The sequence below is a fragment of the Shewanella aquimarina genome, assembly GCF_023349185.1.
Classification (GTDB): Bacteria; Pseudomonadota; Gammaproteobacteria; order Enterobacterales; family Shewanellaceae; genus Shewanella; species Shewanella aquimarina.
Genome location: NZ_JAKIKY010000010.1, coordinates 56,050 through 113,720, shown reverse-complemented (window position 1 = coordinate 113,720; position 57,671 = coordinate 56,050). Strand labels below are relative to the sequence as shown.

Genomic DNA, 57,671 nt, shown 5'->3' with positions numbered 1-57,671 from the left:
CAATTATGAACAACTTTGATTTAACCTCATGTTTAATATGGTGTTAGTTTTCATCATGTTCGAATGACGAAGATCACTATTTAGACACAAAAAACGCTAAAACTGAGCCAAAAGTTGCAATCTTTAACTGTTTCTTAACAAGAAAACATGATTAAAAATAAAAATTTGCATTAACTTACAATATCTCCGCCTACTTGTTCTTGTTGCACTAAGCTAGGTGTGAGATAAATAGTTTCTAAATCTTTTTTTAATTTTGCTCACATTAGATATCCCATAGCGCCTCGATCGTGCATGGGGATTTTTTGTTGCGGCTTTGATCAGGAGTTCTCATGCGGCAAATAGTAAAAATTGCCTCGTTAGTTAGTGTGGCGTTATGGATAACAGGTTGTGGCCAGGACGAGAACCCAGGTCATTCGGCGGCAGCTCCACAAAGCATGGAGGTTGGGGTGGTTCAGGTTGTCGAACAGTCCCAGGCTATTCAGGTTGAGCTACCGGGTCGCAGCAAGGCCTACCTTGAAGCCGAGGTGCGTCCTCAGGTTACGGGAATCATTACAGAGCGCGGCTTCGTCGAGGGTGGTGAGGTGACCGAGGGTCAATCTCTCTATCAGATCGATTCGTCGACCTATAAGGCGGCGCTGGTCAGTGCCGAGGCCGATCTGGCCCGTGCCAATGCCAGTCTCGTCTCGGCCAAGGCCAAGGCGGCCAGATATAAGGCCCTAATCAAGACCGATGCCATCAGCCAACAAGATTTCGACGAGGCCGACGCCCTCTATAAAGAGGCGCTGGCTAACGTGACCGTGGCTAAGGCGGCGATCAATACCGCTAAGATTAACCTGGAATACACCCAGGTGAAGGCGCCTATCTCAGGCCGTATCGGTAAGTCGTCTGTGACCGCGGGTGCCCTGGTCACCGCCAATCAGAGCGATGCCCTGGCGACGATTCAACAGCTGGATCCCATCAATGTCGATATCGCCCAGTCTAGCGCCCAGCTACTGCGCCTCAAGGCCAAGCTTAAGCAGGGACAACTTCAGGCGGCCGACAATGCCGATGTGCGTCTGATCCTGGAAGATGGCACAGAGTATGAACATATGGGTTCTCTCAGATTCGCCGAGGTGAGCGTGGATGAAAACACCGGCTCGGTAACCCTAAGGGCCGAATTCCCTAACCCGGATGGCGTCTTGCTGCCTGGCATGTATGTGCGCGCCGTGTTGAACGCGGGTACAGATCCTAAGGCGATTCTGGTGCCACAGAAGGCGGTCACCCGTAATACCAAGGGTCAGGCCGTAGCCATGGTGATTGGCGGCGAGGGCAAGGTTGAGTCGAGAGTGGTGACCACAGCCGAGGTGATCGATCACCAGTGGCGCATCACCAGTGGCCTGAAGGCCGGCGATCAGCTGATCGTCGAGGGTTTACAGAAGATACGTCCAGGCGCCCCGGTAGTGGGTAAGCCGCTCAGCGAGATGCAATCAGACAAGCAACCACAGAAGTAAGGTAAAGTTATGGCTCGTTTTTTCATCGATCGCCCTATCTTTGCCTGGGTGATTGCAATTATTGTTATGTTGGCCGGGGTGCTATCTATCATGAAGCTTCCCGTGTCGCAGTACCCGAGTATTGCGCCGCCGACCGTGGTGATTAGCGCCATCTATCCGGGCGCGTCTGCCAAGACCATGGAAGATACGGTTACCCAGGTGATCGAGCAGCGCATGACGGGTATCGACCATCTGCGTTACATCTCGTCCACCAGTGACAGCTTCGGTAACGCGCAGATCACCCTGACGTTTAACGCCGAGGCCGATCCAGACATCGCCCAGGTCCAGGTGCAGAACAAGCTGCAGCTGGCGATGCCTCTGCTACCGCAAGAGGTGCAGGCACAAGGGGTTAAGGTCAACAAATCCAGCTCGGGTTTCTTGATGGTATTGGGCTTCGTGTCCCAGGATGGTTCGCTCGGTAAGAATGATATCTCCGACTATGTGGGCTCTAACATCTTAGACCCCATGAGTCGTGTACCCGGTGTGGGTGAGATCCAGCTGTTCGGTGCTCAATATGCCATGCGTATATGGCTAGATCCCCTCAAGCTGACTCAGTACAACCTCACCAGCCTGGACATCATGGCCTCGATTCGTGAGCAGAATGCTCAGGTGTCTGCGGGTCAGTTGGGTGGTGCGCCATCTATCGCGGGTCAGGAACTTAACGCCACGGTAACGGCGCAGAGTCGTCTGCAGACGGCGGAAGAGTTCAGAAAGATCATCATCAAGTCAGATCCTTCGGGTGCCAAGGTTTACCTGGAAGATGTGGCTCGCGTCGAGCTGGGCTCGGAAAGTTATTCGGTAGAGTCCTTCTACAACGGTCGTCCGGCTGCCGGTCTGGCGATCAAGCTGGCCACAGGTGCCAACGCTCTGGCAACCGCCGAGCGCGTGCGTGAGAAGGTCGACGAGATGCAGCCCTTCTTCCCCCAAGGCCTGGAAGTGGTTTATCCCTATGACACCACCCCCTTCGTCGAGAAGTCGATCGAGGGCGTAGTGCATACCCTGCTGGAAGCCGTGGTTCTGGTGTTTGTCATCATGTATCTCTTCTTGCAGAATTTCCGTGCGACCCTGATCCCAACCATTGCGGTGCCTGTGGTCTTGCTGGGTACCTTCGCCATCCTGTCGGCGACCGGTTTCTCTATCAACACCCTGACCATGTTCGCCATGGTATTGGCCATCGGTCTGTTGGTGGACGACGCCATCGTTGTGGTGGAGAACGTAGAACGTGTGATGTCGGAAGAGGGACTGAGCCCGATAGAAGCCACTAAGAAGTCGATGGATCAGATCACCGGCGCCCTGGTGGGTATCGGTCTGACCCTGTCGGCTGTATTCGTGCCTATGGCATTCATGTCTGGCTCGACCGGTGTGATCTATCGTCAGTTCTCTGTGACTATCGTATCGGCCATGGCGCTTTCTGTGCTGGTGGCGATCATCCTGACACCGGCTCTGTGTGCCACCATGCTGAAGCCGATTGCCAAGGGGCATCATGCGGTGGAAACCGGCTTCTTCGGTTGGTTCAACCGTAGCTTCGACAAGATGACCTCGCGTTATGAGGCCAGCGTGGCGGCGATGATTAAGCGCGCCGGTCGCGTCATGTTGATCTATGTGGCCCTGACGGTTGCCGTGGGCTGGATCTTCATGCGCATGCCGACCGCCTTCTTGCCGGACGAAGATCAGGGTATCTTGTTTACTCAGGCGATCCTACCGACTAACTCGACCCAAGAGAGCACCAAGAAGGTGATGAGCAAGATCTCCGACTTCTATCTCAACGAGACGGGCGACAGCGTCAAGTCGGTATTTAGCGTATCAGGCTTCAGCTTCGCCGGTAGTGGTCAAAACATGGGTCTGGCCTTCGTTGGCATGAAAGACTGGTCTGAGCGTACCGGCCCGGGTCAAGACGTTAAATCGGTCGCCGGACGTGCCATGGGCATGTTCATGCAGATGAAGGAAGCCTTCGTGTTTGCCTTCGTACCGCCTGCGGTGATCGAGCTGGGTACGGCAAACGGTTTCGATTTTTATCTGCAAGACAGAAATGGCCAAGGCCATGAGAAGCTGCTCGAGGCCCGTAACATGCTGCTGGGCATGGCGTCACAGAATCCTAACCTGGTGGGCGTGCGTCCAAACGGTCAGGAAGATGCACCTATGTATCGCATCCATATCGATCACGCCAAGCTTCGCGCCCTGAGTATCGATATCGACGCGGTCAATAGCGTGCTGGGTACTGCCTGGGGTGGTAGCTATGTGAACGACTTCATCGACCGTGGTCGTGTGAAGAAGGTCTATGTACAGGGTGATGCCCAGTACCGTATGCAGCCGGAAGACCTCGATACCTGGTATGTGCGTAACAGCCAGGGTGAGATGGTGCCTTTCTCGGCCTTTGCCACAGGTACCTGGGAATATGGTTCGCCGCGTTTGGAGCGTTTCAACGGTCTGCCTGCGATGAACATCCAGGGCGGTACCGCTCAGGGTTATAGTACGGGGGCGGCCATGGCCGACATCGAGGCTATGGTAGCCAAGTTACCGCCAGGATTCGGCGTCGAGTGGAACGGCCTGTCATACGAGGAACGTCTCTCGGGTAACCAGGCGCCGGCGCTTTATGCCCTGTCTATCATGGTGGTCTTCCTGGTACTGGCGGCCTTGTATGAGAGCTGGTCTGTGCCGTTTGCGGTGATCTTGGTGGTTCCACTGGGGATCATCGGGGCCTTGCTGGCGATGAACGGTCGTGGCCTGCCTAACGACGTGTTCTTCCAGGTGGGTCTGTTGACTACCGTAGGTCTGGCGACCAAGAACGCCATCCTGATCGTCGAATTCGCCAAAGAGTTCTACGAGAAGGGCGCGGGTCTGGTGGAAGCGACTCTGCATGCGGTGCGTGTGCGTCTACGTCCTATTCTGATGACCTCGCTGGCCTTCGGTCTGGGTGTTGTGCCACTGGCCATCAGCTCGGGCGTTGGCTCGGGCAGCCAGAACGCTATCGGTACCGGCGTATTGGGCGGCATGATGAGTTCGACCTTCCTGGGGATCTTCTTTATCCCTATCTTCTTCGTGATCGTCGAGCGTATCTTCAGCAAACGCGAGAAGAAGGGCGCCGCAACTCAGGTCGCCGACTCGACACCACAAGAATAGGCATTAGCCATTTCGTCAAAAAGCCCGGTAATAACCGGGCTTTTTATTGCCTTAGGGGCTGTTGACCGTTCAGGTTTAATTTTTGTTCAATCTAAACGCGTTTTGCTCAAGGCAGGTGTTGTGCCGCATAGTTATTCTGTGCAAATAAGTCCTTAACGTATTGCACTTGCTGGCTATTTATTGAAAGATAATCGGCTAATAATAAGCCGTTAGGTAACTTAAGATGTCCCTATATTCTCGCGCTACGCTCCTCTGTCTCGCCGCCTTCGGCACATCCGCCATGGCAGAGACCAGCGGCCCTCAACCGGCCCAAATCTCGTTAAATAACACTTATATCAATGATGCCATCTTGCCGCCGAGCATCACCTGGCACGGCACCAGCGAAGCCTTGCTGCGCGCGGCAGATGACCCTTGGGCGACCCCCTTCGAGCAGGGCGGTCTCAAGTCCAGCCCCAGCTATGACGACACCTTCGCCTGGCTGGACAAGCTGCTCGCCACCAGCGACAAGCTCCGCAAGGTTTCCTTGGGTAAGAGCCCTCAGGGGCGAGATATCTGGATGATAGTGGCGAGCCAGGAGGGCGCGGCGACCCCCGATGCACTCCAGGCCAACGGCAAGCCTAGCTTGCTGGTGCAGGCGGGGATCCACTCGGGTGAGATAGATGGCAAGGATGCGGGCATGATGTTGCTGCGCGACATGGTGATGGGAGACAAGCAGGCGCTATTAACCGGTGCGAACCTCCTCTTCGTGCCCATCTTCAGCGTCGATGCCCACGAGCGCAGCGGCCAGTTTAACAGGGTTAACCAGCGTGGCCCGGTGGAGATGGGCTGGCGCACCACGGCCAATAACCTCAACCTTAATCGTGACTACGCCAAGGCAGATACCCTAGAGATGCAACATATGTTGGCGGCGATTAATCGTTGGCAGCCGGATCTCTATATCGATGTGCATGTCACCGACGGCATCGATTATCAGTATGACGTCACCTTCGGCTATAACCTGGCCCAGGGCCTGAGCCCCGCCAGTTATCGCTGGCTCAATGATAAGTATCGTCCTCGAGTGGAACAGGCGCTCAGCGCCCAGGGGCATGTACCCGGCCCTTTGGTGTTCGCCCTCGACAATCGTGATTTGAGCCAGGGTTTGTCCTTGTGGAACGCCAGTCCACGCTACTCGAACGGCTATGGTGACGCGCGCCATCTGCCGACCATATTGATCGAGAATCACAGCCTCAAGCCTTTTAAGCAGCGGGTTCTGGGCACCTATGTGATGCTGGCCTCGACCCTAGAGGTGCTGGGCGAGCAGGGCACGGCGCTGCGTAGCGCCATCAAGCAGGACAGCTATCGCTATAGCGACCGTATCACACTCACCTGGCAATCGGAGACTCAGCCAAAGGGCTGGGACTTTAAAGGGATAGACTATCGCCTGGAGCTGAGCCCCATCAGCGGCGAGACAGTGGTGCGCTGGACCGGCGAGCCCAAGCTGTACGAGAACCTGGCCGTGAAGGGTAAGACCCGTGCCGACATCAAGGTGAATCGCCCCAAGGCTTACTATATTCCGCCCCAGTGGCAGGCAGTGATCGAGCGCCTGAGTATTCACGGTATCCGCATGACGCGCCTGGAGCAGGCACAGACACTCACCCTGACCCAATATCGATTCGGTGAGCCGGCCTTTGATGCCAAGGATTACGAGGGGCGTCAGCGGGTCTCTGCCCCTGTGTCCAGCCATAAGACTAAGGTGGTGCTGCCAGCGGGCACTGTGAAGATCAGCACTCATCAGCCGCTCGGCGATCTGGCGATTCTCCTGCTGGAGCCGCAGTCGCCCGATTCGCTGCTGCAGTGGGGCTTCTTCAATCCCATCTTTACCCGCACCGAATATATCGAGCACTATGCGGTAGAGCCGCTGGCGACCAAGATGCTCGAAGAAGATCCCGCCCTGGCGGCCGAGTTTGAGGCCGCGCTCAGGGAACCTGAGTTTGCCAAGGATGCCGAGGCGAGACTGCGCTGGTTCTATGAGCGTAGCCCCTATTACGACAAGCTGTACGGTGTCTATCCCGTGCTAAGGGACTAAACCAAAAAGCAGGCCTGGCCTGCTTTTTTATGCCTGTTTATTCGGGCCTGTATGTTCGGGTCTGACTAACGAGGCGTTACTCCAGTGCCTTTGGCTTGCTGGCCGACAGGCTGTAGACCATAGGGATCGGCTTGCCCTGATGCAGCTGATAATATCTGGGCCTGTCGCTGGTCAGTCCCAGGCTCTCACCTGTCACCAGATTGTCGAAGGCGTCGTAGGGACTGAAAGGAAACTCCTCAATCGCATCTATCCTGAGCCCGGCTTGGATGAGCGCCCCTATCACGTCGGCCAACGAGTGAGGCCAGGTCACCATGGTGTGTTTCGTGTCGCTGGCATTTTCCGTGTAAGTGCCTTCTTCCTCAACATCACCCTCCTGCTGGGCGAAGTAGCTGTAACCCTCCATCATCGCCTGCACGGGATGAAACTCCACCATATAAAACTGGCCTCCCGGTAGCAGCGACTGATGGACCAGCTCGGCCCAACGCCGTAGATCTGGCAGCCAGCAGAGGGCGCCATAGGAGGTGTAGACCATATCGAATTGCTGTTGCAGTTGAGCACCAGCCTGATAAACATCGCTACAGATGAAATTGGCCTCGAGTCCGCAGGCCTTAGCCAGCTGCTGGGCGTGATGAATGGCGGTATCGGACAGATCGACTCCGGTCACCTCGGCGCCCAGGCGTGCCAGGGAGAGGGTGTCCAGACCGAAATGACACTGCAGATGTAGCAGGCTTTTCCCTTCCACCTCAAGCGCTGCCAACTCTATCTCCTGCAAGGAGCTGTTACCGGCGAGAAAGCCTTCGACATCGTAGAAGCTGGATTCTAGGTGTTCTAAGGTTCTGTGATTCCAGGCCGTTCGATTTAGGGTTAAGTAATCCACTGGGCGCCTCATAAGTTGATGAAGTATTTCACTAAATAGTAACTAATCCCACGAACCAGGTGGTGATGTCGCCACCCTCAAATCGTGCAAACATAACAATAACACATTAAAAACAATAAGATAACTTGTTGGCATGCTATCTGCTTAGTTGGGCTATCTAAGACGCCACTTTGAGGCGTGACGAATGACTCTAATAAAGAATAAGGAAGGTTTTTATGTTGGCTCGCGCAATTACTATGGTGACCGCCCTGGTACTCGGACTCACTGGATGCATTGTGAATGTGAACAGTGCGGGTAGGGACAACTTCGATTATCACAAGCAGACTCAACTGACCCTGGAGGCCCAGTCGCTAGATACCCTGGTCGCCGATACGGGCGCTGGTAGCCTGAAGATAGTGGGTGATGTCTCGGTTGAGCAGATCACCCTAGACGCCGACATCTATGGTTATGATGGCGCCGAGCCCGAGTTGACACTTACCCGCAGCGGCAACAAGGCCAAGCTGGTGGCTAACTTCGACAGCTTTCATCGCATGAGCTTCTCAAATGGTCAGTCGCCCTACATAGATCTTATGGTGAAGGTGCCTGCCGACATGATGCTGGATATTCACGATGGTTCGGGCAGCATAGTGATCCGCGGCGTGCAGGCTGACATGCAGATTGAAGATGGCTCCGGCGCCATAGAGATAGATGGCGGGAACAAGCTCACCATAGACGACGGCTCGGGCAGTATCTCGCTCACCAATGTGGCGGGTGATATTCAGGTTAAGGATGGCTCAGGCAGCCTGACTATCGCATCGGTAAAAGGAGATGTGGAGATCGACGACGGCTCGGGTGCCATAGAGGTTAGAGGGATCAAAGGTAAGGTCACCATAGACGATGGCTCAGGCGGCATTAGTGTGGTGGACACCCAGGGGCTTCACATCATAGACGCCGGCTCAGGCAGCCTCAGCTTCGACAAGATTCAGGGTCAGGTCAGCATAGACTAAGCCAGGACTTCCCGGCGCAGAGGCTAATCTCGGGGTCGCACGAACCTAGGGATTAGCCGATGCCCACCCTTTAAACCTGAAACCTGGGGTCAGGCTCTGGCTAGCTTACGCGGCGCCAAAGGCTGGCGAGCTTGCAGATATTGGCGGATCACCAAGATGCTGGCAAGCAGCAGGAGTCCCCAGCGCAGACCGATGATCTGCCAGGCCATCTGCGAAGAGGTTTCCTTGTATTGGCATGCCAGCAGTGTGATCAGCAGTACGCCTGCCATTACTCCCCAACGCTTAGGCGACATACGCACCAAGGGGATATAGGAGGCAACGTAGGCGCAACTTAGTCCCAATAAGGCGCCAGCCAGGACGTCTACCGGCCAATGGGCACCCACCAAGATGCGTGATAGCGCCACCATGTCAGCCCCCATCAGCAACGCCCACTTGCTCTTCTTATCTCGCATGACCATGAGTAAGGTGCCGGCAAACAGGAAGGCGCTGGTGCTGTGGCCCGAGGGAAAGCTGTGGTGCAGGCGTGTCTCGCCGACGATATAGAGAAAATCCAGGGCCGCCGCCGGTCTGGGGGCATCGAAATACTGTTTCAGCAGGGGGACTAAGATCATCGACAGCAGGCTGGCGGTCAGCACTCGCGGCATCAGCTCGGGGCGACGCAGCAGGCAGATGAGTACGATAGTGCCCAGTGTGCTGCCGTGGCCGAGATCTGTAATTGCGAGCTGTAGCCACTGCGGCACCTTGGGCGAGAGGCCGTTGATGGCATGAAAGAGGTTAAGGTTAAGAACCTGATTCAGGCAGAGGAGCATGAGCATGCTGACCAGCAGTAGCAGGGCGCCATAGCGGCTGCGATCTGTGGTCATCATCAGGGAGGTTTCCCTGGCGTTCTGAGCCTGGGTCAGTCTGAACATGGCACACCTCTTCATCTTAGGAGTCCCCAGTGTAGGCTCCTAAGTGTGAAGAAAGCGTGAATCTTGGTGAAAGTCTTACGCCTTTTGGGTGGTTAACCTTGCAATGCCTGCCAACGCCTTGGTGCGATACATGGCACCATATTCGCGCCAGATCAACATAGCGGCAGTGGCGATCAGGCCCCACCTGAGCATGAGTATCGGCCAGATAAGATCTTTATCGAAACTCTTATCCAGTTCGCATATCACGAGTACCAACCAGAGGAAGGCCATGATCAGCGCCTTGTGTAACTGGCTTAGCTTGACCAGAGGGCAATGGGCCGCTGCGTAGGCGCAGAAGAGGCCGACGAAGGCGCCCATGATCACATCCTGTGGCCAGTGCGCACCGACAACGATACGCGACAGTCCCACCAGGCTGGCGAAGCCGATTGCTAGGCATTTGATCTGCGTCTGCCTAAAGGCGAAGAAGAGGGTGCCGGCAAACAGGAAGGCGGTGGCGGTATGGCCTGACGGGAAACTGTGTTTGAGGCGGATCTCGCCGACAATATTGAGAGTCTCCAGCAACACGGCCGGACGAGGAGCATCGAAGGTCTGCTTCAGCAGGGGCACTATGATCAGCGACAGCACGCTGGCGATGACGACCCTGAGCAGGAGCTCCGGACGTTTCACCAGGCAGCAGAGAGTGATCACCCCAAGGGTGACGCCATTGCCGAGATCTGTGATCAGCAGGAGGAGATCGGCGGGTGCGTAGGCCGCAATGCCGTTAAAGAATCTAAATAGGGATAGATTGTTCGAGGCGTCTAACACTAAGAGGTGTAGACAAAGTAGAAACAAGAGTAACCCAATAAAGCCGCGTCCCTGGTACTTGTCTTGCGCAGGCATTCCCATCGCCTTTGCTTGTTGTTGTAAATTCATAGTCTTTCCACATAAACGCGCCCGCCTACGATAGTGGTTTGTTATGGGTAAGTAAAGGCGTTTAACCCGATGTAAAACCTGGGTTTACATCTTGTTGGACCGAGTCGCGCTGGTTTGTTCTGGTTTTAGCCTATGATTTACAGCTGCTTTCCCTTGCATTTTCTACGGGTTTTCATCATTTGAATCAAAGTGTATTAGCGCAACTTTTTGCGCTTTTGTGAGCCTTTTCACGGCGATCTCCCGCTTCAGGGCTGCCGAGCGACTGCCGACCCGTTCACGATAGACCAGGGTCAGTGGCCCCTTGCCCCTGAGATACTTGGCGGTCTTGGGGCCATTGTCACTATGCTCCTTGAAGCGGCGATCGATATCTGTGGTGATCCCCGTGTAGAGGTGGCCGTTGGCGCAGCGGATCATGTAGAGGCTCCAAGACCCTGCGCTCATCGCTTCTTGTGTCATCTTAGGCCATCCCTAACAGGCCGAGGAAGAAGGCATACTCTTCGGCCGTATCTTCATAGTGGCGATAACGGCCGCTCTTGCCGCCGTGACCTGCCTCCATGTCGATATGAAACAGTAATAGATGGTCGTCTTGTTTGAGCTCTCTGAGTTTAGCCACCCACTTGGCGGGCTCGAAATACTGTACCTGAGAGTCATGCAGGCCAGTGGTGACCAGCAGGTGTGGGTAGGCCTGGCGGCAGATGTTGTCGTAGGGGGAGTAGCTCAACATGTAGCGGTAGGCCTTGGCCTGATTCGGGTTACCCCATTCGTCATATTCGTTGGTGGTGAGGGGCAGGGACTCGTCTAGCATGGTGGTGACCACATCGATGAAGGGAACGTGCGCCGCCACGGCGAAATAATGCTGCGGTGCCTGATTGATCACCGCACCCATCAGCAGGCCACCGGCACTGCCGCCACTGGCGACCACCTTATCCCGGGCGCAGTAACCTAGCTTCACCAGGGCCTGGGTGACGTCGATAAAGTCATTGAAACTGTTCTGTTTCTGCATCAGGCGACCGGCATCGTACCAGGGGCGCCCCAGCATTTCACCGCCGCGAATGTGGGCGACGGCATAGACGAAGCCGCGATCCAGCAGGCTGAGGATGGCGCTGTCGAAGTCGGGCTCTATGGTGTAGCCGTAGGCGCCATAGCCATATTGATACAAGGGGTTGCTGCCATCCTGGCGGAATCTGTCCTTACGATAGACCAGGGTTACGGGCACCTTGGCGCCATCTCGGGCGTCGATGAACAGTCGCTCGGTCTGGTAGTGCTGGCTATCGAAGTTGCCGAGCACCCGTTCCTGTTTCAGCAGTTGCCTCGGCGTTGCCTGGGTGAGATCTACCTGGTAGATAGATTCCGGCGTCGATGGGCTGGCATAGTAGATACGCAGATAATGGCTGTCCTGGGTTGGATTCACGTCCAGCCCCACCACGTAGGCGGCATCGTCGAAGCTGAGTTCATAGGCCGGGGCGTCGTCGGGCTGTATAAGGATCTGGCTCAGTCCCTGCTGGCGATACTGCACCACCAAATAGTCTTTCAGTACCAGGAGATCTTCCAGGCGCCGCGACTCGTCTGCCGGGAGTATCTCCTGCCAGCTGTGCTTGTCGGCGAAGCTCGACTCGAGCGCCTTCATCAGCCGGAAATTTACCGCCTGCCAATTGGTCAGTATGTAATACTCATCGCCCCGCTTGGCCACCGAATATTCGTGACCCGTCTCGCGCGGCAGCAGCGGCTTAAAGTGTCCCTCGGCCTGCTGGGCATCCAACACAGAGACCTCGCTGGTGAGCGTGCTCTCATGAGTGAGCACGATACGCGACTCATCCAGGCTCTTGCCGATCGACAGATAGAAGCTGTCGTCTGTTTCCTGATAAACCAGACGGTCATTAGCCTGGGGATCGCCCAAACGGTGGCAATAGACACGGTTGCCCAGCAGGGTTTGCGGATCCTTGGCGATATAGAAGAGGTGTTTGTTGTCGTTGGCCCAGACGATTTCGCCGTCTGTGTCGGTTAGGCTGTCCTCGAGCCAGCTCTCTTGGTCGAGTCGTTTGATGCGGATGGTATAGATGCGGCGACTCAGGGTGTCTTCGCTGATCGCCAGCAGGGTTTCATCTGGGCTGACGCTCAAGCCGCCCAGGCTATAAAACTCCTTACCCTCGGCGCGCTCGTTGGCATCTAACAGCAGCTGCTCTTCGCCCTCTAACGCTCGCTTACGGCCAAACAGGGGGTACTCGTCGTCTCCCCGGTAGCGCTTATAGTACCAATGCCCATGCCAGCGATAGGGGACGCTGGACTCATCCTTGTCCACACGGCCAACCAGCTCCTGAAACAGTGTCTGTTGCAACGACTCGAAGGGGGCGAAGCAGGCCTTATGGTAGCGGTTTTCCGCCGCTAGGTGCGCCAGTACCTCGGGGGACTGACGGTCATCGTCCCTAAGCCAATAGTAGTCATCGATACGCTCATCGCCATGGTGCTTGAGTACATGAGGCTGTTTGCGGGCGATAGGAGGAGTTATCCCTGACATAGGACTGACCTTATTCTGAATCGAAAGTGAGCGGGTGCTGGAGCAAGAGCTTAGGTGATCTGGCTTATATTTGTCACCCCTGACGCTTGTACTTTGATGGATTTAGGCGCAACATAGCCACGCTTTCCATCGACGGAGAGTACATTCTCAGGGCGGGGTGAGACTCCCCACCGGCGGTGATCAATCCATTCGGGTTGTCAGCCCGCGAGCGCCTATTTGCATCTAGGTATTAGTTTGCAACTAGGGTCAGCAGATCTGGTGAAGTGCGCGCCAAGCAATCTATTCCAGAGCCGACGGTAATGAGCACCTAGTGCACTAAGTCCGGATGAAAGAGAATATAAGATAGCGTGACTGCGAGAAGATGAGGCCAAGCCCCTGCTTTTCTCGTGCCTGCACACCTCTTATTCGGCGAGCCGAGATAATTTTATCTCAAGGCGCGCCATTTTCTGTATGCCCTGATTCTGGAAAAACCATTTTATTAGTCTTACTAAGGATTTAACCATGAATCAGTCTCTACTTTCTCCCTTTGGTGATGCCATCACTCGTGTCGAAGCTGCCTTAGCCGCGCTAAGGGCCGGTCAAGGCGTGCTGGTGGTCGACGATGAAGATCGTGAAAACGAAGGGGATCTTATTTATAGCGCAGAACACCTGACCCAGGCGCAGATGGCACTGTTGATCCGTGAATGCAGCGGCATCGTCTGTCTCTGTCTCACTGACGAGCGCGTGAAACAGCTGGATCTCCCCCCCATGGTGGCAGACAACTCCAGCCAGTATGGCACCGCCTTTACCGTGAGCATCGAGGCCAAGGTGGGGGTAACCACAGGGGTGTCGGCGGCCGATCGCGTGACGACCATCAAGGCCGCCATTGCCGATGATGCCAAACCGAGCGATCTGGCGCGTCCTGGCCATGTCTACCCACTACGGGCACAGCCAGGTGGCGTATTGACGCGTCGCGGCCACACCGAGGGTACGATCGATCTGATGAAACTGGCCGGGCTCAAGCCGGCCGGTGTGTTGTGTGAAGTGACCAATGTCGATGGCACCATGGCCCGTCTGCCTGAGATCATCGCCTTCGGCGAGCAGCATAAGATGCCTGTGCTGACCATCGAAGATATCGTCTGCTATCGCAAGTCGCTACTCGAACAGGCGAGCTAATTCGACGCTCGTCGGTTCACATTTGTGGACTCTATTGAGTATCTATAGTGAACAAAGAGTCATATATTGGCTCTTTGTTTATTATTAGGACGCAAAAATCTCCCTGTTAACCGTCTTCTGGTTTGTCAAAACCTGTGCCAGCTTAGGTAGCTGGGGCCCAAAGTCGTTCTCACCAAATCTTCCTACCAATTTAAATGTTAATAAAAAATAAAGGCTTATTGGATATTGCGCCATAGATCCGTCAATTTCGTGACCTAGATTAGACTTTGGTTAAATAGGTGTGACGCCGGGCCTTAGGCTATGTTACTACTCTCAGACCCTAATTCCCTCGTGTCTGCTTTTGTGATTGTCGAGCAAGGAGCGCTTTAGATGTCATCTATGCTGAACCGGTATAGTTTGAGCCAGAAATTAATCTTGCTGGCGACTATCCCCATGTTGTTGCTGCTGATCTTCGGCTGCTTGCGCATGTTCGATCTGATCGAGCGGCAGCAGACGGCTCAACGTAATGCCCTTGGGGTGATGATCACAGAGCAGACCCAGAAGCTGATTTATGCTCTGCAGAACGAACGCGGCCTGTCGGCCGGTTTTATTGCCAGCAAGGGGGAGCGATTTGAACGGCGGCTGCAGACCCAGCGGCGTCAGACTGAAAAGGCGTTTCAGGAGCTACTCGATGCTCCCAATATTGCCAACTTGCATCTTTCCCTGAGCGAGATAGATAGACCCAGCGTCAACCTGCAACAGAGTGTCGATACCATTCATAGTCTCGCCGCGCGGCTGGAGGAGGTGCGTCAGGATGTCGATAGGCTCAAGGAGAGTGGCAGTTTCAGCTTCTACAGCGAGTTTACCCAGCACCTCCTGGTGCTCATCTCCCAGATCCAGTCTCAGGTGCAAAATACCCTGCTCGCCAAGGCCTATAACGATCTCATCCATATGCTTAAATTGCAGGAGCTTGCGGGCAAGGATAGAGACTTGCTGAACCGGCTGCTGTCGGCCGATAGCCTGGATTATCAGTCCTATCTTGCTGGCTATTCGATGGAAAATGAGCTGAATGATGCCTTCCATGAGCTGTTGTCCACGACCTCCATGGCGGATCTCGTGCTTATCCAGGAGACCCTGGACAATGAAGCGACCCAGGAGTTGGCTCTGATGAAGGAGCGGGTGAGGGGGCAGGTGAACCTGATTCTGCTCGCCAATCGAATCCGGGAAAGGCTGGGGTATGGTGGCCTGATCGATCACTTTCAGGATTACCTGCTCGGAGGCGAGGCGTCCAATATTACGCTGTTCGAAGAGGATCGTCAGGCGATACAGGAATCGCTGCGTCAGGCACAGGGGTTACCCTATGTGACATCGGTACAGCGTAAGGCGTTAGAGCAAATTGCTAACGCTGTGTCGCAATATCGTGAGGCGATATACGCTCAGCGCCAGCATAAGTTGTCAGGCAATACCGGGCCCTTGCCGCTAGTCAGGGAAGAGCAGCCTATGCTGGAGGCGCTGTCACTGTTACAGCATCAACCCCCTGCGGTGACCAGCGAAGCCTGGTGGGCCTTGGCCAGTGAGTCCTTGAGCCAGATGAATCAGGCCAGCCTGATCTTGAGTGGCAATATTGCCTTGTTGGTGGAACGGCAGGGGCGTGAGGCGCTGGGTTATTTGGTGCTCGGTATCATGGCTGCCATGTGCAACTTTCTGTTCTTGATCGTCTTGGGTCGCCTCATAGTCAACAACCTGGTGACCCGTATCGGTACCATAGCCTCTCTGATGCAGCGCATGGCCCAGAATACTCAGCTGCAGCTGTCAGTGCCGGTGGATGGGCGAGACGAGGTCGCCAAGATGGCGATGGCCCTCAACGCCATGTTGAGCGAGCGCCAGAAGGCCAACCGTGAACTCTCCCTGGCCTCGGCAGTGTTTGAATACTGCGCCGAAGGGATAGTGGTCACCGACAAGGATAACCTGATCGAGGCGGTGAACCCCGCCTTTACCCAGATCACCGGCTATACCCTGGCGGAGGTCAAGGGACGCAGCCCGGCGATCCTTAATTCTCATCAGCAGCCTCATCACTTCTACGAGCAGATGTGGCAGTCGCTCAAGCAGTACGGCAAGTGGCAGGGGGAGATCTGGAACAAGCGTAAGAATGGCCAGATCTATCCCGAATACCTAGCCATTACCGTGGTTAAGGATGACAAGGGGCGGGTGGTACAGCATATCGGCCTCTTCCTGGATATCAGCAATCGTAAGAAGTACGAACAGGATATCTGGTACAAGTCCAACTATGATGCCCTGACCAACCTGCCTAATCGTCAGCTTTATACCTCGCGTCTGTCGCAGATGCTGCAGCTGGCGGAGCAACGTTGTTGCTCGGTGGCCGTGCTCTTCATCGATCTGGACAGATTTAAGTACATCAATGACATCTATGGCCATGCTGTGGGTGACGAGCTGTTGCAGGTGGCGGCGGCTAGGCTGGAAGCCCTGTTGGAACAGCACGATTTCGTGGCGCGGCTTAGCGGCGATGAGTTTGTGGTGGTTATGGGGCACACCAAACATCAGGGCGAGATAGAGCTGCGGGCGAAGCAGATATTGCAGCACCTGTCATCGCCCTTCGGCATCAATCGCAACGAGTTGCTGATCTCCGCCAGCGTCGGTATCAGCTGCTACCCCAGCAACGGCACCAGTGTCGAGGTGCTGACCCGTAATGCCGAGACAGCCATGTATCAGGCAAAACAAGATGGCCGCAACTGCTTCGGTTACTTCTCGCCCGATATGAACAACAACATGTTGGCACGTATCACTCTGGAGCAGTCGCTGCGAAGCGCCGTGTTGCAACATGAGTTTTGCCTGCATTATCAGCCGATTGTCGATACCAGCAGCGGTGAAGGCATAGCCCTCGAGGCCCTGCTGCGTTGGCGTCATCCGCAGCGGGGCTTGGTCCCCCCCGATGAATTTATTCCCATCGCCGAGGAGACTGGGCTGATCGAGCCTATCGGAGAGTGGGTGATCCAGCAGGCGCTGCGGGATCTGCGTCAATGGCATAACCAGGGGATTATGATCAACATGGCGATCAACGTCTCTGGCCGCCAGCTGGCCCATGGTGACCCAAGCCATTTCGCCTGTATGCTCAACGGCCTGCTGCAGAAGTATGATGTGGCGCCTCAATATATCCATATAGAGATCACCGAATCGATGCTGATGGCCGATACCGAGCTATCCCTCGCGGCGCTGACGGCGATTCGCCATCTGGGGGTCGAGATCTATCTGGATGATTTTGGCACCGGCTACTCTTCTTTGAGCTATTTAAAGCAGTTCCCCATCTCAGTGATCAAGATAGACAAGAGCTTCGTCGACAACATGCTGGAAGACAGGGCAGATGCCAACCTGATCAAGGCGATCATCACCATGGGACAGAGTCTGGATATGCGCCTGGTGGCCGAAGGGGTGGAGAGTGAGCCTCAACGTAGCTTCCTACAGGGATTAGGTTGTGATTTCGTGCAGGGTTATCTTGTTGCTAAGCCTATGCCTGTGAGCGAGCTCGAGCCCTTGCTGCAGCGCATCGTTCGGGTGAGACCGACTTCTCTGCAGTAATCATTTATACCAATCGTAATAAACAATTGATCATTCTAGCTTGTTAAAATGCTCGATAACTGTATTAGTATTTTTAATTGTAGAATAACTACTTATCTAAAAATCCTGCTTTGTTCTCAAGCGTTTTTCCTGCGCTATTTCTGATCACATGTTTACTGTGATTGGTATTAGATCTGTGTTTGTGATCGGCAGCTATTTGCCAATGACCACAGGTAAGCGTGATCTTGAGGAAATTAGGCGAGCGACTTTGGAGTGAGGTCTATTGGTTCTGCTCTGTGGGGTGAGTCCTGTGGGTTGAGGCCTGTGGGTTGAGGCCTGTGGGTTGAGGCCTGTGGGGGAGTTGAAGGCGGGGCGTTATGCCCCGCATCGGGCTTATTCGCCGACTGTCATCACGCTGGCAGACTCCTGCTGAGCCATCTGTGCCAGATCTTTATCGACGAAGAATAGCGCCTTGCCATCTTCGCCTACCAGACGGATCTTATCGACGATAGACTTGAACAGCTTCTCCTCTTCGTGCTGCTCAGACACATACCATTGCAGGAAGTTGAAGGTCGAGTAGTCCTGATTGGTAAAGGCGGTGTGAGCCAGGGCGTTGATCTTGCTTGTGATCATCTGCTCATGCTCATAGGTGTATTCAAACAGGGCAAGCAGCGATTCGAACTGTGATTGAGGCGCCTCGATCGCCCCCAGCAGCGGCATGCCACCGGTTTCGCTGACATAGGTAAATAGACGATGCATGTGCTGCATCTCTTCGTCGGCGTGAGCACGCATAAATTTCGCGGCACCCTCAAAGCCCTTGTCTTCACACCAGGCGCTCATCTGTAGGTAGAGGTTAGAGGAGAAGAACTCCACATTAATTTGCGCGTTCAACTGATCTATCATCGTTTGTGCCAGCATAGTTACTTCCTTAATTGGGTCATTTCTAATTGCTTAGGGCCTGTTTATCTTTCAGGTTCAGTTTTTGTTCGATCTAAACGGGTTTAGATGAACCCTTTGGGCAGCGTTTTTAGGCCATTTCTGCTGCGCTATCGCCAGTTTGTGTTGAATAACGACAGGATTCAGGCTCTGCCTTGTATCAATTACCCTCAAACTGCGGCAAAAACAAACAGGAAAGGTACAGGCCCTTTTTATTGTGTTTAACCCCCCGGCGAATTGCAACCATCTTTACTTAACTCAATGTTTTTAAATGCAAATAATTATCGTTAATGGCTTAATTAAGTGGCTCTTCGTTCAATTGTTACATTTGCTAACCAAATCATGCGGATTTATTAACACTTTGTCTCTAGGCTTTAGGGTCAAGAATTTAATCTCATGACCCCGGCCGAGCCTTAGCGCCAGGGGTGGGACAACCGATGAACCTCACCAAATTAAGCACTAGTAATCCTGCCGGCACCTTAGTGGCGCTGCTGCTGATCGCGATATTCGGCGTGTTAGCCATAGGCAAGTTGCCGATTCAGCTGTTGCCCGACATTCAGCGGCCGCAAATCTCTGTCTTCAACAACTGGCGCTCGGCGGCGCCACAGGAGATGGAATCCAACATCATAGAGCCTCAAGAGAATGTGTTACGCCAGGTGCCGGGAGTTGTCGAAATGACCTCCAACATCTCTCAGGGCTTTGGCGGCATCACACTCACCTTCGAGGTGGGTAGCGACATGCAGGCGGGGATGATCAATGTGATCAACGCCCTCAACCAGACGCCGCCGCGGCCGCTGGACGCCAACGAGCCCTTCATCAATGTCGGCGGGGGCAACGGTGCGCCGAATCTGGCCTCTCTGCTGATCCGCATGGCGCCGGACAATCCGGCCACCTACTTTGCCCAGTATCAGAAGCTGATCGACGATGTGGTGGAGCCTAGGCTGAGGCTGATCTCAGGCGTAGGCTCGGTGCAACTGCAAAGCCGCCTGCCGAAAGAGCTGCATATCGAGTTCGACCCCTACCGCGCCGCAGCGTTGGGGATCACCTTAGATCAACTGCGCAGCACCCTCTCGCGGGCGGCGGATATCTCGGGCGGTACCGCCAATGTGGGGCGTCGCCAATATACGGTGCGCTTCATTGGTCAGTACACGCCGGAAAACCTAGGCAATCTCATCGTCACCTATAACGAGGGGCGCCCCATCTACCTCAACGAGCTGGCGGATGTGGCCGTTTCTACCGCAGAAGTGCAGGGTTTTACCAAGCGTAATGGTTATCCTGCCTACTATATGACGATAGAAGGCACCTTCGATGCCAATACGGTGAAGGTGCTGGACGGCGTTAACGAGGCGATTGCCGAGCTCAACCAGGGCCCGCTCAAGGAGGCGGGGTTGGTGCTGGATCTCTCCTTCGATGCCTCTGTACATATCAAGCGGGCCATCTGGCTGGTGAAGGGTAACCTGGCGATAGGTGTGGTACTCGCCCTAGTGATCCTCTATGCCTTCCTGCGTAGCTTCCGGGCGACCCTGATGATCGCCTCGACCATCCCCGTCGCGTTGTTGATCGCCTTCTTCTTCCTCGAGATGATGGGGCGTACTCTGAACGTGATCTCTCTAGCAGGCCTTGCCTTCGCCGTGGGGCTGGTGTTGGATGCGGCCATCATAGTGCAGGAAAACATAGTGCGTATCTTGCAGCAGGGGGCACCTGTTCGCGAGGCCATCGCCCGGGGCACAGATCAGGTGAAGGGCGCCCTGCTGGCCTCGACCGCGACGACAGTGGCCATCTTCTTGCCGATCCTGTTTATGCCTGGGGTGGAGGGGCAGCTGTTTTCAGACCTGGCGCTTACCCTGTCGGTGGCCGTGGTCTCCTCTTTTATCAGTGCCATCACCCTGATCCCAGTATTTAGCCTGTTGTGGCTCAAACTCTCCTCACAGGAAGATGGGCAGCAAAAAGGTCGCCTGTGGCAGTGGATATCGACTACTGTCCAGCGCCTCACCGGCGACTTGAAACGCGCCAGCTTCTGGTGTGTCACCCTGATCATAGGGGCCGCCTTGTTGACGTTTGCCCTGATGCCTAGGCCCGACTTTCTGCCCCAGGCGCGCTCCGACGGCATATTTGCCTTTTTTGCGTTGCCGCCGGGCGCCAATGTGAAGACGCTGGAGAAGGAGGTGGGCGATGTGATCATCGAGCGCCTCAAGCCTTACTATGACAAGGAGAAGCAGCCTTATATCAAGGGGTATAACTTCTCCATGTACAGCGCCTTCAACGTGCTCTTCATCTATCCCGAAGACCCGTCTCAGGCCGATACCATGATAGATCTGCTCAACAAGGAGATCTTGGTGGGCCTGCCCGATACCCAGGCCTTCACCAACCGTGGCTCCCTGCTGCAGTTTGGCTTTAATGGCGGCCGGGCGATTAATATCGACCTTCAGGGGGCCGACATGGAGGCCCTGATGGAGACGGCAGGCAAGGGGATGGGGCTCATTCAGGAGGCGCTGCCTGGCGCGGTTGTCAGGCCGATCCCTGGGCTCTCCATGGCACAACCCGAGCTGCAGCTGATCCCTAACGAGCGCCGCCTGGCCCAGGCCGGTGTCGACAGGATACAGATAGCCAATGCCATTCGTGCCTATACCTCTGGCTTGTTTGTGGGCGAGTATTTCGACGGTAACGAGCGCATGGATGTGCTGCTCAAGGGGCCCAAGTGGCAGGTGCCCGAACAGCTGTCGGCGACCCCCGTCTATACCCAGGCGGCGGGCATACAGACCATAGGCGAACTGGCGACCCTCAAGCGCACTGTTGGACCGACTCAGCTGCAGCGGGTTAACGGCAAGCGTAGCGTCAGCCTGTTGATCTTCCCGCCGGCGGATATGTCCTTGGATGAGGCGCTGGAGAAGCTCAACGAATCGGCGGTACCGACCCTGAGAGCCAGCCTGCCGGAGAACAGCTCCCTCATGTATCGTGGTAGTGCCGACAAGCTCGACAGCACCATCAAAGACATGGGAGCCAACTTTGCCCTGGCCGTGGTGATCCTCTTCCTGCTGATGGCGGCCATGTTTAAGTCTGCCAAGGATAGCCTGCTGGTCTTGCTCTCCATGCCGCTGGCGATCTGCGGTGGCGTGGTGAGCCTGCGCCTGCTTAACCTGTTTAGCTTCCAGAGTCTGGATCTGCTGACCATGATAGGTTTCATCATCTTGCTGGGGCTGGTGGTCAATAACGCCATCTTGCTGGTGGATCAGACTCGCCAGAGTTATAGGGACAACCCGGATATCGATCTGGCCATCGCCCAGGCCGTGGCGACCCGTGCCCGCCCCGTGTACATGAGTACCCTGACCTCCATCTTCGGCATGCTGCCGCTGATGTTGGTGCCGGGGGTAGGTAGCGAGATCTATCGTGGCCTGGCGGCGGTTATCGTCGGCGGCATGACCTTTAGTGCCTTGTTTACCCTTATTTTAATGCCCAGCCTGTTGCGTCTGGCCCATAGGCTGAGTCCAGTTACAGATCGGGTGGCCGATGAGCCAGCCCTCGCATCCACCACAGGAGTGAAGTCATGAGATCCTTAATTGTCGGCGTGCTGGCGCTCTCTCTTTTCGGCCCCATGAGCTGGGCTCAGGGCGAGGCGCCTGAGCGTCTGGTGCAGGTGGTTCAGGTTGAGAACCGCGCCCTGTCGCCCAAGATCATGGTGATAGGCTCTGTCCATTCCCGTAACTATGCCGAGCTGACCTCGGGTATCGAGGGCAAGCTAGAGTGGGTGATCGAGGCGGGTACTCAGGTGAAGGCGGGCGAGGTTGTGGCCCGTATCGAGAAGACGCGCCTAGAATTACAGAAGGCTCAGCAGGAGGCCCAGATAGAGTATGAAACCGTGGGACTATCGCGGCTTAACCGCGAGCTGAAGCGGCTGCAGCAGCTGATCGTTAACAAGAATGCCTCGGAAACCGAGTTAGACAAGGCGCGCTCGGACCGTGATCTGGCGGCGGCCAACCTCAAGCTGGCGCAGATCAAGCTCAAGATGATCCTCGATGATATCGCCCGCACCCAGGTGAAGGCGCCCTTTGCCGGCATCATCACGGCGCGTCAGCGTCAGGCGGGCGAGGATATCAGCCGCGCCGAGTCTATCGTCGCTATCACAGACCCGGACAACCTGGAGATCCGCTTGCATGCACCGCTCAAGCACAGCCGCCGGGTGAAGGTGGGGGATGAGCTTAGGGTCTACCACGGCCTGGGAGAGTTCTCCGCTAAGATCCGCAGCCTGATCCCTGTGTCCGACGTGCGCTCGCAGACCTTCGAGGCCCGCATCGACCTGCCGCTGGAGCGCCAGGATATGCTCAACGTTGGCGAGCTGGTGTCTCTTGCCCTGCCGATCGCTCCCAAACAATTGACCACCTTAGTGCCTCGCGATGCCGTGGTGCTGCGCTCCGCCGGTGCCTTCGTGTTCAAGATAGATGAGAGCAACAAGGCGGTGAAGGTGGCCGTGGAGCTGGGTGACGGTGAAGGGGAGTGGATCGCCGTCAAAGGCGAGCTAAGCGACAGGGATCAGGTGGTGATCCGCGGCGCCGAGACGCTGCAAGATGGTCAACAGGTAAAAGTGCAGGGTGACGCCCCGGTGCTGAGCGCCGGTTAATCTATATCTTTGGAGATAGTCGAGCCGACATAGGTCCCACCTGTGTCGGCTTTTTGGTTGAATCTCGGCAGATTGCGGCCAAAAACTGCCGTCGAGATCATAGTCTTCTGATCTCAGCATGGCATAATGAGCGGCAATATTCGCTTTTACTCATATCCTACAGTTAACGCTAAGGTACTCTATGTCTATGCAAGCCGATCCCTGTGCAAAACCCAGCCTAATGCATCCCGATGAAGCCATCATCAAGCTTTTGGAACAAGTTCGTCCATTGGAAGAATCGGAAATGGTGCAGCTTCCCCATGCGCTGGGACGTGTGCTGGCCGAGGATCTGGCGTCTAGCATAGACCTGCCGCCATTCGATAACTCGGCGATGGACGGCTATGCCTTCCGTTTCGAGGATCTGGCCCAGGGAAATCGTTTTACGCTTATCGGTCAATCCTTTGCCGGTCATCCCTTCGAGGGCGAGGCCAGCGCCAATACCTGTGTGCGTATCATGACGGGCGCGCCTGTGCCGCCGGGTTACGACACGGTACAGATGCAGGAGAAGGTCGAGGCAGACGGCGATAGCATAGTGATCGAGGCGCCCAAGGCCCTTGGCGCCAACGTGCGTCGTCGCGGCGAAGAGGTGAAAACTGGCGGTAAGGTGTTGTCGGCAGGGACTCAGATTGGTGCTGCAGAGATGGGCGTGCTGGCCACCATAGGCGCCAGCCAAGTGCGGGTGACCCGTCTGGTGAAGGTCGCCTTCTTCTCTACGGGTGACGAGCTCCGCCCCGTGGGCAGTGAGCTGGCACCGGGTCAGATCTATGACTCTAACCGCTATAGCATTCAGGGGCTATTGAGCCGCGCCAACGTGGAATGGATAGACCTCGGGGTGATTGAGGATGATCCTGAGGCGATCCGCGCCGCGTTCCGTAATGCCGCGGCCAGTGCCGACATGGTGCTCACCTCGGGCGGTGTCTCCGTGGGTGATGCCGATTTTACCAAGCAGATCCTCGACGAGGAGGGGGAGATCACCTTCTGGAAGCTGGCCATCAAGCCGGGTAAGCCGTTCGCCTTCGGGCGCATCGGCGAGGCTGTCTTCTGTGGTCTGCCGGGTAATCCTGTCTCCTCCATGGTGACCTTCTACAAGCTGGTGTGGCCGCTGTTAAATAAGATGCAGGGGCTGCCACAGGTCAAGCCGCTCTCGTTGCAAGCCAAGCTCAAGGGCAACCTGCGTAAGTTCCCCGGCCGAGTCGAATATCAACGTGGTGTGCTGAGTCAAAACGCCCAGGGTGAGGCCGAGGTGAGCGTCACCGGTGGTCAGGGCTCTGGCATGCTGACCTCCATGAGCCTGGCCAACTGCTTTATCATCCTGTCTCAGGATCAGGGGGATACGCCGGACGGTAGCCTGGTGACCGTGGAGCCCTTCAACTCAGTGCTGGCACTCTAGGGGCTGGGCAGATGGAGCCGAATATGCAAGAGGAGATCCTCTCTGACGCTGAGATCCTGCGCTATAGCCGCCATATCTCCATCAAGGCGATGGATTTCGACGGCCAGGAGCGACTCAAGCAGGCCAAGGTGTTGGTGATAGGTGCCGGTGGTTTAGGCTGCGCCGCCACCCAGTATCTTGCCGTCGCGGGTGTGGGTCAGCTGACGCTGGTGGATTTCGATACCGTGGAGCTGTCGAACCTGCAGCGCCAGGTACTGCATCATGATGCCAACATCGGCCAGCCCAAGGTGGAGTCGGCTAAGGCATCGCTGCTGCAGCTTAATCCGCATCTAAAGGTAGAGACGATCAACGCCGTGCTCGATGACGAGCAGATCCTGGCGCTGGTGGCAGAGCATCAGCTGGTGATGGACTGTACCGACAACATAGTGGTGCGTGAACAGCTTAATCAGGCCTGTTTCCGGCACAAGGTACCCCTGGTATCGGCCGCCGCCATACGTATGGAGGGGACGGTCACAGTGTTCGACTATGGCGAGCAGAGCCCATGTTATCACTGCTATAGCAAGCTGTTTGGCGATCAACAGTTGACCTGTGTCGAGTCGGGCATTCTGGCGCCCGTGGTGGGTATGATAGGTTGCCTGCAGGCGGTGGAGGCGATCAAGGTGCTGGCCAAGATGGGTAAGACACTCAGCGGCCGCATCCTGATGATAGATGCCATGACCATGGAGTTTCGCGAGATGAAACTCCCTAAGCAGCCTGGCTGCCAGGTATGCGGTGTGTGAGTGTTTACTTATGGCGAAGTGAGAAGCGAGGTCTGGCCTCGCTTTTTTTATGTCCGGTCGATTTTGCCGTTATCTGAGTATTATACCAATCACAGTAAACATGTGATCAGAAATAGCGCAGGAAAAACGCTTGAGAACAAAGCAGGATTTTTAGATAAGTAGTTATTCTACAATTAAAAATACTAATACAGTTATCGAGCGTTTTAACAAGCTAGAATGCTCAATTGTTTATTACGATTGGTATTACTTCAGGTGTCTGCCGCCATCCAGCGCCAGGGAGCTCCCCGTCACATACTGGCTCTGCATCAGATAGTCGATCGCCTGTAGCACCTCGGTTTCGCCACCCTCTCTTGCCAACACAGACTTGGCCCTGGCCTTGTCGCGATAGTCCTCATCGTCATCTTCATTGAAACAGATCAGCGCCGGGGCGATGGCATTGACCTTGACCTGTGGCGCCAACTTGCCGGCGAAGGAGAGGGTCATATTTTCCAGTGCGGCCTTGCTGGCGGCGTAGGCGATATGCTTCTTGCTGCCCTTCTGCGCCACATAGTCGGTGAGATGGATGATGTCTGTCATGGTCTCTCGGTTTTGCAGTAGCGGTGCCAGGGCGAGGTTGAGTTGATAGGGAGCATAGACATGTACCTGCATCATCTGGCTGATGACCCCATCGACACCCACAGGATCGTCGTCACTCAACCAGAGCGAGGCGTTGTGGATCAGTGCATCCAGGCCTTGGTAACGCAGCTTCAGCGTCTGGATCAGTTCGTCGAGCTGTGCCTGATCGGTAAAGTCACATTGATAGAGGTCGGCGCCCAGTTCGGCGAGGGCGTCTATGCTGGGGTAGTGAGTGCGAAAGGTGCCGAGCACCCTGTGTCCGCGGGCAAGAAAGGCCTTGGCCAGATAGAGGCCGATGCGTTTGCCTACGCCAGTGATGAGTATGTTTTTTTGCATCCTGATGCTCTCTGGAATTGCCGATGTTGGCATCGATAGTAGCCGCGGCGACTCGCCGGGTTCAAGTGCTTTCGGGCCAACCGCCCTTGTCTTGGGGCTTTTTTATCTGGATGGTTATAAGTTTATTCTCCTCCAATAAATCTTTTATTGTTTGTGTTCGAATTATATCGCCGGTTGTCGATATGCCGATCAATACAGTTTTTATCCGGAAAAATAGATATATATGGCCAAATTTTGGCTTCAATTTGGAATAACACCGCTATGGCTGTTACAATGGGGGCGAATATTTTTATTATATTGCTATGAGTTCAAATCATTTTAATCGAATCTAAATGATGGCCTGGTGGCGATTCTTTGAGGTTTTAACGGAGAGAATCGATGACGAAAGGTATTGATAAATACAGCATTGAAAGCACCGACTATACGGTTGGTCAGGACAATGTGCAGAAGTGGGGGTTTGATGTACACAACCCCGTATTTGGGGTGAGTGCCGGGTTGATCGCTGCCTTCTTGCTGGCGACCCTACTGACCGATCCCGAGACGGCTAAGTCTGTGCTCGACGGTATCAAGTGGAAGATTATTGGCGCGTTCGACTGGTTGTTTATCTGGTCGGGCAATATTTTTGTGATCTTCTGCCTGGGTCTAATCCTGTCGCCGTATGGCAAGATACGCCTGGGTGGCAACGAGGCCACGGCGGACTACTCTTTCCTCTCTTGGTTGTCCATGCTATTTGCGGCAGGCATGGGGATAGGCTTGATGTTCTGGAGTGTGGCCGAGCCGGTGGCCTACTTCACCGGCTGGTATGAGACGCCGCTTGGGGTCGAGCCCAACACGCCCGAGGCGGCCAAATTGGCCTTAGGTGCCACCATGTTCCACTGGGGTCTGCACCCCTGGGCCATCTATGGTGTGGTCGCCCTGTCGCTGGCATTTTTCACCTACAACAAGGGTATGCCTCTCTCTATCCGCTCCATCTTCTATCCCCTGCTGGGTGACAGAGCCTGGGGCTGGGCGGGTCACATAGTCGATATCCTCGCCGTGTTGGCCACCCTGTTTGGCCTGGCTACTTCGCTAGGACTCGGGGCGCAGCAGGCCGCCAGTGGTATCCACCATGTGTTTGGCATAGATGCCGGCCTTGGGCTGCAGATGATAGTGATTGTCGGTGTGACCCTGCTTGCCGTGGTCTCTGTGGTGCGCGGCATCGACGGTGGCGTTAAGGTGATCAGTAATATCAATATGATCGTCGCCTTCCTGTTGCTTATCTTGGTGGCCATGATCGGCTATGCCGTGAGTCTGGGCACCATTCCCACCACCCTGATGGCCTATGTGGAGAACATCATTCCCCTGAGTAATCCTCACGGCCGTACCGATGAGGCCTGGTTCCAGGGTTGGACGGTATTCTATTGGGCGTGGTGGATCTCCTGGTCGCCTTTCGTGGGCATGTTTATCGCCAGGGTCTCTAAGGGCCGTACAGTGCGTGAGTTCATTACCGCAGTGCTGCTGGTACCTACGGCTGTGACCCTTATTTGGATGTCGGTATTTGGCGGCATGGCGATCGATCAAGTGGTCAACAAGGTTGGCGAGCTGGGTGAGAAAGGCCTGACCGATGTGCCGCTGGCCATGTTCCAGATGTTCGATGTATTACCCTTCGGCACTCTGTTATCCATCATCGCCGTGGTGCTGGTATTGGTGTTCTTCATCACCTCGTCGGATTCCGGCTCTCTGGTGATCGACAGCATTACTGCCGGCGGCAAGATAGACGCGCCCGTACCGCAACGTGTGTTCTGGGCGCTGTTGGAAGGTGCGATTGCCATGGCACTGCTGTGGATTGGCGGCACTGGGGCGATTCAGGCCTTGCAGGCCGGAGCTATCTCGACCGCGCTACCCTTTACCGTGATTCTGTTGCTGATGTGTGTCAGCCTGCTCAAGGGGATGCGTACCGAGCGCTTCTAAAGCTGAGTCGGTTAAAGTTAACAAAAGAGGCGGCCTGGCCGCCTTTTTTATTGCCAAAAATCCTTGATAGGACGGCTGGGGTCGAAGTGATGAGCGACCTGTGCCTGCAGCAGCTCGGCGGTGGCGATGGCATCGGTTAGGGCGTTGTGGGGCGGATAGCTGGGCAGGCCGTATCTCGAGCGGCTTTGCCCCAGCCTTACCGAGCCCGGCTTGTCGCCCTTGAGACGATTGAGCAGGCCGCCATGCTGGCGATTCTGTATGTCGGTTTCCAGTGCCATGGTGTCTATCACGGGAAATTCTATCCCCTGCCGAATACGGTTGATCAGCGCCCGTTCGAGGAAGCGTCGCTCTATCTCTTGATAGTGCACCACCATGATCTTACCCGTCATCTGCTGCAGTACCTGTTCGAAGATGGCGGAAAAATCTGGTGCGTCCAGGATGTCGCTGTGGGTGATGCCGTGGATGATCACCGACTCCTCGGCCAGCTGTTCTCTGGGTCTTACCGTCCAGTGTTTGGCGCGGTTGAGAAAGATGCGCCGCAGATTAAAGGGCACTGTGCCTATGCTGACGATATCATCCTTGTCGACATTCAGGCCCGTGGTCTCGAAATCCATGGCCAGAAACTCTATCTCCGCCAGCGGGGTGTCGGGATCGGGCAGGCCTCCCATGTAGTACTGGCGTAAGCCTTCATGCTCAGTGGTCTTGAGTCTCTGTTCGAACTTACCGGGCCAGTCGATGCTAGGCGGTGAGAGTAGCTTCTTCAGCATCTTGGCCTCACTTAAACTGATTGCTGGCGTTGTAGCGGAACTTGAGGAAGTTCTGGGCATTACTCAAGATCTGAAACGCATCCTTGAGGTTACGCCGCTCGAAGTCGGATAGATTTTCCGGCTCTATGTTGTTGTCGGGATCTATGCCTTGCTCGACATCAAAAGCCTGATGGCGGATACGGACCATGGAGATGAACTCCATGGCGTCGCGCAGATCCTGAGCACGGCCCTTGGGAAGAATATTGGCGTCTATGATGTCGTCCAAGCGCTCGAAGGAGTTACGAGAGCGTGAGCCGACCGCCAGGGCGTGTACTCGGATCAGATCCGCCAGCGGCGCCGTGCCGCGTCGCTTGAGGTTGATGGAGTTGTTATGGCGGCCATCTTTCTCCATCACGAAGTCTTTGAAGAAGCCCAGTGGTGGGGTGCGATTGAGGGCGTTGCGGGCCAGGCAGGCCAGGAAGCGGTTGTTCTTCCGTGCCCGGCGTACGATGAAACCGTTGAGCTGCTCGGCCCACTTGAGGCGGCCATAGACGCCGTCGAGATCGAAGAAGATGGAGGCGTTAAGCAGGGCCTTGGGGTTGGGGTCGTCGATCCAGTCGGCGAAACAGGCTTCCCACTCTTTGCGGGTCATGCGCCACATAGGGTTGGTGGCCATGATATCGCCGGTGCAGTAGCTGTAGCCGCAGCGATCCAGGGCGTCGCAGACAAACAGGGCCAGCTGGCTGAAGTAGTCGTCGTGTTTGCCCTTGTCGAAGCTGTCGTCGAGTATGATGGCATTGTCCTGGTCGGTGACGATCAGCTGTTCGTCGCGGCCCATGGAGCCGAGAGCCAGGAAGCAGTAGGGGATGGGCGGCGGCCCGAGTTTCTCTTCGGCCATTTCGAGTATGCGCTGCTTGAAGCTACGGCCGATCACCGACATGGCGCTGCCCACCATGTGGGAGTTGGCATCCTCGTTGACCAGACGCACGAAGCTATCTTTAACCTGGGCAGAAAGCGTCGCCAGATCTTCCAGGCTCTGCTGCTGGAAGATGCTGCTGACCAAGAGGAGCGAGTTCTGTGACTCGTATCTGACGATATCCGTGGCTTCTATGATGCCTATGGGCTTGCGTCCCTTGCATACCGGCAGGTGGTGCACGTTGTAGCGCAGCATGGTGAGCATGGCCTCGTAGACATAGGCGTTATGATCTAGGGTGATCACCTCTGTGCTCACCACGCTAGCCAGTTCGGTGGCCGGGTCGATGCCTTCGGCGACGACCCGGGTGCAGAGATCCCTGTCCGTGATGATCCCCAGCAGGGGCGAGACATCGGATTCCTCATCGTCCAAGACGTCCGGATCGATCACCAGCAGGGAGGAGACATTCTCCTGGGCCATTCGGATGGCCGCCTGCTGTATGCTCTCATCTTTATGGATCACCGGGGCATCCCGGGTCAGCAGGGTCTTCACCTTAGAGGTGGTCAGGTCATTTTGATCGCTGGAGTTAGATACCGTCTGGCGCAGGCGGGCGCTGTCTTCCACCTCGACGAAGTCGGCAAAGGTATCGTGCTGCTCATAGAGCTCCTGGAAGATCGCCTCGGGAATGCAATAGACCAGGGTATCTTCTATCGCCTTGACGGGGAAACGCACCTTGTTGTTGGTCAGCAGGCCCATTTGGCCGAAGAGATCGCCGCTGTCCAGGCGGTTATAGAGTTCGCCCTTGCGTCGATAGACCTCCACCACGCCGCTGCGCACCATGTAGAGGTCATGGATATGATCGCCGAAGTGGATGATGGGGGTGTCTTGGCGATAGTAGGCGATCTCCACATGGCGACTGACCATGCTGATCACCTCTTCGGGCAGGGCGTTAAACGGGGGATACTGGACTAAGAAGTTTTGGATCTCGTTTAACTCTGCTTCCATCGGCTTGCCTGTAGATGTTTTGCTAATACCCTACATACTACCCCATAGCACAGGCTTTGTAAGGCGATGAAGCCAAAAGATTTCGGGCTAATGGGCCGTCCACAGCATTTGACCACACTGGCTGAGATCATAGCCGCCGAGTTGCGCGGCGAGCTGTCGGCTCTGGGGGCTGCCCAGCATCTCGAACAGCGCCTGAAGCTGACGTCTGAAGTAGATCCCCTGGGGCATCACGAAGTCGAAAGATTCGGTCACAAGGGGCACGAAGCTCAGGCCGCTCTCCAGCGCCACGGATTGGCAGCCGAAGCCTATGTCGGCCTCGTTGCGGGCGATGAAGCCTGCCAGCTCACGCTCGCTGTAGGCGGTGATCTGGGGATTGAGCTGCTCTATGCTGGCCCCTTGTTTGATCAGCCAGTGTTCCAGATGCTGCTGGCTACCTGCACCCGCCTGGCGTCCCACCCAGCGCCAGGGCAGACCTATCACCTTATCCTCCTCCTGACATCTGTGGTGCATCTCGCTGCGCATCATCAGCCCCTGCTGACGGGTATAGCCGTGTACCATCACCCACTGCTGGTGGTTAGGGTAGCCCTTTAACAGGGCTGGGTGGCGAATGTTACGCTCTTCCACATTACCCCAATGCAGGGTGCAGACGTCTGCATAGCCGCGAGACAAGAGGTCCAGCCCCATGCGAGAGCCTGTGGAGCTGTAGCTGATCAGGTCACTCTTGCCTATCTTAGACATGAGACGGGCCACCAACATGGAGAGCAGGGGATCGTCGCTGCCCGTGATATGCATGCGATCCGACAGCATGCCGCTATGGCAGGAGTCCATGACCCAACGATCGATCAGTATCTTGGGAAACAGCCACTTACCCGTCACCTTGGTGGCGGGCAATATGCGGTCGTTGGCCATGGAGTAGACCTTCTTCTCGTTCAGGTCGAGATACTCGGCGACCTGCTTGGCGCTCATGTAGACGAGTTCGCTGGGTTCAGTCATGGATAGTCCTTTAAACCTTTGCCGTTAACCTAGGTTGCGTTTCGGCGGCGTGGCATCAAATTCGATATTTTCCGCACCATGGTAGATGAGGAAGTGGCGCCCCTTGGCACGGGCGATCATGGTGATCCCCAGCTTCTGGGCCAGTTCCAGCCCCATCTGGGTGGCACCGCTGCGCGAAAGCAGGACGGGGATCCCCATCTTGGCCACCTTGATCACCATCTCAGAGGTGAGTCGCCCAGTAGTGTAGAACAGCTTGTTGCCGCCCCTCTGCTGCTTGAGCCACATCTCGCCGGCCAGTGTATCTACCGCGTTATGGCGGCCGACATCTTCGACGAAGCCGATGATCTGATCGCCCTCACACAGGCCACAACCATGCACGGCGCCGGCATTCTTATAGGTCTCGTTGTAGGCGCTGATGTTATTGAGCAGGCTATAGAGCATGCTCTGTTTCAGCCTTGGGGTCGGCAGGCGAATATCTTCGACGCCATCCATGAAGCCGCCATACACAGTGCCCTGGCCGCAACCTGTGGTCACCGTCTTCTCCGCCAGCTTCTCTTCCAGGTGTGCGGTCGACTCCTTGGTGATCACCGCCGCCGAGTTAATCCCCCAATCCACGATCACAGACTCGAGCTGATGGACGTCGCTGATGAAGCCCTGATTTTTCAGGTAGCCCAGTGCCAACGCCTCGGGACGGGCACCGAGTGTCATCAGGGTCACTATGGGACGCCAGTTCAGGTAGAGGGTGAGGGGACGTTCACAGGCGATATACTTGTCGACCACTTCGCCCTGCTCGTTGATGGCCTTCACGGCCATGGTGAGTGGGGCATCGGCCTGGGTCTTGACCAGTGTGGGGTGTTTATAACTTGTCATTGCTCTCGTCTTGTTGCATTGGGGGCGCACTGAGCATAGCAAGTATCGTTCCCATGCAATGATTTCGAGTGTAAATGCGTGATCCAGGCGTCGACTTTGTGCGATGTCGCCCTTTTCTGTCCCGGCCAAAATGGCTTTTAGGACAAATTGTCCTACGCTTGTTAGGGATTTGATGATCCAGTTCAAACTATTCCCCTTCTGGCGATGGCATGTAAATTGCTTTGTTAGGTCTATCGCTAACCCAATGCCCGGCGAATCTGCAATACGCCGGCCTGCTAGGCAAAACGGAGACGCAATGCAACATACCGAAAGTCAATGGCCCATGTATGTCTCACTGAAAAAGGTGGAGAAACAGATGGGGCGCTGGACCGCTGAAAGTTGGGAGTTAGATCAGATAGTCCCAGCCACTCAGCCCGCGCCTGCCGGGGCCCACATCGTCATGCTGGAGCTCTACAAAGATGAGCGCGGTAGCTATCGCATCAACCTGGATATGGATAATGCCATGCTCTACGTGGTGTGCGACGAGCTGGAAGATGGTACCTGGGTACCCGCCTATATCTCGGCCGACCAAAATGTCGCAGCCGGTTGCCTTGAAGGCGACACTCCTGTGCTGAATTTTCCCATGCCTAAGGCGATCGCCTGTTGGATCGAGGCCTTCATCACCCGTCACGGCGAGGTGGAGATCTGCGCCCATAGGCGCAAGCATGTTAATCGCCGTAAGAACGAGGGGCCGAGTACCAATCCGGATAGGGGGCTGGTGTCCTGATGAGTGATAAACCAAGCGGACTCTTCGCACGCTGGACCCAGCGTCGCCAGCAGGTGCAGGCCGAGGAAGAGGCGGCGCGCCTGGCCGAACAGACCGAGGAGCAAGTTGCTCCGCCTTCGGTTGAGGCCGAAGGTGCAGAAGTTAACGAGCCGAGCGACCAAGCCTCTGGTGAAGAGAAGAAGATACTGACCGCCGAGGACCTGCCGGATCCCGAGAAGATAGAGGTGGGCGGCAGCTTCGCCAGTTTCATGGCCGACAATGTCGACCCAGAAGCTAAGACGGCGGCCCTGCGAGCCCTGTGGAAACAGCCTCACTATAACGAGATCGATGGCCTGCTGGAATATGCCCTGGACTATACGGATCAACCCAAGTTGACCGCCGAGGTATCGGCCGAATTAGCCAAGAAGGTCTTCAGGCATCTGACTAAGGATGAAGAGGCGGCGGAGGCTGGCGCCGACGCGGCTGAAACACAGCAGGCGCAGCAGGAAAACGCTGCGGCGCAGGTCGAGGACAATTTGGACAGGGCATCCGATGAGGTGCCCCAAAATGAACCAGAATTACAGGCATCAACCAAGCCACCTGTTGTTTAAGGTAAGTTTAGAGTGCTTTTAAATCCATAAATTTGGTACGTGAATTGCTGTATTAACCGCAATTAACAACGAGTTAGATAATCGTTGAATTCAGGGTGAAGCTGGCGCAACAAGCGCATGCCGTCAGAGCACAACAGCCACCCGGCTGATACAGCAGCCAAATACTGCTTAGGAACGCAATGTGAGCATGCATTTAGAGACGAGCGACAATTTGGCCCACCTGAAACAGGTGCGCCAGCAAGTGTTGGGACAGACACAAATTCTGCAAAACCTGATCCCACCCACAGTGAGTTACACTACTGAGGGCAATGTGTTGATCATTGGTCCGGAAGACTTGGCACGCCTGGCGGCCGACAAGCTGGCCAATATGGGTCAGCGCGCCATTTTGGCCAACGAGTCGATCACCAGCCAGGATGAAGACCACCTGGAGAAGGTGATGAGCGCCGCCGAAGATGTCGAGAGCTACTACAACAAGCTCATCGAGATCAAAGGCTTCCTGGGGCAATTCCAGGTCAAGGTTGAGCACGACAACGGCACCGCCGACCTCAGCCTGGTGGCCATTCGTAAGGCCCATTTCGATCTTATCCTCGACCTTAGCCAAGCGCCCTGCATCAACCTCGAGATGCTGCCACCGGGTTACTTCTACGTGGGGCAGGATGAGGCCAAGTTGATGGATGCCATCGCCCAGCTGCCCGAGTTGATCGGCGAGTTCGATAAGCCTCGCTACGTCAAGGTGAACAGCGACATCTGTGCTCACCACAGAAACGGTATCGATGGCTGTAACCGCTGCCTCAACTTCTGCCCGGCCGATGCCATCGCCAGCGTAGATCACAAGATAGAGATCGACCCTTACCTCTGCCACGGTGCGGGCAGCTGTACCAATGCCTGCCCAACGGGAGCCATCAGTTACGATCTGCCGACGCCACAGGCGCTTCACTCCTACCTGAACAAGCTGGTGACACGCTTCCGCAGTGCGGCGCAGACCGCCCCCGTGATTTTGTTCCACGATGCCAGCCTGGGTGCCTCACTGATCGGCGACGAGCTGCCTGGTGCCATCTTGCCGGTAGAACTCGAGGAGATCACGGTCGCCAGCATGGATCACTGGATGGCGGCTTTGGCCTGGGGCGCACGTCAGATCTTAGTGCTCAACACTGAGGCCACCGCGCCGACCCTGACTCAGATGCTCAACGGCGAGCTCAAGCTGGCCAACGAGATCCTCGATGAGATGGGTCAGCCCCAGCGTGTCAGCGTGATTGAGGCCAAGCAGATTGCCGAGCTAGCCGCGCTGATCGAGCCGAGCGCCAGCTGGCCTGTGATAGTGCCGGGTGAATTCGCTGCCACCACTAAGCGTGAGACCCTCTACGCGGCGATCGATCACCTCAACAGCCAGGCGGCCTCTACCGATGCCTGCCTGAGCAAGAGCAATATTCCTTACGGCAAGGTGAGTGTTAACACAGATAACTGCACCTTGTGTCTCTCCTGTGTGTCGACCTGTCCTACCCAGGCGCTGACCGACGGCGGCGATAAGCCGGCGCTCTATTTTGTCGAGCAGGACTGCGTACAGTGCGGCCTGTGTGAGTCGGCCTGTCCGGAGAAGGTGATCAGCCTGACACCACAGATTAATTTCGATGCGGCGGCCCGTCAGAGCCGTCAAACCCTGAATGAGGAGGCCCCGTTCGAATGTATTCGTTGTGGTACCCCATTCGCCACCCAATCCATGGTGCAACGGATGCTGGATGTAGTCGGCGGACACAGTGCCTTTAGCGCGAATACCGAGCGTCTGAAGATGTGTAGCGACTGCCGGGTAAAAGACATGTTTGAAGACATACTTCAAGATCCTGAAAAGCAACTGCGATAAGAGTTTAGCCATGACCGAATTAGTAAGAGAAGTATCAGAAAACGATCAGTTAAGAGCCGATATCTACCAGCTTTTGGCGGCACTTTTACGCAAGCAGCCAAGTGCTGAACTGTTGCAGTTCCTTTCCACTCTGGAGATAGATGCCGACGATGACAGCGACATGACCAAGGCCTGGCTGGCGCTGAAATTGGCGGCGGGTCAGTTTACCCCCGAGCAGCTGGAAGATGAGTATTTCAATATCTTCCTCGGCGTCGGCAGTGGTGAGATTTTGCCCTACGGCAGCTGGTTTATGACGGGCTCGCTGATGGACAAGCCGCTGGCCCTGCTCAGACAGGATCTGGTGCAGCTGGGGTTTGAGCGCAGCGAAGAGGTGAAGGAGCCGGAAGATCACGTGGCCGCCCTGTGTGAGGTGATGGGCACCTTGATCCTGGAGGCGCCGGGCTTCCGCCAGTTGGCCTTCTATCAGCGCCATATCGGCAGCTGGATCGATCGCTTCTGCGACCATCTTGGACGGGCGCCAAGCGCGGCCTTCTACGCCACTTTGGCGCAGCTGGCCAAGGCGTTTTTCATTATCGAAGCCAATGAATTTGAACAACTTAAGTTAGATATTCCGGTGAACTGCCCCGGCAGCGAAGCGGAGAAGATTGAACCAACAGCCAGCGAACTCGCGTCCTAGGCTGTGGTTTAGCTTTGATGTCGGCGCGCAAGCGCCGACATACTGAAACCGAGGGGCAACCCTCACCAAGCGTCGGGTTCTGGTCTTAGTGTTAACTGGCTGAAAGCTAGGTTGACCGAGATGATGAGACTAGGGCCCAAATTGAGTCAACATCAAGGAGACACTATGAAGAAGCAAGCTTCCGATATGGGTCGTCGTCAATTGCTAAAAGCATTAGCCCTAGGCAGTGCAGCGGGTGCCGTGGCAACCGTGAGCGGCCAGGCTGCGGCAGCAACGCCTGCACCTCAAAAAGATGCAGCGCACGGCGATGGTTATCACGAGACAGATCATATTCGTAGTTATTACGCGTCTTTACGTACCAAGTAAGCCTTGGACGAGTAATTACGCAGTAATTCAATAACATTAGGAGAGTGTGTGATGCGATTAACCCGCAAAACAGACCAGGCAGAAGTCGCTAAAAAGCCTGCCCTAGGTCTAAGTCGTCGTCAGTTCCTTCAGTCTGCAGGTCTTGCTACTGGTGGTATTGCCGCGGCCTCTATGCTTGGTGCTGGAATGATGCGCAAAGCCGAAGCGAAAGAAGTGCCACATGATGCGCCAACCGAAGTGAAGCGTACCATCTGTTCTCACTGTTCAGTGGGCTGTGGTATCTATGCCGAAGTGCAAAATGGCGTGTGGACAGGTCAGGAACCTGCTTTCGACCATCCATTCAATGCCGGCGGTCACTGTGCCAAGGGTGCGTCTCTGCGTGAGCACGGCCATGGCGAGAAGCGTCTCAAGTACCCCATGAAGCTCGAAGGCGGTAAGTGGAAGCGTATCTCTTGGGATCAGGCTATCGAGGAAGTCGGTCAGAAGGCACTGGATATCCGTAAGGAGTCAGGCCCGGATTCAATCTTCTTTATGGGTAGTGCTAAGTTCTCTAACGAGCAGGCGTATCTCTATCGTAAATTCGCTGCCATGTGGGGCACCAACAACGTCGACCACTCGGCACGTATTTGTCACTCTACCACTGTAGCCGGTGTTGCTAACACCTGGGGCTATGGTGCGCAAACTAACTCGTTCAACGATATCCGCAACGCCAAGGCGATGATGTTTATCGGTTCTAACCCTTCAGAAGCTCACCCGGTTGCCATGCAACACATTCTGGAAGGTAAAGAGCGCGGCGCGAAGATTATCGTTGTCGATCCTCGTTTCACCCGTACTGCGGCTAAGGCCGACGAGTACGTGCATATTCGCCCAGGTACCGATATTCCTTATATCTACGGTTTGCTGTGGCATATCTTCGAAAACAAGTGGGAAGACCAGACCTTTATCGACCAGCGTGTCTACGGCATGGAGCGTATCCGCGAAGCTGCCGCTAAGTGGAACCCTGAAGAAGTTGAAAACGTGGTCGGTGTACCTAAAGAGCAGATGTACCGTGTGGCCAAGACACTGGCCGAGACTAAGCCTGGCACCATAGTCTGGTGTATGGGTGGTACTCAGCACCACATAGGTAATGCCAACACCCGTGCTTACTGTATCCTGCAGTTGGCCCTGGGTAACATGGGTATCTCCGGTGGTGGTACTAACATCTTCCGTGGTCACGATAACGTTCAGGGCGCTACCGACTTCGGTCTGCTGTTCGACACCCTGCCTGGTTACTATGGCCTCAAGACAGGTTCTTGGAAGCACTGGTGTAACGTATGGGATCTGGACTATGAGTGGGTGAAGGCTCGCTTCGATCAGGAACAACGCCTGGGTCAGGATCCTATGACCTCTACCGGTATTCCTTGTTCTCGTTGGCACGACGGTGTGCTGGAAGACAAGTCTAAGATCGCTCAGAAAGACAACATCCGTATGTCATTCTTCTGGGGTCAGTCGGTCAACACAGAGACCCGTGGCCGTGAGGTGCGTGAAGCACTGAACAAGATGGATACTGTGGTGGTTGTGGATCCATTCCCAACCATGGCGGGTGTCATGCATACCCGTAAAGACGGTGTCTACCTGCTGCCGGCGGCGACTCAGTTCGAGACCTATGGTTCGGTATCTGCCTCTAACCGCTCACTGCAGTGGCGTTCACAGGTGATCGAGCCGCTGTTCGAGTCTAAGCCTGACCACGTCATCATGTACAAGCTGGCGAAGAAGTGGGGCATAGAGAAAGAGTTCTGTAAGCATATCAAGGTGAATGGTGACGAGCCGTTGATCGAAGATATCACCCGCGAATACAACAAGGGTATGTGGACTATTGGTTACACAGGCCAGAGCCCAGAGCGTCTGAAGATGCACCAGGAAAACTGGGGCACATTCGACATCAAGAGTCTGGAAGCACCGGGTGGCCCAGCTAAGGGCGAAACCTATGGTCTGCCTTGGCCATGTTGGGGCACGCCTGAGATGAAGCACCCAGGTACCCAGATCCTCTACCGTACCGACCGTGAAGTCCGCTTCGGTGGTGGTAACTTCCGTGCCCGTTACGGTGTTGAGCACAATGGCAACAACATCCTGGCCGAAGGCTCTTACTCTAAGGGCAGCGAGATCAAGGATGGTTACCCAGAGTTCACCGACAAGATGCTTAAGCAGCTTGGCTGGTGGGACGACCTGACCGCAGAAGAGAAAGCGGCTGCCGAAGGTAAGAACTGGAAGACAGATATCTCTGGTGGTATCCAGCGTGTCGCCATCAAGCACGGTTGTATTCCATTTGGTAACGCTAAGGCCCGTTGTATCGTTTGGAACTTCCCGGATGATATTCCGGTTCACCGCGAGCCTCTGTATACGCCTCGTCGTGATCTTGTGTCTAAATACCCAACTTACGATGACCGTATGGTTGCGCGTCTTCCTACCCTGTACAAGTCAATTCAGGATCAGGACTTCGCCAAAGAGTTCCCACTCGCCTTGACCTCTGGTCGTCTGGTTGAGTACGAGGGCGGTGGTGAAGAGACACGTTCTAACCCTTGGTTGGCTGAACTACAGCAAGAGATGTTCATCGAGATCAACCCTGCCGATGCGGCGGATCGTGGTCTACGTGATGGCGATGTCGTATGGGTTCACAGCCCAGAAGGCGCCAAGATCAAGGTGCAGGCAATGGTGACACCGCGTGTGATTGAAGGCGAGTGTTTCATGCCGTACCACTTCGCGGGTATGTTCGAAGGCGAGAGCCTGGAGAAGAGCTACCCAGAAGGTACAGTGCCTTACATCATTGGTGAATCGGCCAACACAGTATTGACCTATGGCTATGACGTCGTGACTCAGATGCAAGAGACTAAGTCTAGCTTGTGTCAGATCACTAAAGCCTAACGCAACTTGATGAGGAGATAAGCCATTATGGCAGTCATGAAATTTCTATGTGACACCAAACGCTGCATCGAGTGTAACGGTTGCGTCACAGCATGTAAGAACGAAAACGATTCCGCTCTCGAGTGGGGTATCCAACGCCGTCGCGTCGTGACCATCAACGATGGTCAACCCGGTGAAGCCTCGATCTCTGTGGCTTGTATGCACTGTACCGACGCCCCTTGTCAGGCGGTTTGCCCAGCAAACTGCTTCTACAAGACGGAAGATGGCCTAACACTACACAACAAAGATACCTGTATCGGTTGTGGTTACTGCCTATACGCCTGCCCATTCGGTGCGCCTCAGTTCCCTAAGAAGAGCACCTTTGGCAGCCGCGGCAAGATGGACAAGTGTACTTTCTGTGCCGGTGGCCCAGAAGAGACCTTCTCCGACGCGGAGCGTAAGAAGTACGGCGCTAACCGTCTGGCCGAGGGTAAGTTACCTATGTGTGCCGAGCTTTGTTCGACCAAGGCGCTGCTCGCCGGTGATGCGGAAGTGGTTTCCAACATCTACCGTGAGCGTATCGCGGCCCGTGGTAACCCTAATGCGATCTGGGGTTATACCCCTAAGACTGGCGTTTAAAGTGAATAGTACCGTAAGCCCTCGGGCTTACGGTCTGTAAAGGAGTGACTATGTTATTAAAATCACTGCGCAGCCTATTCACTGTGTTGTTATTGCCATTGGTCTTGGCAATGGGCTTAGGTCTGACGACGTCAGCCTACGCCGTTGACGAGCAGACCAGTCAACAGATGGCCAATACCAGCGACGCTGAGTTATGGAAAGCCGTGAAGTCAGGAGACAAGGGATACACCACAGCCAAGGGCGTGGAGACTGGGGTAATGATTAACGTGTCTGCCATCGAAGGCACTAACGTTAAGAACGACTATCTCACCCCTGTGATGGCACTGGCCGTTTGTGGTGTGTTCGGTGCTTTCTTGATCTTCTATCTGGTGAATGGTCCTTCAAAGCTAAGTCATGGTTTCTCTGGCAAGATGGTATTGCGCTGGACCAAGGCCGATCTTTGGATTCACTGGGTGATGGCACTTTCCTGCCTGGCGTTGATCTTTACCGGTCTTAACATCATGTTGGGTAAGCATGTGCTGCAACCCTATGTGGGCACAGGAATTTGGGGTTCGCTGATCTACGGCAGCAAGACGATCCACGATTATGCGGGTCCCTTGTTCATCGTGGCTTGGGCCATCTGTGTGGTTAAATGGATGCCGTTGCAGACATTTAAGCTGTATGACCTTAAGTGGTTCCTGGTGGTTGGTGGTTACATCAACTTCGGTCCCTTCAAGGGTAAGCACCCAGACAGCGGCTTCGCCAACGCCGGTGAGAAGATGTGGTTCTGGACACTGACCCTGTTCGGTCTCTTCATCGGGGTTTCCGGCATCATGCTGGTAATGCCTGGGCTCGAACTGCCACGTGAAGCCTCCATGGCGGCACTGCTGGTTCACGGCCTCAGCGCCATCATCATCATCGCCTTTACGATCGTCCACATCTGGATGGCGACCGTATTGAGTGAAGGTGGTATGGAGTGTATGAAGTCGGGCTACTGTGACGAGAACTGGGCGGTACAGCACCACAACCTTTGGTATGACGAGATCAAAGAGAACGGTACCCTGACGTACAGGGACTAGACCTACAGCGACTAGACTCAAAGCGCAGCCGCGTTATTGAATAAAAGCGCATAGATGAAGCACCCCGCCTAAGCATTAGGCGGGGTGTTTTTTTATGTATTTTCTACGTAAATAGGCGGTAATAAGGAACTTCATATTCAGTTTAAGAAGGGATTATTGTATTGGGTTCAAGCCTGAAAAATTCTAGCTTACGAATTACAAGATAGTTAACTCACTATTTTTTGCGTAGTAACTTCTCTGTTTCAGTTATGCAAGCAGGTAGGAATTGATTGTAAGTATCAATGTAGTTGGTCTTTATTCCACTTATTAGGTTTTGATCATTCTTTATTTCTTTGAGTAAATTTCTAATTGAGTTTTGTATTTCTGCTTTCTGAACTGTGTGATTGTCTTCGTTTGAGCTTTCTATTTTTAGTAGAGCCTTTTTGATTACTTCCTCCTCACTTTCTTCAAATAGCAAGGTGTCTACTATTGCTCCCCAAGCCAATTCACATCCAAAAAGTGTTTTTTGATCATTAATGTTCGTGTTAATGCTCAAATTCGCTTGATGCTCTTTGTTTGTAACGATTTTTGGGTGAGCGACTGAATTTATTCTACAAGTCTTAGCCCAAGAAATGCAGGAGTTTCCACATGGTTGTCCTTTTTTACAAACCTTTGCATCTATCGAAATAGAAAGAGTTAGTAAACTCACGAATGTGATAAAGACAAGTAATTTCATTTATACAGCTCCTTAGCACCAGTAAGACGGGTAGGTTTATCTTTTAGCGCTTCACTATAACTCACATTACCATCGCGATAAGCCATTGAATAGGGGAGCTCGAATAAGTGAGCAGATGAATGTTGGATGGTGAGAATAAAATCAAGAATCGGCGGTGAATCTATAGCTAGGCAGTGACGACTTTAGCGGACTCAGATCACCTTTGACTGTTTTTTGAACGCACTTTTTATTTTCAATAACAACAACTTCATTACATCTACAGGATCCCGGTTTTAGCTATTTTTAGGGATTGCCAGCAAAGTGTATTGGTTAAAGTATGACTGGCTTAACACTTTGGTCATTTATTCAATTTTTCCGCGTACCTACCCCTGTTCAGATCAATATCTCAGCTTCATTTCTTCCTTATATTGCAACGGCAATTAATCGGATGTTTTTAAAAAATATAGCATTTTTACCAATTAGCCACCTGTAAATAACATTGGGTTAACTCGTGTTGCGGTGGCGAGTTTGAATAGATCATCCCTACTAATCGAAACTTCCTATTCCTCTAGGAGCAAGAATGAAGAAGCAACAGCCCGATCTGAATCGCAGATCTTTGCTGAAAGCACTCACCATAGGTGGTACGGCCGGTGTGGCCATTGCCGCAAGCGGTGTGAGTGTTGCCAATGCAACAGAAAGTAAATCTCAAGAAAAACATGCCGATGGCTACCATGAAACTGCACATATCCGCAGTTATTACAATAGCTTGCGTAGCTAATTAGGAGAATTTGAGCGATGAAGTTAACGCGCAAAACAAATGAGGCAGTCGCTGCGGCCAAGCCAAGCTTGGGCATCAGCCGTCGTCAATTTATGAAGCATGCGGGTATCACTACCGGTGGTATCGCGGCAGCCTCTCTTCTCGGTACCGGCATGATGCGTCGCGCCGAAGCGAAAGATATTCCACACGATGCACCTATCGAGATCAAGCGCACCGTATGTAGTGCCTGTGCGGTCGGTTGTGGTCTGTACGCCGAAGTACAAAATGGTGTCTGGACGGGTCAGGAGCCAGCATTTGATCACCCATTCAACGCCGGTGGTCACTGTGCCAAAGGTGCTGCGCTGCGTGAACATGGTCACGGCGAGAAGCGTCTTAAGTACCCAATGAAGCTGGTCGACGGTAAGTGGAAGAAGCTCTCTTGGGAGCAGGCCTTCAACGAAGTTGGCGACAAGATGCAGAGCATTCGTCAAGAGTCTGGTCCAGATTCACTCTACTTCATGGGTAGTGCCAAGTTCTCTAACGAAGGCTGCTACATGTACCGTAAATTTGCGGCCATGTGGGGTACCAACAACGTCGACCACTCGGCACGTATCTGTCACTCTACCACTGTAGCCGGTGTTGCTAACACCTGGGGTTATGGTGCGCAAACCAACTCTTTCAACGATATCCAGAACGCCAACGCGATCTTCTTTATCGGTTCAAACCCTGCCGAGGCACACCCTGTTGCCATGCAGCATATCCTGATCGCTAAAGAGAAGAACAACGCTAAGATCATCGTGGTCGACCCACGTTTCTCTCGCACCGCGGCTCACTCTGATCTGCACTGTGCACTGCGTCCTGGTACCGATATTCCTTTCATCTACGGTATGTTGTGGCACATCTTCGAAAACGGCTGGGAAGACAAGACCTTCATCCAGCAGCGCGTGTTCGAGATGGACACCATCCGTGAAGAGGTGAAGAAGTTCCCACCACAAGAAGTGGCCAACATCACAGGCGTGAGCGAAGAGCAGGTTTACCAAGCGGCTAAGCTGATGGCCGAAAACCGTCCTGGTACTGTGGTTTGGTGTATGGGTGGTACCCAGCACCACGTAGGTAACGCTAACACTCGTGCCTACTGTATCCTGCAGCTTGCACTGGGCAACATGGGCGTTTCTGGCGGCGGTACTAACATCTTCCGTGGTCACGATAACGTACAGGGCGCGACCGACCTGGGTCTGCTGTTCGATACCCTGCCTGGCTACTACGGCCTGAAGACAGGTTCTTGGAAGCACTGGTCACACGTTTGGGATCTGGATTTCGACTGGGTTAAGGGTCGTTTCGACCAGAACGAATACCTGGGTCGCATCCCAATGAATACTCCTGGTATTCCGTGTTCTCGTTGGCACGACGGCGTATTAGAAACGCCTGAGAAGCTGGCGCAGAAAGATCGCGTACGCATGGCCTTCTTCTGGGGACAATCTGTCAACACAGAAACCCGTCAGCGCGAGGTGCGTGACGCCCTGGATAAGATGGACACAGTCGTGGTTGTGGATCCATTCCCAACAATGGCGGGTGTCATGCACCGTCGTAAGAATGGTGTCTACCTACTACCTGCGGCGACTCAGTTCGAGACCGAAGGTTCGGTATCTAACTCTGGCCGTAGCCAGCAGTGGCGTGAGAAGGTGATCGAGCCACTATTCGAATCTAAGACAGATATCGAGATCATGTATCGCCTGTCGCAGAAGCTAGGCTTCGACAAGGAATACACTAAGCGCATCGCTAAAGATGCCAAAGATATGCTAGTGATCGAAGACATCACCCGCGAGATCAACCGCGGTATGTGGACCATTGGTATGTCTGGCCAGAGCCCAGAGCGTCTGAAGCTGCACACCCAAAACTGGGGCACCTTCAGCAACAAGACGCTTGAAGCAGAAGGCGGCCCAGCCAAGGGCGATACCTATGGTCTGCCATGGCCATGTTGGGGCACACCAGAGCAGAAACACCCTGGTACCCAGATCCTCTACAATACACACAAGCACGTGCTGGAAGGCGGTGGTAACTTCCGTGCCCGTTATGGCGTCGAGTACCAAGGCAAGAATCTGCTGGCCGAAGGCAGCTTCTCTAAGGGCAGCGAGATCCAGGACGGTTACCCAGAGTTCAGCGACAAGCTGCTTAAGCAACTTGGCTGGTGGGACGATCTGACCGCCGAAGAGAAAGCCGAAGCCGAAGGCAAGAACTGGAAGACCGACCTTTCTGGTGGTATCCAGCGTGTGGCCATGAAGCACGGTTGTATCCCATTTGGTAACGCTAAGGCCCGCTGTATCGTGTGGACCTTCCCGGATCAAGTGCCTGTACACCGTGAGCCGCTGTACACGCCGCGTCGCGATCTCGTGTCTAAGTACCCAACATACGACGACATGCAGGTTCATCGTCTGCCTACGCTGTACAAGTCTATTCAAGAGAAAGACACGGCAACTAAGTACCCACTGGGTCTGACCTCGGGTCGTCTGGTTGAGTACGAGGGTGGTGGTGAAGAGTCTCGTTCTAACCCATGGTTGGCCGAGCTGCAACAAGAGATGTTTGTTGAGATCAACCCAGGTGATGCCGCCGATCGCGGTATCCGCAACGGCGACACAGTATGGCTGGAAGGTGCCGAAGGCGGCCGCATCAAGATCAAGGCCATGGTGACTCCTCGCGTTAAGCCTGGCGTGACCTGGATGCCATACCACTTCGCCGGTGTGATGCACGGTGAGAGCCTAGAGAATAACTATCCAGAAGGTACTGTGCCTTATGTGATTGGTGAGTCTGCGAACACGGCATTGACCTATGGTTATGACCCTGTCACGCAGATGCAAGAGACCAAAGCGTCGCTTTGTCAGATCACTAAAGCTTAAGTATCGGGAGATTTGCCATTATGGCTACAATGAAATTTTTATGTGATACCAAGCGCTGCATCGAATGTAACGGCTGTGTCACGGCATGTAAGAACGAAAACGACTCTGCGCTCGAGTGGGGTATTCAACGTCGCCGCGTGGTGACCATCAATGACGGTCAGCCTGGCGAGTCCTCTATCTCTGTGGCGTGTATGCACTGCACCGACGCCCCTTGTCAGGCGGTTTGTCCGGCAAACTGCTTCTACAAGACGGAAGATGGTCTGACACTGCACAACAAAGATACCTGTATCGGTTGTGGCTACTGCCTGTACGCCTGTCCGTTTGGCGCGCCTCAGTTCCCTAAGAAGGGCGCATTCGGCAGCCGCGGTAAGATGGATAAGTGTACCTTCTGTGCCGGTGGTCCTGAAGAGAACCATTCAGATGCAGAGCGCCAGAAGTACGGTTCTAACCGTATTGCCGAAGGCAAGCTGCCTATGTGTGCCGAGTTGTGTGCGACTAAGTCGCTACTTGCCGGTGATGCTGAGGTTATCTCAAACATCTTCCGCGAGCGTGTTGCATACCGTGGTTCGAAAAATGCGATTTGGGGTTAATCCCCAGCTTGTATAAGGCCACAACAATCCACACCGGGCCTGCCCGGTGTGGACGATAAGGATGTAATATGAACAAATGGTTCAAACAATTTAGCGTGATCTTAGCGCTAGTGATAGGTACCACATTCAGTGCCCTGTCGTTCGCCCATGGCGATGCGACCGACCATACCCATGCCGCCACCGAGGGGCAGATCTGGTCTGAGCTACAGGCGGGCGCCACCGGATATACGACCTCTCACGGTCAGTTCCATAACCAGCCGATCAACAGCTATGATCTGCGGGTGTTGGAGCTTCGCAGCGACTGGCTGGCACCCGCCTTGATGGCGGCGTTGTTTGGCATGATCATCATCTTCGTGCTGTTCATCAAGGTGAACGGTATCTCCAAGTTGCATCATGGCTTCTCGGGCAAGATGGTGTATCGCTGGTCGAAATTTGATGTCTCTATCCACTGGTTGGGGGCGATCCCTTGTCTGCTGTTGATCCTCACGGGTCTGACGCTGCTGGCAGGACGTTTCTTCTTCCAGCCTTACCTGGGTGAAGGTTTCTGGGCCGGCCTGGTCTATGGTGCTAAGCAGATTCACGACTACATGGCGATCCCCTTCATGCTAGGTTGGGCGTTGATGACTACCCTTTGGGCTAAGAACCAGCTGCCTAAGATGTATGACGTTAAGTGGTTCCTGGTTGTGGGCGGTTATATCAACTTCGGCCCATTCAAGGGTAAGCACCCGGATGCAGGCTTTGCCAACGCGGGTGAGAAGATGTGGTTCTGGGCCTTTGCCCTATTCGGCCTCATCATCTCGGCCTCAGGCATGTTATTGCTGTTCCCGAACCTGTTCGAGCCGAGCCGCACCCTGAGCCTGATAGCATTGGTACTTCACTCTGTCAGTGCCATCGTTATCTGCGCCTTCTCTATCGTGCATATCTTCATGGCAACCGTGATGTCAGAAGGTGGTATGGAGTGTATGGTGTCGGGTTACTGTGATGAGAACTGGGCGACCCAGCATCACAACCTTTGGTATGACGAGATCAAAGAAAACGGCACGTTGAAGTACAAAGAGTAAGGCTTTGGCGTCTCGTATCTGAAAGATTAAACACCCCACTCGGTTTCCGGTGGGGTGTTTTTTTATGTCTGAAGCGGGATGATCTGCTGAAGATCTTAGCCAATGACACCAGATGTTGCGCCGCTATGTATGAGGACGCGATTGTCCTAGCCGTCTAACCGACCCGGTTAACAGTCGTCATCGCGTATGCTTGTGGTGACGCTGTCGGCCTTGGTCTCAACCCTGAGGTAGCAGGCGAGGGCATCGTCAGCCAGGAGATCCCCTGGGGTCTTAAACAGGCTGCGCTGGCCGATGCGCAGCTCAATATCCTTTTGGATCCAGCTGGCCCCGTAGAACCATTCCTTCATGGTGATTGTCAGCAGTTGAGGCACGGTGTCGCTGCTCCATTCTGGTCTGCCATATCTCACCTGGACTTTTTGGCTGTCGCTTGGGTTGAGGTAGTAGCTTGCCGTGGGCTGCGTCTCCACCCCTAAGATGGCCGAGCGGGCATAGACAAGTTGATTGGCGGCCTGCACCGAGGCCTCGAGCTGCTTAAGCTGGGCGATCCTCGCCTCTCGCGTCAGGCTTATCCACCTGCTGGCGGCCGCTACGCTGAGAATGGCCAGTATGATGATCACCACCACCATCTCTATCAGGGTAAAGCCAGAGGCTCCTTTATGTCTCATGGTTACTCGCATCTACAGGTTAACGCTTAGCATTAAATAAAGTGGAGGCAGCCTAACTGCTTGGGTGACATTTGCAAGCAAAACCTAGGTGGTTCTTACAATAACAGCTTGAATGATAACGGCTTGTTTGTTGTCTGTTTAGAGTTGGTTTGTGCTTTGTTGCCGGGTCGCGACCCAGCAGTATTTGACCTAAGATCAAGCTAGTCTCAACAAGCAGGAGAGAGAGATGGAGAGTAAAGCGGTAAGCGACAGCATGGGCGACCTCAATATTCCCGCCGATGCCCTCTACGGCGCGCAGACGGCGCGGGCGATCAAGAATTTTCCGGTCAGTGGTCGCCCTATGCCACGCAGCTTCATCCGTGCCTTGCTGCTGGCTAAGCTCGCCGCCGCCGAGGCCAACGTGGCGCTTAGGCTGCTGCCGCCCAATATTGCCCCTGCGGTCGCCAAGGCGGTGCAGGAACTGCTGGCGGATCCCCAGATGATGCGCCATTTCCCCATCGACATGTTTCAGACCGGCTCGGGCACCAGCAGCAACATGAACGCCAACGAGGTGCTGGCGACCCTGGTATCGAAGAGCCTGAGTCAGGCGGTGCATCCCAACGATGTGATCAACCTAGGGCAGAGCAGCAACGATATCATTCCCAGCGCCATACATATCAGCGCCCTGTTGGCGGTAGAGCAGTCGTTGCTGCCTTCGCTAACACTCCTGTCGCAAACTATTATGGCCAAGGCGCAGCAGCTGGCCGATGTTACCAAGACGGGGCGTACCCATCTGATGGATGCCATGCCGGTTCGTTTCGATCAGGTCTTGGGGGGCTGGGGGAGTCAGATCGATCTGTGTCGCCAGCGACTAGTGGCGCTCAGTGGTGAGCTGACTCAGCTGCCGGTAGGCGGCACGGCGGTGGGGACTGGGGTCAACACCCACGAGGATTTCTCAAGGCTATTTTGTGAAAGACTCTCGGCGCTGACGCGCACCCAGTTTCGCCCGGCCGATAACCTGTTCAGCCGCATGGCGAGCCATGATACCGCCGTGGCCCTGTCGGGTCAGTTGAAGACACTGGCGGTGGCTATCATGAAGATCAGCAACGACCTGCGCTGGATGAATTCAGGTCCGCTGGCGGGGATCGGTGAGATCAGCCTGCAACCCCTGCAACTAGGCTCCTCCATCATGCCGGGCAAGGTCAACCCAGTGATCCCAGAGTCCGCCTGCATGGTCGCCGCGCAGGTGATGGGTAACGACATGGCTATTACAGTTGCCGGGCAGTCCGGTAACTTTGAGCTGAATGTGATGCAGCCGCTGATCGCGGTCAATCTGCTGGAGAGCATAGAGATCCTCAGCAATGTGTCGCGCCTGCTGGCCGACAAGGCGATTGCGAGTTTCGTGGTGAATCGCGACAAGATAGCTGACTCCCTGCATCGCAATCCCATACTGGTCACCGCTCTGAGTCCTAAGGTTGGCTATGTGCAGGCCGCTAAAATCGTCAAGCAGGCCTATCAGGAGCAGCGGCCCATACTCGAGGTTGCCATGGAACTCACAGATCTTAGCGAGGAGGAGCTCAGGCACTTGCTGGATCCCGAGCGCCTGACCCGCGGCGGTTTGGGGTAAGGCCGCTTAGAGAGCGGCGAATCGAGAGGATGGTGATTCCGAAAGAGTCGCCTTATCAAACAAAAAGGCATCCCTAGGGATGCCTTTCTCGGTTCAATGTGCTCGGTCTTACCAGGCCAGCTGCAAGATCTCGCGGCTTATATCCAGGCCGAGATCGCCTGACTCAGACAGGGCGGTCATGCCGTGGGCCTCCAGCGCCGTGACTATGTCGTCAATCTGATCCTGGGCGATATCATAGTCGCGCAGGCGAGTCTTGAGGCCCAGTTGCTGGAAGAACTGCTCTGTCTTGTCGATCGCCAGGTCGACGCGACTCGCCTCATCACCTTCTGTGATATCCCATACGCGCTCGGCGTATTGCAGCAGCTTGGCGTGTTTCTGGCTCTTGCGTACACGCCAGACAGACGGCAACACCGCGGCCAGGGTCTGGGCATGGTCGATACCAAACAGCGCCGTCAGCTCGTGGCCTATCATGTGAGTCGTCCAGTCAAACGGCACGCCCGCGCCTATCATGCCGTTGAGGGCGGAGGTGGCACTCCACATCAGGTTGGCTCTGGCGTTGTAGTTCTCCGGCTCTTCCAGGGTGAGAGGGCCAATCTCGATCAGGGTACGCATGATCCCTTCGGCGGTTCTGTCCTGCACTCTGCCGTCTACCGGATAGGTGGCATACTGTTCTAGCACGTGGACGAAGGCGTCGACGACACCATTGGCTACCTGAACCTTAGGCAGGGTGAAGGTCAGGATCGGATCCAGCAGCGAGAAAGTTGGATAGATGCTGGGATGGTTGACCGGGAATTTGCCGCCGTTATAGCTCACTACGCCGAAGGCATTCATTTCAGAACCTGTGGCCGGTAGCGTGGCTATGGTGCCCAGCGGCAGGACGCGATCAGCCTCCACCGGCACAGGCGCGAAGCCGTGGAACAGCAGGCTGGCGCTGTCACCCTCGAAGCGTGTCGCCAGGGCGATGAACTTGGTGCCATCCATCACAGAGCCGCCGCCGACTGCCAGTAGGAAGTCGATAGACTCCTCTCTCGCTAGCTCGGCCGCCTTGGCTAAGGTCTCATATTGTGGGTTGGCCTCGATACCGCCGAACTCGACGACGGTGCGGTCACCCAAAGCATTGAGGACCTTGTCCAGGGTGCCGAAGCGTTTTACGCTGCCGCCGCCATAGGTCACCATGACGCGGGCGTCGGCTGGAATTAGCTTGTCGAGCTCGTCCAGGCGATCTTTACCGAAGACGATCTGTGTGGGATTACGATAATCGAAGTTAAGCATGGGGATACCTTGTGTCACCTAAGAATATGCTGCACATACTAGTCTCTTGGCGCGAGTTTTAAATACCTATTGCTGCCCTGTGTTTGCCTATTTCTGCTTTGTTGGGTTTAAAAGGCATAAATTTGATATAATTTGATGCCTTTTTCTGCTTGGGTGATATTATCGCTATCCGTTGAACCCTTATCCTGTCCCAAGAGGTGAAGTGTGAAGAGTATTGCCGAGCTGATGTCTGCCTTGGCCCCCGATGAGGGGATGAATGATAGTGTATTGCCCGGCATCAAGCTGTTTCGCTGCTCCGCCTACGGTGCCCGTGGCCCCTTGTGTTACTCCCAGGGGATCATGATAGTGGGGCAGGGCAAGAAGCGGGTCTACCTAGATGATAAGGTGTTTGACTATGATCCCCAGAACACCCTGGTGATGACAGTGCCCATGCCGGTGGAGTGTGAAACCTTCGCCAGCACAGAAGAGCCTGTGCTGGTGATGATGATAGATATCGATCTGGCGCAGCTTAACCGCCTCATTCCCGTCATGGACAACCACAACAGGGTACCGCAGGCGCTGAACGAGTCTCGACTGCCCGGCTATTTTGTCGCGTCGACCGGCGAGGCGCTTGAATGCAGCATTCATCGTTTGCTACTGGCGCTACAATCGCCGCTGGAGGCCGAGGCGTTGGGTCAGGCCATGGTATTGGAGATCTTGTATCGCCTGTTGGCCCTACCCAACGCCGCGCCCCTCTATGCCCTGGCGCTGAGCCATACCCGGCTGTCGCGCATCGACAAGGCCCTTAACTATCTGCATAAACACTATGCTGCCAGCATTGAGGTAGATCAGCTGGCGGCCCTGGTGAACATGAGTCCCTCGGCGTTTCATCGCTGCTTCAAGGAGGTGACTGCCTCATCGCCGATTCAGTACCTGAAGAAGCTGCGTTTGAATAAGGCCAGGGAGTTGCTGCAGCGCCCAGGGGTGAAAGTAAAACAGGCGGCTATCGAGGTGGGTTACGAGAGCCCGGCCCAGTTTAGCCGCGAGTTCAAACGCTACTTCAGCCACAGCCCGGGTGAGTGCGCTAGGTAAGCCGCTTCTTTATTGCTTGATACACTGCAGTAAGACGATAAAAGGGGGCATGTTGTTGTGTGCCACGCTGTGGCCTTCGGGTTCGGTGCGGCGCTTCTGATGCTGGCGCATGCCCACGTCATCGCCTTCACCTGTCGCGTATTCCGGCTCGTCGCCCGAATCATAGTAGTACCAGTCGTCGTAGACATGGGTATGCTTGGGTAATTCCGCCAGTGTGAGTTTATGCTTCTCCTCGCCGCCGATGGCATTGAGCTTGCGCACCGAGAGTTCATTCTCTTGATTATTCATGGCTAAGGTAAAGCGGCCACGCCCCTCGGTGTAGGGCTGCCAGCCCTCAGGGCAGCTGGCAAGGTCGAAGTAGGCGACCGTCTTAGCCGGAATGATGCTTCCCTTGTCGGCAATTTGTTTACTCAGGGCGGAGAGCTGTTGCGCGGTGGCGAGGTGGTTGGCCGCGAGTTCGTCGTATTTGATATAGCCAAAGAGTGCCAGCGATGCGGTGAGCAGCACCGAAACCAGTAGATTCCATTTCATGATTAACGTCCCTGTAGAGGTTAACGCTCCGCCATAAGGGTCGGAGTCTATATATTTATTTTTATTACCAATTTAACCTACGCTATTTAAATCATCGCTGCAACAGGACGATTTTTGTTAAACGTTTTCCCTGTTATCTCGCTACCCTTATCGGGTAAAAATGCGCGATCACATTTATTCAACATTTCCTAAAACATGACATGCTTAACAATTCTTTGGCTAATCCAATGCTAGGTGTTGTAACTCTAAGCCAGTTCACGTTTTATATATTCCTAAAGTGATACTTTTGTGTTCCGCAAATGGATGTGTATCGCTTTAAGTCCTTATTTATAAAAAGGCTTTGTTCTCAAGGCCGGTTCAGCCAGGAATATCTATGTCTTCGTCTTCTATTGTTCAAGCGGCGCCAGGTGCATTGATTAAGCCGTACCAAGCTAACATTACCGTCCCTAACTGGATGCTGAACTCGATGGAACGAGTGATGCAGTATTATGTCGACAAGAACCTGCGACTCGATACCCAGTCGGCCTCCATGATGCCGGCACCCGTCGAAGGCAAGAAGTACATGCTCTATGCCCATGTGCCTTTCTGTCACACGCTCTGCTCCTTCTGTACCTTCCACCGTTTCCTGTTTAAAGAGGAGAAGGCGCGCGCCTATTTCGTCTCGCTGCGTAAGGAGATGGAGATGGTCAAGGCGCTGGGCTACGACTTCGAGTCCATGTATATAGGTGGCGGTACCACGACGGTTTTAGAAGATGAACTGGCGCGCACCATAGAACATGCCAAGAAGCTCTTTCCTAGCATCAAAGAGGTCTCCTGTGAGTCGGATCCTCAGCATCTGGACAGTCCAGGCTTTAAACTGCTCGAAGGCCTGGTGGATCGCATGTCTATCGGGGTACAGAGCTTCAACGACGACATCCTGGCGATGACAGATCGTCTGGAGAAGTTTGGTTCGGGCCAGCAGACCTTCGATAAGATCATGGCGGCCAAGGAGCTGTTCCCTATCATCAACGTGGATCTCATCTTCGGATTCCGTGGCCAGACAGACGAGGTGATTCAGCACGATCTGGATATGGCCTCCCGCCTAGACCCTCGTCAGATCACCACCTATCCACTGATGATCACCCATCAGACCCGTAAGAGCGTCAAGGGTAAGCTGGCCGCGCCTCAGGGGGATATGGCACGTCAGTATCGCCAGATCTTAAATAGCCTCAATGGTCAGTATAACCAGCTGTCTGCCTGGGCGTTTGGCAAGGCCAACAACGAAGGCTTCGACGAGTATGTGATCGACTATGACGAATACCTGGGGGTGGGTTCGGGCTCCTTCAGCTTCCTCAACGACACCCTGTATGTGAACACCTTCTCTCTGCGCAAGTATCAGGAAAACATCGCCTCGGGCCGCATGGGTGTCGAGCAGCAGAAGAACTACAGTCAGAAGGATGTGATGCAGTATCGCTTCCTGCTGGGCATGTTCTCGGGTCGTCTGTCGCGCAAGTATTTCCGCGATACCTTCGGCGTAAACCTGGATTGGGCACTGTTTAAAGAGATGACCTCGATGAAGGCGATCGGCGCCATCAAGAACGACCCGAATGATCCCGATAATCTCATCGTGACGGACAACGGCAAGATGATGGGCCTCTTGATGATGAAAGAGTTCTATTCAGGCATGGATAACGTGCGGGCGCAGCTGCGTAAGCCGCTTAAGCCCTGCGATATGTAGCCATGTGATATGTAGCCCTGCGAGATGTAAAGGGCATTTGCTATCCAAGCTAAAGAGGCCGATCATAGATCGGCCTTTTTTATTGTAGGAGCCCTATCTATGCAGGCCTTGGAGTCGCTATTTTCCCAGTTTGTTGCCGCCAGCTCGCCAGCCGATGCCGCTCATGATCTCGCCCATGTTAGGCGGGTGGTGAAGACTGCCAAGCGTCTGTGCGATCTCGAATCTGCCTGCGCCGAGGTGGTGGTGCCAGCCGCCTGGCTGCATGATTGTGTCACCCTGGCAAAAGACGATCCGAGTCGCAGCCAGAGTTCAAGGATGGCGGCCGATAAGGCGATCGCCTTCCTTAAGCGCATCGATTATCCCCTGCAGTACCATGATGCCATTCACCATGCCATTCATGCCCACAGCTTCAGCGCCAGAGTGATCCCCGAGACGCTGGAAGCCAAGATAGTGCAGGATGCCGACAGGCTCGATGCCCTGGGCGCCATAGGTGTGGCGCGTTGCCTGCAGGTAGGCACAACGCTCGGGCGCCCGCTATATCATGCCGAGGATCCTTTCTGCCAGCATAGGGAGGCCGATGACAGCCGTTATACCTTAGATCACTTCAAGCAGAAGCTGTTTACCCTGGCCGATACCATGCAGACGGCGGCTGCGAGGGAAGAGGCTCGGCGCCGCACCCGGGTGATGCAGGACTTTCTCGACCAGCTGGCGCAAGAGATCTAGGGGACCCGCTTGGGAGCCTGTTTGTGATTAGCCTTAGCGCGTCGTGCTAACTTCTGTTCGAGCTGACGAGCCTCCTGACGTATCTGTTCGATAAAGAGATCTTGATAGCCTAGCAGCTCAAATTCTCTCAGGCACTGGTGGTAGCGGCGCAGTTTTTCTTCCTTGCATAGGGGCTTATCCATCAGCTCTTCTAATGTCAGTATTGAGTCCATTCAATAACCTCATAACCTCTTTTGCTTGTCAGCCTAACGTCAACTTGGCACCTTGTAGAGGCTGATTTTTATCCTAAAACCTCATAGGTCGAAAGGTTGATGAGTTTTTTGTTAATTTTTTCATATGCTTATTACATTCCCAAAGTTGGCTTAGGTCAGAGGTCGCATATCACCTAAGCTAATATGGGCGATCACTTACGCACTCATTAGTCGAAAAGCTCATAAGAGACGTTTGTGGAGCACCCGGTAATAGGGTAGCTTGGTGAATTCTTCGTTTTGTACAGGGAAATCTGATGATAGTACGTATCGGTGAGTTTCAGGCCGCGCCGGGTCAGGCTGAGGCGTTAAAGTCCTTCCTTCTCTCGTTAAGCGAGTACATCTGTGCATCGCCTGGCTGCCTAAGCTACGAGGTCTTATGCCCACTCGATGAGGCGGGGCGCCTGTTGGTGATCGAGCGTTGGGAGTCAGCCGAGCATCACCGTGCCTCGGTGCAGGCCTATCCGAGCGATAAGATGCAGGACGCCATGTCACTGTTTGCCGCGCCGCCGACCGGTGGCTACTACACGCTGGCTTAATATTGGCATCAGTATTGGTATTAGCATTGGCATTAGTACTGGCATAAGCATAGGGGCAGGGATGAAGCCATGATCTACTTCGAGACAGAGCGGCTAATTTGCCGCGCCTTTGAGTTCAGCGATTTAGCGGCCTTTACCGCCTACCGCGCCGACCCTGAGGTGGCCCGCTACCAGGGCTGGCAAGATTATCAATATCGCGATGCGTTGGCGCTGTTTGATGAATTGCAAAACACTGCCTTCGAGACGCCGGGCACCTGGATGCAGTTGGCGCTGGAGTGTCGCCAGACCCGAGTCTTGGTCGGGGACTTGGCGCTGCATTTTATCGACGAGCAACAGGTCGAGATTGGCTTTACCCTGGCGAGCGAGTATCAAGGTCAGGGCTTGGCTCGGGAGGCGCTGCAGGCCCTGCTTATCTACCTGTTTGATGGCCTCGGCAAGCACAGAATCTCGGCCATCACGGATGTGAAAAACCACGCCGCTTGGGGGCTGCTTGAGCGCCTGGGATTTCGCCGCGAGGCCCATTACCGAGACAACATCTTCTTCAAGGGGAGTTGGGGCAGCGAGTATGGCTATGCACTGCTGGCAAGCGAGTGGCGGCAAGTACAGACAGGGGAGAGCATTCAGGATTTTCGCCTGATAAGGCGGGTCGCGCCCTTGGCTGACTTTTTGCGCCTTAGGCAGATCACAGGGTTGACGCCGAGATCCCGCGCCGCGGCGGTAGCCGGGCTCCCCCTCAGTCTGTTTGGGGTACACATCTTAGCCGATGACAGACTAGGGGGTGAAAGAGTGATAGCCATGGGGCGAGTCGTGGGAGATGGCGCCCTAAACTTCGAGCTGGTGGACATCGCCGTGGATCCCAACTACCAGGGGCGAGGCCTGGGGAGTGCCATCATGTCCGCCATCATGGAGTATCTCGATGAGGCGGCGCCTAAGGGGGCTTACATTACCTTAATGGCTGATGTTCCAGAACTTTATCTGAAGTTTGGTTTTAAATTCTCGCGACCGGCGAGTGAGGGCATGTATCTGCTGCAGCCCTAATCTGTTGAGCCCTCCTGCCTGGCTTGATATAAAGGAGGCACGGCAGGCCCCGATACACGAGGTTAGGGGCCAGTAACCTTTTCGTTAGGGGAGCCTAATCTTTCCATCTCCCCCGTTACCCGGAGCATTCATGGCTAATATTTTGCTGGTTGCCAACCTCAACTGCGATCGTATTCTCAGACTCGATAAGCCCCTGAAGATGGGGGGACGTTTTCATTATCAGGATGGTGGTCAGCGCCTCGGTGGCGGTGGTGCCAACACAGGGATAGGTCTGGTGTGGGCAGGTCACGAGGTGGCACTGGTCAGTCAGGTGGGTCGCGACGAGATTGGGGATTGGTTGCTGGCCGAGACCAGTACCCTAGGCATAGATTGCCGCCTGATGCAGCGCTATCAACAACATACCTGTGAGATGCTGCTGGTGATGACCCCTGATGGCGAGCGCACCATCATACGCCCGGAGCGACCAAGGTTTGAGCTTGCCGCCCCGCCTAACTGGCGAAATTGGGACGCCCTCTATATTAACTCTTCGGCAGAAGGCGCCGTCAGCTGGGCCAAGACGGCCTTGCCTCATAGCTTAGTCGTGGCGCAGCTGGCCAAAGACAACCGTGAGCGTCCCTGCCATG

At 54.8% G+C, this 57,671-nt stretch carries 45 protein-coding genes, 2 pseudogenes and 1 riboswitch (1 of these 48 running past the window's edge); of the genes and pseudogenes, 31 read left to right on the top strand and 16 right to left on the bottom strand.

All coding sequences use genetic code 11. The features are described from left to right. Positions 1-329 precede the first annotated feature (329 nt). From L2731_RS13485 to L2731_RS13475, 3 genes are all read left to right on the top strand, one after another. Positions 330-1,490 (top strand): efflux RND transporter periplasmic adaptor subunit, encoded by a 1,161-nt coding sequence (locus L2731_RS13485; protein ID WP_041509633.1) that lies wholly within the window; start codon positions 330-332, stop codon positions 1,488-1,490. Between the two features lie 9 nt (positions 1,491-1,499). Further along, entirely contained in the window at positions 1,500-4,649 is a 3,150-nt protein-coding gene (locus tag L2731_RS13480) for an efflux RND transporter permease subunit (protein WP_249253622.1), read from the top strand. Positions 4,650-4,872: 223 nt separating this feature from the next. Next, positions 4,873-6,714 carry a M14 family metallopeptidase gene (locus L2731_RS13475; protein ID WP_249253620.1) on the top strand — a complete coding sequence of 614 codons (1,842 nt, stop codon included), beginning with the start codon at positions 4,873-4,875 and terminating at the stop codon, positions 6,712-6,714. 76 nt (positions 6,715-6,790) lie between these two features. On the opposite strand, the gene L2731_RS13470 is transcribed toward L2731_RS13475, so the two are convergent. Further along, the gene (locus L2731_RS13470; RefSeq protein WP_239853872.1) at positions 6,791-7,591 is read right to left on the bottom strand and encodes a class I SAM-dependent methyltransferase; all 801 of its coding nucleotides are present in this window, start codon (positions 7,589-7,591) and stop codon (positions 6,791-6,793) included. A gap of 215 nt (positions 7,592-7,806) precedes the next feature. On the opposite strand from L2731_RS13470, the gene L2731_RS13465 reads away from it, so the two are divergent. Next, on the top strand, positions 7,807-8,577 hold the full coding sequence (locus L2731_RS13465) for a DUF4097 family beta strand repeat-containing protein (protein WP_249253618.1): 771 nt from the start codon (positions 7,807-7,809) through the stop codon (positions 8,575-8,577). 89 nt (positions 8,578-8,666) lie between these two features. Here the strand turns inward: L2731_RS13465 and L2731_RS13460 are convergent, their stop codons facing one another. From L2731_RS13460 to L2731_RS13445, 4 genes and pseudogenes are all read right to left on the bottom strand, one after another. Next, complete coding sequence (locus L2731_RS13460) at positions 8,667-9,488, bottom strand: phosphatase PAP2 family protein (RefSeq protein WP_249253616.1); 822 nt, start codon at positions 9,486-9,488, stop codon at positions 8,667-8,669. A 75-nt stretch (positions 9,489-9,563) separates the two neighbouring features. Further along, positions 9,564-10,400, bottom strand: a complete 837-nt coding sequence (locus tag L2731_RS13455) for a phosphatase PAP2 family protein (RefSeq protein WP_249253614.1) — start codon at positions 10,398-10,400, stop codon at positions 9,564-9,566. 162 nt (positions 10,401-10,562) lie between these two features. Continuing rightward, a pseudogene (locus L2731_RS13450) lies at positions 10,563-10,826 on the bottom strand (GIY-YIG nuclease family protein); the annotation flags it as partial. Positions 10,827-10,857: 31 nt separating this feature from the next. Continuing rightward, positions 10,858-12,915, bottom strand: coding sequence for a S9 family peptidase (locus tag L2731_RS13445; RefSeq protein ID WP_249253612.1), 2,058 nt, complete (start codon positions 12,913-12,915; stop codon positions 10,858-10,860). Positions 12,916-13,054: 139 nt separating this feature from the next. Next, positions 13,055-13,256: riboswitch (FMN riboswitch) on the top strand. 160 nt (positions 13,257-13,416) lie between these two features. Here L2731_RS13445 and ribB point away from each other — a divergent pair. Beyond that, on the top strand, positions 13,417-14,070 hold the full coding sequence (ribB, locus tag L2731_RS13440) for a 3,4-dihydroxy-2-butanone-4-phosphate synthase (protein ID WP_041509640.1): 654 nt from the start codon (positions 13,417-13,419) through the stop codon (positions 14,068-14,070). 396 nt (positions 14,071-14,466) lie between these two features. Then, positions 14,467-17,643: an EAL domain-containing protein gene (locus L2731_RS13435; RefSeq protein WP_249253610.1), complete on the top strand. Its 3,177-nt coding sequence runs from the start codon at positions 14,467-14,469 to the stop codon at positions 17,641-17,643. Between the two features lie 372 nt (positions 17,644-18,015). Here L2731_RS13435 and ftnA read toward each other — a convergent pair whose 3' ends face one another. Next, the gene (gene ftnA / locus L2731_RS13430) at positions 18,016-18,540 is read right to left on the bottom strand and encodes a non-heme ferritin (RefSeq protein ID WP_041509641.1); all 525 of its coding nucleotides are present in this window, start codon (positions 18,538-18,540) and stop codon (positions 18,016-18,018) included. Between the two features lie 455 nt (positions 18,541-18,995). Between ftnA and L2731_RS13425 the strand changes: the two genes are divergently transcribed. The 4 genes from L2731_RS13425 (at position 18,996) to moeB (ending at position 25,381) form a co-directional block, all read left to right on the top strand. Beyond that, the gene (locus L2731_RS13425) at positions 18,996-22,106 is read left to right on the top strand and encodes an efflux RND transporter permease subunit (RefSeq protein WP_249253608.1); all 3,111 of its coding nucleotides are present in this window, start codon (positions 18,996-18,998) and stop codon (positions 22,104-22,106) included. After that, positions 22,103-23,173, top strand: coding sequence for an efflux RND transporter periplasmic adaptor subunit (locus L2731_RS13420; RefSeq protein ID WP_239853880.1), 1,071 nt, complete (start codon positions 22,103-22,105; stop codon positions 23,171-23,173). Before L2731_RS13425 ends, L2731_RS13420 begins: the two co-directional genes overlap by 4 nt. Before the next feature lie 181 nt (positions 23,174-23,354). Then, positions 23,355-24,602, top strand: a complete 1,248-nt coding sequence (moeA, locus tag L2731_RS13415; RefSeq protein ID WP_249253606.1) for a molybdopterin molybdotransferase MoeA — start codon at positions 23,355-23,357, stop codon at positions 24,600-24,602. Positions 24,603-24,613: 11 nt separating this feature from the next. Continuing rightward, positions 24,614-25,381, top strand: coding sequence for a molybdopterin-synthase adenylyltransferase MoeB (gene moeB, locus L2731_RS13410; protein ID WP_239882204.1), 768 nt, complete (start codon positions 24,614-24,616; stop codon positions 25,379-25,381). 243 nt (positions 25,382-25,624) lie between these two features. On the opposite strand, the gene folM is transcribed toward moeB, so the two are convergent. Then, positions 25,625-26,332 (bottom strand): dihydromonapterin reductase, encoded by a 708-nt coding sequence (gene folM / locus L2731_RS13405; protein ID WP_249253604.1) that lies wholly within the window; start codon positions 26,330-26,332, stop codon positions 25,625-25,627. Between the two features lie 378 nt (positions 26,333-26,710). Here folM and L2731_RS13400 point away from each other — a divergent pair, with 378 nt between their 5' ends. Then, complete coding sequence (locus L2731_RS13400) at positions 26,711-28,282, top strand: BCCT family transporter (RefSeq protein WP_249253602.1); 1,572 nt, start codon at positions 26,711-26,713, stop codon at positions 28,280-28,282. 47 nt (positions 28,283-28,329) lie between these two features. On the opposite strand, the gene L2731_RS13395 is transcribed toward L2731_RS13400, so the two are convergent. From L2731_RS13395 to L2731_RS13380, 4 genes are all read right to left on the bottom strand, one after another. Next, entirely contained in the window at positions 28,330-29,049 is a 720-nt protein-coding gene (locus L2731_RS13395) for a 3'-5' exonuclease (protein WP_239853885.1), read from the bottom strand. 7 nt (positions 29,050-29,056) lie between these two features. Continuing rightward, a complete protein-coding gene (locus tag L2731_RS13390) occupies positions 29,057-30,946 on the bottom strand; it encodes a DUF294 nucleotidyltransferase-like domain-containing protein (RefSeq protein WP_249253600.1) in 1,890 nt (629 codons plus the stop codon). Positions 30,947-31,033: 87 nt separating this feature from the next. Further along, a complete protein-coding gene (locus L2731_RS13385; RefSeq protein ID WP_249253598.1) occupies positions 31,034-31,939 on the bottom strand; it encodes a substrate-binding domain-containing protein in 906 nt (301 codons plus the stop codon). 24 nt (positions 31,940-31,963) lie between these two features. After that, entirely contained in the window at positions 31,964-32,809 is an 846-nt protein-coding gene (locus L2731_RS13380; RefSeq protein ID WP_249253596.1) for a formate dehydrogenase accessory sulfurtransferase FdhD, read from the bottom strand. A gap of 295 nt (positions 32,810-33,104) precedes the next feature. On the opposite strand from L2731_RS13380, the gene L2731_RS13375 reads away from it, so the two are divergent. The 8 genes from L2731_RS13375 (at position 33,105) to L2731_RS13340 (ending at position 41,642) form a co-directional block, all read left to right on the top strand. Beyond that, positions 33,105-33,575 carry a DUF3305 domain-containing protein gene (locus L2731_RS13375; protein WP_144202355.1) on the top strand — a complete coding sequence of 157 codons (471 nt, stop codon included), beginning with the start codon at positions 33,105-33,107 and terminating at the stop codon, positions 33,573-33,575. Further along, positions 33,575-34,165 (top strand): DUF3306 domain-containing protein, encoded by a 591-nt coding sequence (locus tag L2731_RS13370; RefSeq protein WP_249253594.1) that lies wholly within the window; start codon positions 33,575-33,577, stop codon positions 34,163-34,165. The genes L2731_RS13375 and L2731_RS13370 overlap by 1 nt, the downstream gene beginning before the upstream one ends. A 187-nt stretch (positions 34,166-34,352) precedes the next feature. Further along, the gene (locus L2731_RS13365; RefSeq protein ID WP_249253701.1) at positions 34,353-36,023 is read left to right on the top strand and encodes a 4Fe-4S binding protein; all 1,671 of its coding nucleotides are present in this window, start codon (positions 34,353-34,355) and stop codon (positions 36,021-36,023) included. A 10-nt stretch (positions 36,024-36,033) separates the two neighbouring features. Then, positions 36,034-36,699 carry a TorD/DmsD family molecular chaperone gene (locus L2731_RS13360; protein WP_249253591.1) on the top strand — a complete coding sequence of 222 codons (666 nt, stop codon included), beginning with the start codon at positions 36,034-36,036 and terminating at the stop codon, positions 36,697-36,699. A gap of 165 nt (positions 36,700-36,864) precedes the next feature. Further along, positions 36,865-37,065, top strand: a complete 201-nt coding sequence (locus L2731_RS13355; RefSeq protein ID WP_011863868.1) for a twin-arginine translocation pathway signal — start codon at positions 36,865-36,867, stop codon at positions 37,063-37,065. Positions 37,066-37,116: 51 nt separating this feature from the next. Next, entirely contained in the window at positions 37,117-39,966 is a 2,850-nt protein-coding gene (locus L2731_RS13350; protein WP_249253699.1) for a formate dehydrogenase subunit alpha, read from the top strand. 27 nt (positions 39,967-39,993) lie between these two features. Next, positions 39,994-40,584, top strand: coding sequence for a formate dehydrogenase FDH3 subunit beta (gene fdh3B, locus L2731_RS13345; RefSeq protein WP_041509657.1), 591 nt, complete (start codon positions 39,994-39,996; stop codon positions 40,582-40,584). A gap of 50 nt (positions 40,585-40,634) precedes the next feature. Then, a complete protein-coding gene (locus L2731_RS13340) occupies positions 40,635-41,642 on the top strand; it encodes a formate dehydrogenase subunit gamma (RefSeq protein WP_041509658.1) in 1,008 nt (335 codons plus the stop codon). 214 nt (positions 41,643-41,856) lie between these two features. On the opposite strand, the gene L2731_RS13335 is transcribed toward L2731_RS13340, so the two are convergent. Then, a complete protein-coding gene (locus L2731_RS13335) occupies positions 41,857-42,357 on the bottom strand; it encodes a hypothetical protein (protein WP_249253589.1) in 501 nt (166 codons plus the stop codon). Between the two features lie 559 nt (positions 42,358-42,916). Here L2731_RS13335 and L2731_RS13330 point away from each other — a divergent pair. The 4 genes from L2731_RS13330 to L2731_RS13315 all read left to right on the top strand — a co-directional run bounded on the left by L2731_RS13330 (position 42,917) and on the right by L2731_RS13315 (position 47,638). After that, positions 42,917-43,114, top strand: a complete 198-nt coding sequence (locus L2731_RS13330) for a twin-arginine translocation signal domain-containing protein (RefSeq protein ID WP_011863872.1) — start codon at positions 42,917-42,919, stop codon at positions 43,112-43,114. A gap of 17 nt (positions 43,115-43,131) precedes the next feature. After that, the gene (locus L2731_RS13325; protein ID WP_249253587.1) at positions 43,132-45,987 is read left to right on the top strand and encodes a molybdopterin-dependent oxidoreductase; all 2,856 of its coding nucleotides are present in this window, start codon (positions 43,132-43,134) and stop codon (positions 45,985-45,987) included. A 20-nt stretch (positions 45,988-46,007) separates the two neighbouring features. Beyond that, positions 46,008-46,577, top strand: a complete 570-nt coding sequence (fdh3B, locus tag L2731_RS13320; RefSeq protein ID WP_041509660.1) for a formate dehydrogenase FDH3 subunit beta — start codon at positions 46,008-46,010, stop codon at positions 46,575-46,577. A 68-nt stretch (positions 46,578-46,645) separates the two neighbouring features. After that, on the top strand, positions 46,646-47,638 hold the full coding sequence (locus L2731_RS13315) for a formate dehydrogenase subunit gamma (protein WP_041509661.1): 993 nt from the start codon (positions 46,646-46,648) through the stop codon (positions 47,636-47,638). A gap of 167 nt (positions 47,639-47,805) precedes the next feature. Here L2731_RS13315 and L2731_RS13310 read toward each other — a convergent pair whose 3' ends face one another. Further along, entirely contained in the window at positions 47,806-48,303 is a 498-nt protein-coding gene (locus L2731_RS13310; RefSeq protein ID WP_249253585.1) for a type II secretion system protein, read from the bottom strand. 226 nt (positions 48,304-48,529) lie between these two features. On the opposite strand from L2731_RS13310, the gene L2731_RS13305 reads away from it, so the two are divergent. Further along, on the top strand, positions 48,530-49,909 hold the full coding sequence (locus L2731_RS13305) for a class II fumarate hydratase (protein WP_249253582.1): 1,380 nt from the start codon (positions 48,530-48,532) through the stop codon (positions 49,907-49,909). 108 nt (positions 49,910-50,017) lie between these two features. Here L2731_RS13305 and L2731_RS13300 read toward each other — a convergent pair whose 3' ends face one another. After that, a complete protein-coding gene (locus L2731_RS13300) occupies positions 50,018-51,181 on the bottom strand; it encodes an iron-containing alcohol dehydrogenase (protein WP_249253580.1) in 1,164 nt (387 codons plus the stop codon). Between the two features lie 204 nt (positions 51,182-51,385). Here L2731_RS13300 and L2731_RS13295 point away from each other — a divergent pair, with 204 nt between their 5' ends. Next, a complete protein-coding gene (locus tag L2731_RS13295; RefSeq protein WP_249253578.1) occupies positions 51,386-52,252 on the top strand; it encodes an AraC family transcriptional regulator in 867 nt (288 codons plus the stop codon). A gap of 9 nt (positions 52,253-52,261) precedes the next feature. Here L2731_RS13295 and L2731_RS13290 read toward each other — a convergent pair whose 3' ends face one another. Beyond that, complete coding sequence (locus tag L2731_RS13290) at positions 52,262-52,783, bottom strand: phage baseplate protein (protein WP_249253576.1); 522 nt, start codon at positions 52,781-52,783, stop codon at positions 52,262-52,264. A gap of 373 nt (positions 52,784-53,156) precedes the next feature. On the opposite strand from L2731_RS13290, the gene L2731_RS13285 reads away from it, so the two are divergent. Together L2731_RS13285 and L2731_RS13280 are read left to right on the top strand one after the other, a co-directional pair. Further along, entirely contained in the window at positions 53,157-54,500 is a 1,344-nt protein-coding gene (locus L2731_RS13285) for a coproporphyrinogen III oxidase family protein (RefSeq protein ID WP_041509666.1), read from the top strand. Between the two features lie 99 nt (positions 54,501-54,599). Continuing rightward, positions 54,600-55,223 carry an HD domain-containing protein gene (locus tag L2731_RS13280; RefSeq protein WP_249253573.1) on the top strand — a complete coding sequence of 208 codons (624 nt, stop codon included), beginning with the start codon at positions 54,600-54,602 and terminating at the stop codon, positions 55,221-55,223. On the opposite strand, the gene L2731_RS13275 is transcribed toward L2731_RS13280, so the two are convergent. Next, positions 55,220-55,435: a hypothetical protein gene (locus L2731_RS13275; RefSeq protein ID WP_239882656.1), complete on the bottom strand. Its 216-nt coding sequence runs from the start codon at positions 55,433-55,435 to the stop codon at positions 55,220-55,222. The two genes, L2731_RS13280 and L2731_RS13275, sit on opposite strands and share 4 nt — an antisense overlap. A gap of 293 nt (positions 55,436-55,728) precedes the next feature. On the opposite strand from L2731_RS13275, the gene L2731_RS13270 reads away from it, so the two are divergent. The 4 genes and pseudogenes from L2731_RS13270 to L2731_RS13255 form a co-directional block, all read left to right on the top strand. Beyond that, positions 55,729-56,010 carry a putative quinol monooxygenase gene (locus L2731_RS13270; RefSeq protein WP_249253571.1) on the top strand — a complete coding sequence of 94 codons (282 nt, stop codon included), beginning with the start codon at positions 55,729-55,731 and terminating at the stop codon, positions 56,008-56,010. Between the two features lie 69 nt (positions 56,011-56,079). After that, positions 56,080-56,604, top strand: a pseudogene (locus L2731_RS13265) (GNAT family N-acetyltransferase); the annotation flags it as partial. Between the two features lie 60 nt (positions 56,605-56,664). Further along, entirely contained in the window at positions 56,665-57,048 is a 384-nt protein-coding gene (locus L2731_RS19565) for a GNAT family N-acetyltransferase (protein WP_283165082.1), read from the top strand. 130 nt (positions 57,049-57,178) lie between these two features. Further along, positions 57,179-57,671 carry the 5' portion of a PfkB family carbohydrate kinase gene (locus L2731_RS13255; RefSeq protein WP_249253569.1) on the top strand. It continues 365 nt past the right edge of the window, so the window shows 493 of its 858 coding nt (coding positions 1-493); its start codon is at positions 57,179-57,181; its stop codon lies off the right edge, out of view.

Coding starts and splice junctions, on each gene's coding strand:
- ftnA (WP_041509641.1), bottom strand. CDS start 18,540: ATGCTGGCACAAACGATGATAGATCAGTTGAACGCGCAAATTAATGTG.
- ribB (WP_041509640.1), top strand. CDS start 13,417: ATGAATCAGTCTCTACTTTCTCCCTTTGGTGATGCCATCACTCGTGTC.
- L2731_RS13420 (WP_239853880.1), top strand. CDS start 22,103: ATGAGATCCTTAATTGTCGGCGTGCTGGCGCTCTCTCTTTTCGGCCCC.
- L2731_RS13390 (WP_249253600.1), bottom strand. CDS start 30,946: ATGGAAGCAGAGTTAAACGAGATCCAAAACTTCTTAGTCCAGTATCCC.
- L2731_RS13480 (WP_249253622.1), top strand. CDS start 1,500: ATGGCTCGTTTTTTCATCGATCGCCCTATCTTTGCCTGGGTGATTGCA.
- L2731_RS13355 (WP_011863868.1), top strand. CDS start 36,865: ATGAAGAAGCAAGCTTCCGATATGGGTCGTCGTCAATTGCTAAAAGCA.
- folM (WP_249253604.1), bottom strand. CDS start 26,332: ATGCAAAAAAACATACTCATCACTGGCGTAGGCAAACGCATCGGCCTC.
- L2731_RS13340 (WP_041509658.1), top strand. CDS start 40,635: ATGTTATTAAAATCACTGCGCAGCCTATTCACTGTGTTGTTATTGCCA.
- L2731_RS13365 (WP_249253701.1), top strand. CDS start 34,353: ATGCATTTAGAGACGAGCGACAATTTGGCCCACCTGAAACAGGTGCGC.
- L2731_RS13400 (WP_249253602.1), top strand. CDS start 26,711: ATGACGAAAGGTATTGATAAATACAGCATTGAAAGCACCGACTATACG.
- L2731_RS13460 (WP_249253616.1), bottom strand. CDS start 9,488: ATGTTCAGACTGACCCAGGCTCAGAACGCCAGGGAAACCTCCCTGATG.
- L2731_RS13370 (WP_249253594.1), top strand. CDS start 33,575: ATGAGTGATAAACCAAGCGGACTCTTCGCACGCTGGACCCAGCGTCGC.
- L2731_RS13335 (WP_249253589.1), bottom strand. CDS start 42,357: ATGAAATTACTTGTCTTTATCACATTCGTGAGTTTACTAACTCTTTCT.
- L2731_RS13310 (WP_249253585.1), bottom strand. CDS start 48,303: ATGAGACATAAAGGAGCCTCTGGCTTTACCCTGATAGAGATGGTGGTG.
- L2731_RS13300 (WP_249253580.1), bottom strand. CDS start 51,181: ATGCTTAACTTCGATTATCGTAATCCCACACAGATCGTCTTCGGTAAA.
- L2731_RS13330 (WP_011863872.1), top strand. CDS start 42,917: ATGAAGAAGCAACAGCCCGATCTGAATCGCAGATCTTTGCTGAAAGCA.
- L2731_RS13395 (WP_239853885.1), bottom strand. CDS start 29,049: ATGCTGAAGAAGCTACTCTCACCGCCTAGCATCGACTGGCCCGGTAAG.
- fdh3B (WP_041509660.1), top strand. CDS start 46,008: ATGGCTACAATGAAATTTTTATGTGATACCAAGCGCTGCATCGAATGT.
- L2731_RS13485 (WP_041509633.1), top strand. CDS start 330: ATGCGGCAAATAGTAAAAATTGCCTCGTTAGTTAGTGTGGCGTTATGG.
- L2731_RS13380 (WP_249253596.1), bottom strand. CDS start 32,809: ATGACAAGTTATAAACACCCCACACTGGTCAAGACCCAGGCCGATGCC.
- moeB (WP_239882204.1), top strand. CDS start 24,614: ATGGAGCCGAATATGCAAGAGGAGATCCTCTCTGACGCTGAGATCCTG.
- L2731_RS13445 (WP_249253612.1), bottom strand. CDS start 12,915: ATGTCAGGGATAACTCCTCCTATCGCCCGCAAACAGCCTCATGTACTC.
- L2731_RS13455 (WP_249253614.1), bottom strand. CDS start 10,400: ATGAATTTACAACAACAAGCAAAGGCGATGGGAATGCCTGCGCAAGAC.
- L2731_RS13280 (WP_249253573.1), top strand. CDS start 54,600: ATGCAGGCCTTGGAGTCGCTATTTTCCCAGTTTGTTGCCGCCAGCTCG.
- L2731_RS13275 (WP_239882656.1), bottom strand. CDS start 55,435: ATGGACTCAATACTGACATTAGAAGAGCTGATGGATAAGCCCCTATGC.
- L2731_RS13350 (WP_249253699.1), top strand. CDS start 37,117: ATGCGATTAACCCGCAAAACAGACCAGGCAGAAGTCGCTAAAAAGCCT.
- L2731_RS13475 (WP_249253620.1), top strand. CDS start 4,873: ATGTCCCTATATTCTCGCGCTACGCTCCTCTGTCTCGCCGCCTTCGGC.
- L2731_RS13385 (WP_249253598.1), bottom strand. CDS start 31,939: ATGACTGAACCCAGCGAACTCGTCTACATGAGCGCCAAGCAGGTCGCC.
- L2731_RS13425 (WP_249253608.1), top strand. CDS start 18,996: ATGAACCTCACCAAATTAAGCACTAGTAATCCTGCCGGCACCTTAGTG.
- L2731_RS13375 (WP_144202355.1), top strand. CDS start 33,105: ATGCAACATACCGAAAGTCAATGGCCCATGTATGTCTCACTGAAAAAG.
- L2731_RS13315 (WP_041509661.1), top strand. CDS start 46,646: ATGAACAAATGGTTCAAACAATTTAGCGTGATCTTAGCGCTAGTGATA.
- L2731_RS13305 (WP_249253582.1), top strand. CDS start 48,530: ATGGAGAGTAAAGCGGTAAGCGACAGCATGGGCGACCTCAATATTCCC.
- L2731_RS13465 (WP_249253618.1), top strand. CDS start 7,807: ATGTTGGCTCGCGCAATTACTATGGTGACCGCCCTGGTACTCGGACTC.
- moeA (WP_249253606.1), top strand. CDS start 23,355: ATGTCTATGCAAGCCGATCCCTGTGCAAAACCCAGCCTAATGCATCCC.
- fdh3B (WP_041509657.1), top strand. CDS start 39,994: ATGGCAGTCATGAAATTTCTATGTGACACCAAACGCTGCATCGAGTGT.
- L2731_RS13360 (WP_249253591.1), top strand. CDS start 36,034: ATGACCGAATTAGTAAGAGAAGTATCAGAAAACGATCAGTTAAGAGCC.
- L2731_RS13290 (WP_249253576.1), bottom strand. CDS start 52,783: ATGAAATGGAATCTACTGGTTTCGGTGCTGCTCACCGCATCGCTGGCA.
- L2731_RS13270 (WP_249253571.1), top strand. CDS start 55,729: ATGATAGTACGTATCGGTGAGTTTCAGGCCGCGCCGGGTCAGGCTGAG.
- L2731_RS13285 (WP_041509666.1), top strand. CDS start 53,157: ATGTCTTCGTCTTCTATTGTTCAAGCGGCGCCAGGTGCATTGATTAAG.
- L2731_RS13325 (WP_249253587.1), top strand. CDS start 43,132: ATGAAGTTAACGCGCAAAACAAATGAGGCAGTCGCTGCGGCCAAGCCA.